51 protein-coding genes and 2 riboswitches (1 of these 53 only partly in view) are annotated in these 56,874 nt (G+C 71.9%); of the genes, 16 read left to right on the top strand and 35 right to left on the bottom strand.

What is annotated here, in order from left to right; genetic code table 11:
* Positions 1 to 2 precede the first annotated feature (2 nt).
* The 10 genes from rplS to ACZ6QO_RS15755 form a co-directional block, all read right to left on the bottom strand.
* Complete coding sequence (gene rplS, locus ACZ6QO_RS15710) at positions 3 to 368, bottom strand: 50S ribosomal protein L19 (protein ID WP_465851227.1); 366 nt, start codon at positions 366 to 368, stop codon at positions 3 to 5.
* A 237-nt stretch (positions 369 to 605) separates the two neighbouring features.
* Positions 606 to 1,394, bottom strand: a complete 789-nt coding sequence (gene trmD, locus ACZ6QO_RS15715; protein WP_465851228.1) for a tRNA (guanosine(37)-N1)-methyltransferase TrmD — start codon at positions 1,392 to 1,394, stop codon at positions 606 to 608.
* A 40-nt stretch (positions 1,395 to 1,434) separates the two neighbouring features.
* Positions 1,435 to 1,950, bottom strand: a complete 516-nt coding sequence (gene rimM, locus ACZ6QO_RS15720; RefSeq protein ID WP_465851231.1) for a ribosome maturation factor RimM — start codon at positions 1,948 to 1,950, stop codon at positions 1,435 to 1,437.
* 121 nt (positions 1,951 to 2,071) lie between these two features.
* On the bottom strand, positions 2,072 to 2,314 hold the full coding sequence (locus ACZ6QO_RS15725; protein ID WP_465851233.1) for an RNA-binding protein: 243 nt from the start codon (positions 2,312 to 2,314) through the stop codon (positions 2,072 to 2,074).
* 1 nt (position 2,315) lies between these two features.
* Positions 2,316 to 2,786, bottom strand: coding sequence for a 30S ribosomal protein S16 (gene rpsP, locus ACZ6QO_RS15730; RefSeq protein WP_465851235.1), 471 nt, complete (start codon positions 2,784 to 2,786; stop codon positions 2,316 to 2,318).
* A 251-nt stretch (positions 2,787 to 3,037) separates the two neighbouring features.
* Positions 3,038 to 4,600 carry a signal recognition particle protein gene (ffh, locus tag ACZ6QO_RS15735; protein ID WP_465851237.1) on the bottom strand — a complete coding sequence of 521 codons (1,563 nt, stop codon included), beginning with the start codon at positions 4,598 to 4,600 and terminating at the stop codon, positions 3,038 to 3,040.
* A 124-nt stretch (positions 4,601 to 4,724) separates the two neighbouring features.
* Complete coding sequence (locus tag ACZ6QO_RS15740; protein ID WP_465851239.1) at positions 4,725 to 5,285, bottom strand: GTP-binding protein; 561 nt, start codon at positions 5,283 to 5,285, stop codon at positions 4,725 to 4,727.
* A gap of 10 nt (positions 5,286 to 5,295) precedes the next feature.
* Positions 5,296 to 5,679 (bottom strand): DUF742 domain-containing protein, encoded by a 384-nt coding sequence (locus ACZ6QO_RS15745; protein ID WP_465851604.1) that lies wholly within the window; start codon positions 5,677 to 5,679, stop codon positions 5,296 to 5,298.
* 5 nt (positions 5,680 to 5,684) lie between these two features.
* Entirely contained in the window at positions 5,685 to 6,107 is a 423-nt protein-coding gene (locus tag ACZ6QO_RS15750) for a roadblock/LC7 domain-containing protein (RefSeq protein ID WP_248960559.1), read from the bottom strand.
* A complete protein-coding gene (locus tag ACZ6QO_RS15755) occupies positions 6,104 to 9,301 on the bottom strand; it encodes a sensor histidine kinase (protein WP_465851241.1) in 3,198 nt (1,065 codons plus the stop codon). Before ACZ6QO_RS15755 ends, ACZ6QO_RS15750 begins: the two co-directional genes overlap by 4 nt.
* A 541-nt stretch (positions 9,302 to 9,842) precedes the next feature.
* Between ACZ6QO_RS15755 and ACZ6QO_RS15760 the strand changes: the two genes are divergently transcribed.
* Genes ACZ6QO_RS15760 through ACZ6QO_RS15775 form a run of 4 tightly spaced genes read left to right on the top strand, consistent with a single transcriptional unit; the run spans position 9,843 to position 13,284 of the window.
* The gene (locus ACZ6QO_RS15760; protein WP_465851243.1) at positions 9,843 to 10,832 is read left to right on the top strand and encodes an ABC transporter substrate-binding protein; all 990 of its coding nucleotides are present in this window, start codon (positions 9,843 to 9,845) and stop codon (positions 10,830 to 10,832) included.
* On the top strand, positions 10,829 to 11,602 hold the full coding sequence (locus ACZ6QO_RS15765; protein ID WP_465851245.1) for an ABC transporter permease: 774 nt from the start codon (positions 10,829 to 10,831) through the stop codon (positions 11,600 to 11,602). The genes ACZ6QO_RS15760 and ACZ6QO_RS15765 overlap by 4 nt, the downstream gene beginning before the upstream one ends.
* Positions 11,599 to 12,465: an ABC transporter permease gene (locus ACZ6QO_RS15770; protein WP_465851247.1), complete on the top strand. Its 867-nt coding sequence runs from the start codon at positions 11,599 to 11,601 to the stop codon at positions 12,463 to 12,465. Before ACZ6QO_RS15765 ends, ACZ6QO_RS15770 begins: the two co-directional genes overlap by 4 nt.
* A 9-nt stretch (positions 12,466 to 12,474) precedes the next feature.
* Positions 12,475 to 13,284 carry an ABC transporter ATP-binding protein gene (locus ACZ6QO_RS15775; RefSeq protein ID WP_465851248.1) on the top strand — a complete coding sequence of 270 codons (810 nt, stop codon included), beginning with the start codon at positions 12,475 to 12,477 and terminating at the stop codon, positions 13,282 to 13,284.
* 189 nt (positions 13,285 to 13,473) lie between these two features.
* Here the strand turns inward: ACZ6QO_RS15775 and ACZ6QO_RS15780 are convergent, their stop codons facing one another.
* From ACZ6QO_RS15780 to ACZ6QO_RS15805, 6 genes are all read right to left on the bottom strand, one after another.
* A complete protein-coding gene (locus ACZ6QO_RS15780) occupies positions 13,474 to 14,037 on the bottom strand; it encodes a GTP-binding protein (protein WP_465851606.1) in 564 nt (187 codons plus the stop codon).
* 13 nt (positions 14,038 to 14,050) lie between these two features.
* A complete protein-coding gene (locus tag ACZ6QO_RS15785; RefSeq protein ID WP_465851250.1) occupies positions 14,051 to 14,515 on the bottom strand; it encodes a DUF742 domain-containing protein in 465 nt (154 codons plus the stop codon).
* Between the two features lie 23 nt (positions 14,516 to 14,538).
* On the bottom strand, positions 14,539 to 14,961 hold the full coding sequence (locus ACZ6QO_RS15790; RefSeq protein ID WP_275411993.1) for a roadblock/LC7 domain-containing protein: 423 nt from the start codon (positions 14,959 to 14,961) through the stop codon (positions 14,539 to 14,541).
* A complete protein-coding gene (locus ACZ6QO_RS15795; RefSeq protein WP_465851251.1) occupies positions 14,958 to 18,146 on the bottom strand; it encodes a sensor histidine kinase in 3,189 nt (1,062 codons plus the stop codon). The genes ACZ6QO_RS15790 and ACZ6QO_RS15795 overlap by 4 nt, the downstream gene beginning before the upstream one ends.
* Positions 18,147 to 18,385: 239 nt before the next feature.
* The gene (locus ACZ6QO_RS15800) at positions 18,386 to 19,816 is read right to left on the bottom strand and encodes an aminobutyraldehyde dehydrogenase (RefSeq protein ID WP_465851253.1); all 1,431 of its coding nucleotides are present in this window, start codon (positions 19,814 to 19,816) and stop codon (positions 18,386 to 18,388) included.
* Positions 19,817 to 19,910: 94 nt separating this feature from the next.
* Complete coding sequence (locus ACZ6QO_RS15805; RefSeq protein ID WP_465851255.1) at positions 19,911 to 21,194, bottom strand: glycosyltransferase; 1,284 nt, start codon at positions 21,192 to 21,194, stop codon at positions 19,911 to 19,913.
* Positions 21,195 to 21,327: 133 nt separating this feature from the next.
* Here ACZ6QO_RS15805 and ACZ6QO_RS15810 point away from each other — a divergent pair, with 133 nt between their 5' ends.
* Complete coding sequence (locus ACZ6QO_RS15810) at positions 21,328 to 21,939, top strand: TetR/AcrR family transcriptional regulator (protein WP_465851256.1); 612 nt, start codon at positions 21,328 to 21,330, stop codon at positions 21,937 to 21,939.
* 38 nt (positions 21,940 to 21,977) lie between these two features.
* Here ACZ6QO_RS15810 and ACZ6QO_RS15815 read toward each other — a convergent pair whose 3' ends face one another.
* From ACZ6QO_RS15815 to ACZ6QO_RS15830, 4 genes are all read right to left on the bottom strand, one after another.
* Positions 21,978 to 23,042 (bottom strand): ABC transporter ATP-binding protein, encoded by a 1,065-nt coding sequence (locus ACZ6QO_RS15815; protein ID WP_465851258.1) that lies wholly within the window; start codon positions 23,040 to 23,042, stop codon positions 21,978 to 21,980.
* On the bottom strand, positions 23,039 to 23,812 hold the full coding sequence (locus tag ACZ6QO_RS15820; RefSeq protein ID WP_465851260.1) for an ABC transporter permease: 774 nt from the start codon (positions 23,810 to 23,812) through the stop codon (positions 23,039 to 23,041). The genes ACZ6QO_RS15815 and ACZ6QO_RS15820 overlap by 4 nt, the downstream gene beginning before the upstream one ends.
* Positions 23,805 to 24,593, bottom strand: coding sequence for an ABC transporter permease (locus ACZ6QO_RS15825; RefSeq protein ID WP_465851261.1), 789 nt, complete (start codon positions 24,591 to 24,593; stop codon positions 23,805 to 23,807). Before ACZ6QO_RS15825 ends, ACZ6QO_RS15820 begins: the two co-directional genes overlap by 8 nt.
* Positions 24,594 to 24,820: 227 nt before the next feature.
* On the bottom strand, positions 24,821 to 25,957 hold the full coding sequence (locus tag ACZ6QO_RS15830; protein WP_465851263.1) for a polyamine ABC transporter substrate-binding protein: 1,137 nt from the start codon (positions 25,955 to 25,957) through the stop codon (positions 24,821 to 24,823).
* 153 nt (positions 25,958 to 26,110) lie between these two features.
* Between ACZ6QO_RS15830 and ACZ6QO_RS15835 the strand changes: the two genes are divergently transcribed.
* Complete coding sequence (locus ACZ6QO_RS15835; protein ID WP_465851264.1) at positions 26,111 to 27,283, top strand: hypothetical protein; 1,173 nt, start codon at positions 26,111 to 26,113, stop codon at positions 27,281 to 27,283.
* Complete coding sequence (locus ACZ6QO_RS15840) at positions 27,280 to 28,239, top strand: SIS domain-containing protein (protein ID WP_465851266.1); 960 nt, start codon at positions 27,280 to 27,282, stop codon at positions 28,237 to 28,239. The genes ACZ6QO_RS15835 and ACZ6QO_RS15840 overlap by 4 nt, the downstream gene beginning before the upstream one ends.
* A 103-nt stretch (positions 28,240 to 28,342) precedes the next feature.
* Here ACZ6QO_RS15840 and ACZ6QO_RS15845 read toward each other — a convergent pair whose 3' ends face one another.
* From ACZ6QO_RS15845 to ACZ6QO_RS15895, 11 genes are all read right to left on the bottom strand, one after another.
* Positions 28,343 to 28,900 carry a GTP-binding protein gene (locus ACZ6QO_RS15845; RefSeq protein WP_465851608.1) on the bottom strand — a complete coding sequence of 186 codons (558 nt, stop codon included), beginning with the start codon at positions 28,898 to 28,900 and terminating at the stop codon, positions 28,343 to 28,345.
* Between the two features lie 13 nt (positions 28,901 to 28,913).
* On the bottom strand, positions 28,914 to 29,273 hold the full coding sequence (locus ACZ6QO_RS15850; protein WP_465851268.1) for a DUF742 domain-containing protein: 360 nt from the start codon (positions 29,271 to 29,273) through the stop codon (positions 28,914 to 28,916).
* Positions 29,273 to 29,695: a roadblock/LC7 domain-containing protein gene (locus ACZ6QO_RS15855; protein ID WP_465851269.1), complete on the bottom strand. Its 423-nt coding sequence runs from the start codon at positions 29,693 to 29,695 to the stop codon at positions 29,273 to 29,275. Before ACZ6QO_RS15855 ends, ACZ6QO_RS15850 begins: the two co-directional genes overlap by 1 nt.
* A gap of 47 nt (positions 29,696 to 29,742) precedes the next feature.
* Positions 29,743 to 33,291, bottom strand: a complete 3,549-nt coding sequence (locus ACZ6QO_RS15860) for a sensor histidine kinase (RefSeq protein ID WP_465851271.1) — start codon at positions 33,289 to 33,291, stop codon at positions 29,743 to 29,745.
* A gap of 206 nt (positions 33,292 to 33,497) precedes the next feature.
* Complete coding sequence (locus tag ACZ6QO_RS15865) at positions 33,498 to 35,861, bottom strand: [protein-PII] uridylyltransferase (protein ID WP_465851273.1); 2,364 nt, start codon at positions 35,859 to 35,861, stop codon at positions 33,498 to 33,500.
* A gap of 7 nt (positions 35,862 to 35,868) precedes the next feature.
* On the bottom strand, positions 35,869 to 36,207 hold the full coding sequence (locus ACZ6QO_RS15870; protein WP_262848359.1) for a P-II family nitrogen regulator: 339 nt from the start codon (positions 36,205 to 36,207) through the stop codon (positions 35,869 to 35,871).
* Complete coding sequence (locus ACZ6QO_RS15875) at positions 36,204 to 37,517, bottom strand: ammonium transporter (RefSeq protein ID WP_465851275.1); 1,314 nt, start codon at positions 37,515 to 37,517, stop codon at positions 36,204 to 36,206. The genes ACZ6QO_RS15870 and ACZ6QO_RS15875 overlap by 4 nt, the downstream gene beginning before the upstream one ends.
* Positions 37,518 to 37,761: 244 nt before the next feature.
* A complete protein-coding gene (locus tag ACZ6QO_RS15880; protein ID WP_465851277.1) occupies positions 37,762 to 38,703 on the bottom strand; it encodes a sigma-70 family RNA polymerase sigma factor in 942 nt (313 codons plus the stop codon).
* A 241-nt stretch (positions 38,704 to 38,944) separates the two neighbouring features.
* Entirely contained in the window at positions 38,945 to 40,291 is a 1,347-nt protein-coding gene (locus ACZ6QO_RS15885; protein WP_465851279.1) for a formimidoylglutamate deiminase, read from the bottom strand.
* Positions 40,292 to 40,431: 140 nt separating this feature from the next.
* Entirely contained in the window at positions 40,432 to 41,127 is a 696-nt protein-coding gene (locus ACZ6QO_RS15890; RefSeq protein ID WP_465851281.1) for an SDR family oxidoreductase, read from the bottom strand.
* Positions 41,128 to 41,207: 80 nt separating this feature from the next.
* Positions 41,208 to 42,050: a MurR/RpiR family transcriptional regulator gene (locus ACZ6QO_RS15895; protein WP_465851283.1), complete on the bottom strand. Its 843-nt coding sequence runs from the start codon at positions 42,048 to 42,050 to the stop codon at positions 41,208 to 41,210.
* Positions 42,051 to 42,308: 258 nt separating this feature from the next.
* Here ACZ6QO_RS15895 and ACZ6QO_RS15900 point away from each other — a divergent pair, with 258 nt between their 5' ends.
* The 3 genes from ACZ6QO_RS15900 to ACZ6QO_RS15910 all read left to right on the top strand — a co-directional run bounded on the left by ACZ6QO_RS15900 (position 42,309) and on the right by ACZ6QO_RS15910 (position 46,760).
* The gene (locus ACZ6QO_RS15900; RefSeq protein WP_465851285.1) at positions 42,309 to 43,700 is read left to right on the top strand and encodes a DUF4331 domain-containing protein; all 1,392 of its coding nucleotides are present in this window, start codon (positions 42,309 to 42,311) and stop codon (positions 43,698 to 43,700) included.
* A 221-nt stretch (positions 43,701 to 43,921) separates the two neighbouring features.
* The gene (locus ACZ6QO_RS15905) at positions 43,922 to 45,247 is read left to right on the top strand and encodes a tetratricopeptide repeat protein (RefSeq protein WP_465851287.1); all 1,326 of its coding nucleotides are present in this window, start codon (positions 43,922 to 43,924) and stop codon (positions 45,245 to 45,247) included.
* 34 nt (positions 45,248 to 45,281) lie between these two features.
* Positions 45,282 to 46,760: a nickel/cobalt transporter gene (locus tag ACZ6QO_RS15910; RefSeq protein WP_465851289.1), complete on the top strand. Its 1,479-nt coding sequence runs from the start codon at positions 45,282 to 45,284 to the stop codon at positions 46,758 to 46,760.
* Positions 46,761 to 46,962: 202 nt separating this feature from the next.
* Here ACZ6QO_RS15910 and ACZ6QO_RS15915 read toward each other — a convergent pair whose 3' ends face one another.
* Positions 46,963 to 47,880 carry a TIGR03620 family F420-dependent LLM class oxidoreductase gene (locus ACZ6QO_RS15915; RefSeq protein ID WP_465851291.1) on the bottom strand — a complete coding sequence of 306 codons (918 nt, stop codon included), beginning with the start codon at positions 47,878 to 47,880 and terminating at the stop codon, positions 46,963 to 46,965.
* Positions 47,881 to 48,243: 363 nt separating this feature from the next.
* Between ACZ6QO_RS15915 and ACZ6QO_RS15920 the strand changes: the two genes are divergently transcribed.
* Positions 48,244 to 48,885, top strand: a complete 642-nt coding sequence (locus ACZ6QO_RS15920; RefSeq protein ID WP_465851293.1) for a serine aminopeptidase domain-containing protein — start codon at positions 48,244 to 48,246, stop codon at positions 48,883 to 48,885.
* 118 nt (positions 48,886 to 49,003) lie between these two features.
* On the opposite strand, the gene ACZ6QO_RS15925 is transcribed toward ACZ6QO_RS15920, so the two are convergent.
* The 3 genes from ACZ6QO_RS15925 to ACZ6QO_RS15935 form a co-directional block, all read right to left on the bottom strand.
* Positions 49,004 to 49,189, bottom strand: a complete 186-nt coding sequence (locus ACZ6QO_RS15925; RefSeq protein ID WP_465851295.1) for a hypothetical protein — start codon at positions 49,187 to 49,189, stop codon at positions 49,004 to 49,006.
* Between the two features lie 103 nt (positions 49,190 to 49,292).
* Positions 49,293 to 50,171: a hypothetical protein gene (locus ACZ6QO_RS15930; RefSeq protein WP_465851296.1), complete on the bottom strand. Its 879-nt coding sequence runs from the start codon at positions 50,169 to 50,171 to the stop codon at positions 49,293 to 49,295.
* A 254-nt stretch (positions 50,172 to 50,425) separates the two neighbouring features.
* Positions 50,426 to 51,148 carry a FadR/GntR family transcriptional regulator gene (locus ACZ6QO_RS15935; RefSeq protein WP_465851298.1) on the bottom strand — a complete coding sequence of 241 codons (723 nt, stop codon included), beginning with the start codon at positions 51,146 to 51,148 and terminating at the stop codon, positions 50,426 to 50,428.
* 90 nt (positions 51,149 to 51,238) lie between these two features.
* On the opposite strand from ACZ6QO_RS15935, the gene ACZ6QO_RS15940 reads away from it, so the two are divergent.
* The 5 genes from ACZ6QO_RS15940 to gcvT all read left to right on the top strand — a co-directional run.
* Complete coding sequence (locus ACZ6QO_RS15940) at positions 51,239 to 52,639, top strand: glutamine synthetase family protein (protein WP_465851300.1); 1,401 nt, start codon at positions 51,239 to 51,241, stop codon at positions 52,637 to 52,639.
* Between the two features lie 168 nt (positions 52,640 to 52,807).
* Entirely contained in the window at positions 52,808 to 54,151 is a 1,344-nt protein-coding gene (locus ACZ6QO_RS15945) for an aldehyde dehydrogenase family protein (protein ID WP_465851302.1), read from the top strand.
* A gap of 51 nt (positions 54,152 to 54,202) precedes the next feature.
* Entirely contained in the window at positions 54,203 to 54,967 is a 765-nt protein-coding gene (locus tag ACZ6QO_RS15950) for a 3-oxoacyl-ACP reductase (RefSeq protein ID WP_465851304.1), read from the top strand.
* Positions 54,968 to 54,976: 9 nt separating this feature from the next.
* Entirely contained in the window at positions 54,977 to 55,687 is a 711-nt protein-coding gene (locus tag ACZ6QO_RS15955; RefSeq protein ID WP_465851305.1) for a gamma-glutamyl-gamma-aminobutyrate hydrolase family protein, read from the top strand.
* 18 nt (positions 55,688 to 55,705) lie between these two features.
* A riboswitch (glycine riboswitch) is annotated at positions 55,706 to 55,803 on the top strand.
* Positions 55,804 to 55,904, top strand: a riboswitch (glycine riboswitch).
* 33 nt (positions 55,905 to 55,937) lie between these two features.
* Positions 55,938 to 56,874, top strand: partial view of a glycine cleavage system aminomethyltransferase GcvT gene (gcvT, locus tag ACZ6QO_RS15960; RefSeq protein WP_465851307.1) — the 5' portion only. It continues 155 nt past the right edge of the window; 937 of the gene's 1,092 nt are visible here — the first part of the coding sequence; the start codon lies at positions 55,938 to 55,940; its stop codon lies off the right edge, out of view.

Raw genomic sequence — 56,874 nt, forward strand, 5'->3', positions numbered from 1 at the left:
GACTACTTGCTGGTGGGAAGCGCGTCGCGCTTCTCGCGGATGCGGGCCGCCTTGCCGCGCAGGTCGCGCATGTAGTACAGCTTGGCCCGGCGGACGTCACCGCGGGTCACAACCTCGATCTTCTCGATGACCGGGCTGTGCACCGGGAAGGTGCGCTCGACGCCGACGCCGTAGCTCACCTTGCGGACGGTGAACGTCTCACGCGCGCCGCCGCCCTGGCGACGCAGCACGAAGCCCTTGAAGACCTGGATGCGGGACCGGTTGCCTTCGACGACGCGGACATGGACCTCGAGCGTGTCACCCGGGCGGAAGCTCGGGACGTCACTGCGTGTGGAGGCCTTCTCAAGCTCCTGGATCAGCGTGTGCATGACAGCGGTTCCTCGATTTGAGCGAGCGCTCGGAGGTCCGCCCGGCCATGCGCTGAGCATGGCGGCGAGGAAGACACGAGCGCTGGGCTGAATACGTCTCTGAGGCCGGGCCGTGTGTGTCGGCCGGCCACGCCAACCGCAGGGCAGTTGGCAACAGCGATTCAGTCTGCCATATGTTGCGCCGGGAAGCGAAACGAAGCGCAGGCTCGCGGCCGTCCCGCCTCGTCGGGGACGGTCTCAGCCCGCCTCGGCGGAAGGCTCGCCGCCCGCGCGCGACGCCTGTTCGAGGACTTCCCTGTCTCGCTTGTCCAAGGTCTGGCCGGCGAGCCGCGCCGCCAGTTCGGGCCGCTTGGCGGCCGTGCGGCGCAGCGCCTCGTCGCGCCGCCACCGGGCGATCGCCCCGTGGTTGCCCGACAGCAGGATGGGGGGCACCTCATGCCCGCGCCACTCCGGAGGCTTGGTGTAGACGGGCCCTTCGAGCAGGCCGGCCATGGCGCCGGGGGCGAAGGAGTCGTCGGCCACCGAGCCGGCGTTGCCGAGCACCCCTGGCAGCAGGCGCCCGACGGCCTCGACGATGACGAGCACGGCGGCCTCTCCCCCGGCCAGGACGTAGTCGCCGATGCTGACCTCGTCGAGGCGCAGGCGCGGCCCGTACTCGGCCATGACGCGGGAGTCGATGCCCTCGTAGCGGGCGGGCGCGAACAACAGCCAGGGCTCCTTGGCGTACTCCAGGGCCACTTCCTGGGTGAACGGCCGCCCGCTCGGGGTGGGGACGACGAGCCGGGGCGGCGTGCTCGCCGACGCGACGACGGCGTCGATGGCCTCCCCCCACGGCTCGGGTTTCATGACCATGCCCGGCCCGCCGCCGTACGGGGTGTCGTCGACCGTGCGGTGGACGTCGTGGGTCCAGTCGCGCAGGTGGTGCAGCCGGATGTCCAGCAGGCCCTTCTGCCGCGCCTTGCCGATGAGCGAGACGTCGAGCGGGGCGAAGTACTCGGGGAAGATCGAGATGATGTCGACGCGCATGCTCACCGCCCGCACGCCCGCGCGGCCCGCCGCCCGCCGGTCACGGCGTCTCCTCCTGGTCGAGCAGGCCGGGGGGCGCGTCGACCACGACGCGCTTGGCCGCCAGGTCGACCTCGGGCACCAGGGCCTTGACGAACGGGACGAACACCTCGCCGCCGCCCTTCCGGATGACCAGAAGGTCCTGTCCGTGGTGGAGGACGTCGGTGATCTCGCCGACGGCCTCGCCGCCGGTGGTGACGACGGACAGGCCGATGAGCTGGTGGTCGTGGAACTCGTCGGGGTCGTCGGACGGCGGGATGTCGGCCGAGTCGATGACGAGCATGGTGTCGCGGAGCGCCTCGGCGGCGTCGCGGCCGTGGACGCCGTCGAAGCCGAGCAGCAGGATGTTCTTGTGCCAGCGCATGCTCTCGACGACCAGCGGGCCGGCGCCCGGCGGGTCGGTCGCGAGGGTGGCGCCGGGGGCGAAGCGCGCGTCCGGGTCATCGGTGCGCACTTCGACGGTCACCTCGCCACGGATGCCGTGTGGGCGGCCGATGCGGCCGACGACCAACTGCACGTCGCTGCTCCTTCGGGGCTGGCGGACGGGGCCCCCGGGGCGGGGGCCGCCGCAACCGCGACAGGGGACCGCCCGGATGCCGGGGGTCCCCTGTCCAGAGGTGGTTGCCTCTGTGGTCTGGTTACCGGGCTTCGTTCAGGTCGAGCAGGTCGACCCGCACGTACTTGCCGTCGGCCAGGGCGTTCATCACGGTGCGAAGCGCCTTGGCCGTGCGGCCGCCACGGCCGATGACCTTGCCGAGGTCGTCGGGATGGACCCGGACCTCGAGGACACGCCCGCTGCGAATGCGGCGCGGGCGGACCAGAACGTCGTCCGGGTGCTCGACGATGCCCTTGACCAGGTGCTCGAGGGCTTCCTCAAGCACCTCAGGCCTCGCCTTCCGGCTTCTCCTCGGCGGCCGGCTCGGCCGGCGCGGCGGGGGTGGTGGTGTCTTCGGCCTTCACGGTCTTCTTGGCCTTGCGCTGCGTGGTGGCGTTGCCGGTGCCGGCGTCACCGGCGAGCGACTCCTTGGCGGCGGCCTCGTAGATGGCGTGACGGTCGGGCTTGGCCTCGGCGACCAGCAGGGCCGGCGGGGCGGGCTCGCCCTTGAACTTCTGCCAGTCGCCGGTGAGCTTGAAGAGCTTGAGGACCGGCTCGGTCGGCTGAGCGCCGACACCCAGCCAGTACTGCGCGCGCTCCGAGTTCACCTGGATGAAGGAGGGGTTCTCCTTCGGGTGGTACAGGCCGATCTCTTCGATGGCACGGCCGTCACGCTTGGTGCGGCTGTCGGCCACGACGATGCGGTACTGCGGGTTGCGGATCATGCCGAGCCGCTTGAGCTTGATCTTGACTGCCACGGGTGTGGTCTCTCCTGGATTCGCGCGTGGGTGAGCGGGCGTCTCGTCGAGTGGGGCACGACGGGATGACCGCCCGAGGGACAAACATGACGCGCGGGGGTGAGAGGGCACCCACGGTCACGGTGTTCCAGCATGACATTCTGCCAGATGATTCGACGCCTGTCCGAATCGACGCCCCCGTCGCGCCCGATCGGCGCCCGAGCGGCGTAAATACCGCGCCCGTCCGGCGGCGGGGCCGGACGGGCGGGCCGTCACTTCTGGCCGGGGCGGCGGAACTTGGAGATGTCGAAGCCGGGCGGCAGTTCGAGGCCGGGCGGGAGCGTGCCCCCGCCGGGACCGCCCAGGCCGCCGAGGCCCGGCGGGAGCTGCGGCGGAGCCGAGGACCCGCCGTTGGCGGCGCCGGCCTTGCCGAGGGCGGCCTTGCGGGGGTCGCCGCTGACCTTGCGCCCCTTCTTGGGCTTCTTCTGCGCGGCCTTGCCCTTGCGGCCGCCGGGCATGCCCGGGATGCCCATGCCGCCGGCCACCTGCTTCATCATCTTCTGCGCGTCGAAGAACCGGGTGACGAGGTTGCTGACCTCGGTCACGGTGACGCCGGACCCGCGGGCGATGCGGGCGCGCCGCGAGCCGTTGATGATCTTGGGGTCCTGGCGCTCTGCCGGGGTCATCGAGCGGATGACGGCGGCCACGCGGTCGAGATCGCGCTCGTCGACCTGGTTGAGCTGCTCGCGCATCTGCCCCATGCCGGGCATCATGCCGAGGAGGTTCTTGAGCGGGCCCATCTTGCGGACCATCATCATCTGCTCGAGGAAGTCGTCGAGCGTGAAGCCGTCGCCCGAGACGAGTTTGCCCGCCATCTTGGCGGCCTCTTCCTCGTCGAAGGTGCGCTGGGCCTGCTCGATGAGGGTGAGGATGTCACCCATGTCGAGGATGCGCGACGCCATGCGGTCGGGGTGGAAGGCGTCGAAGTCCTCGAGCTTCTCGCCCGTGGAGGCGAACATGATCGGACGGCCGGTGATGTGCCGCACGGACAGGGCCGCGCCGCCGCGCGCGTCGCCGTCGAGCTTGGTGAGCACGACGCCGTCGAACCCGACGCCGTCCATGAACGCCTGGGCGGTGGTGACGGCGTCCTGGCCGATCATCGCGTCGACGACGAACAGGACCTCGTCGGGGCTGACGGCGTCGCGGATGTCCGCGGCCTGTTTCATCAGCTCCTGGTCGATGCCGAGGCGGCCCGCGGTGTCGATGATGACGATGTCGTGCTGCTGGCGCCGGGCGTGCTCGATCGAGCCGCGGGCGACCTCGACGGGGTCGCCCACACCGTTGCCGGGCTCGGGGGCGTAGACCGCGACCTCGGCGCGGGAGCCGACCACCTGGAGCTGCTGGACGGCGTTGGGCCGCTGCAGGTCGGCGGCGACCATGAGCGGGGCGTGGCCCTGCTCGCGCAGCCAGCGGGCGAGCTTGCCCGCCAGGGTGGTCTTGCCCGCGCCCTGGAGGCCGGCGAGCATGATGACGGTCGGTGGGGTCTTGGCGTACCTGAGCCGGCGGGTCTCGCCGCCCAGGATCTGCACCAGCTCGTCATTGACGATCTTGACGACCTGCTGGGCGGGGTTGAGCGCCTGGGAGACCTCCGCGCCGCGGGCGCGCTCCTTGACGTGGGACACGAAGTCCTTGACGACCGGGAGCGCGACATCGGCCTCCAGAAGGGCGATGCGGATCTCTCGACATGTCGCGTCGATGTCGGCGTCGGACAGCCTCCCCTTGGACCTGAGGGAGGAGAAGACCGATGTCAGCCGGTCTGAAAGCGTCTCGAACACGTGATTGGCCAGCCTCTGCGCTACGGGTCGTCCGGGGTCGGTGCGTCTGCGACTCGACCTCCCAGCCTATCCGCTCCGCGGCCCGGTCACGCGTATCGAACGGAGGCGGGGAGGCCGGACGTCGCTAGCCGCGCCAGCCGGGCACCGACACCCGCATGGTGAGAGCGTGCTCCACCAGGGAGATCAGGGCGCTCTTCACCGATTCCCGCTGCCGGGCGTCGGTCCGGACGATCGGGATGTGCGGGGAGAGGGTGAGGGCGTCGCGGACCTCCTCCTCGGTGTGCGGGTACTGCCCTTCCCATCCGTTGAGCCCGATGATGAAGGGCAGCTTCGCCTCCTCGAAGTAGTCGACGGCGGGGAAGCTGTCGGCGAGGCGGCGGGTGTCGACCAGCACGACGGCGCCGATGGCGCCGCGCACGAGGTCGTCCCACATGAACCAGAAACGATGCTGGCCGGGCGTGCCGAACAGGTAGAGGATCAGCTCGCTGTCCAGCGACACACGCCCGAAGTCCATGGCGACCGTGGTGGTGGTCTTCTGCGGGATGAGGCCCAGGTCGTCGATGCCGGCGCTGGCGTCGGTCATGACCGCCTCGGTGGTCAGCGGGACGATCTCCGACACCGCGCCGACGAAGGTCGTCTTGCCGACGCCGAACCCGCCGGCGACGACGATCTTCGTCGACGTCAACCCGCCACGGCTAGAGCCTGCGAAGTCCACTTAGCACCCTTTCGAGCAAGTTGAGATCCGGCTTGCCGGCGTCGAGCTGCGGCTGGTGCAGCTGGACGAGGCCTTCTGAGGCCATGTCCGAGATCAGCACCCGGGCCACGCCGAGCGGCACCCGCAGCAGCGCGGAGATCTCGGCCACGGAGCGCACCTGGCGGCACAGCGTGTTGATCGCCTGGTACTCCGGGATCAAGCCGGAAATATCTTGATATGGCGGAATGGTGGAATGAACCAGCGTCTCCATGGCCAACTGCGTCCTCGGCGTCGTACGCCCGCCGGTGACCGTGAAGGGCCGGACGGGCGACGACGGCTCCTGCTGGTACCGCCGTAACCCGTCCTCCCAGCCCGGGCCGCCCATGGAGGTCACCGCGGCGACGACGCCTGAAGCTCGGCGCGCACGGCGGGGGTCAGCACCTGCCCTGCGCGCTCGACCATCAGCGTCATCTGGTACGCCACCAGACCCATGTCACAGTCGGGAGCCGCGAGGACGGCCAGGCAGGATCCGTCGCTGATCGACATGATCAGCAGCAGCCCGCGCTGCATCTCCACCACGGTCTGGGTGACCGCGCCGCCCTCGAACACCCGCGAGGCGCCCTGGGTCAGGCTGATCAGCCCCGCGGCCACCGCCGCGAGCTGGTCGGCCCGGTCCTTGGGGAACCCCTCCGAGTACGCGAGCGGCAACCCGTCCGAGGAGACCACCACCGTGTGCGCCACCCCCGGGACCCCCCGAACGAAGTCGGTGATCAACCAGTTGACTCCACGGGCGGCCTGGCTCAGCTCTCTCACTTGTCCTCCTTGTCGCCCTGAATGCGCCGCAGCTCGGTATTGAACGCCACTTCGTCCTCGCTCAGCTCACCGCGAGCGACCGCACGGCCCTGCCGGATGCCCTGCTGGAAGCTCGACAGGCGGCTGCGCGCCCGGTCGGGCGAGAGCGCCGGCATGGCGGGCGGCGGCGACGTGGCGGCCTCCTGTGTGCCCGCCGTGCCCGGCACCAGGTTGGCCTTGGGCACGCGCTTGGGCAGGCCCGCGGCCGTGGTGCCGTCTCTCACCGGCTCCTGGACGACCGCGGCCGCCTGCCAGCCGGCGTCGGCGGGGATCTGCTGCCATCCGCCGGAATCCTTGTCCTTGTCCTGCTCGCCGTCCACCCTGCGGAACCAGGCCGACTCGACGGACGCGAAGATCGGCAAGAATTCCTCCTCCTGCTCCATGGGAGAGGTGTGCACGGCGGGCAGCGGGCCGGTGACGGCGTCCAGGTCGGGAGAGTCGTAACGGCGCGGGCGCAGGCGCCCGGGCGTCTCTCCCGTCGCCGGGCCGCCGAAGGACCCGGGACCGGTGGGCGGGCCGCCGAAGGAACCGCCGCCGGTGGGCGGGCCGCCGAACGAACCGCCGCCGGTGGGCGGGCCGCCGAACGAACCCGGTCCCGCCGCGGAGCCGCCGCCGGTCGCCGGGCCGCCGAAGGATCCGGGCCCGGTGGGCGGGCCGCCGAACGGAGAGGGGCCGAAGTTCCCGGTGCCGCCGGTGGGCGCGCCGAACGCGTCCGGGGCGGGGCCGCGAGAGCTGAACGCGTCGGAGGCCGGGCCGCCGTACCCGCCGCCGGTGGCAGGACCGCCGAAGGAGCCGGGACCGGTGGGCGGGCCGCCGTAGCCCGAGCCCGTCGCGGGGCCGCCGAAGCCGCCGGACCCCGGGCCGTAGAAGCCGCCCGACCCGCTGGGCGGGCCGGAGTGGCCGCCGGAGCCGGTGGCCGGGCCGGAGTAGCCGCCCGGGCCGGTGTTGGGGCCGCCGAACCCGCCGCCCGTGGTGGGACCCATGGGGCCCGCGCCGTTGGGGCCGCCGAACGGCGCCGCGTCGGCGAACGAGCCGCCGAAGGCGTCCGCGCCGGCCGGCACGCCGAACGCGCTGTTGGCCTGCGGGGTCGCGCCGAACATGGGCTGCCCGGCGGGCTGGCCCACGGCGGACCAGGCGGGGGCCTGGCCTCCCGGGAACGACTGCGACGCGCCGGACGGGGCGCCGCCGAGGTGGGTGGGCGAGCCCATGAGGGACTCGGGCAGCAGGACCATCGCGGTGAGGCCGCCGGTGTCGTGCCGCCGCAGCTGCACGCGGATGCCGTTGCGCAGCGCGAGGCGGCCGACCACGAACAGGCCCATGCGGCGCGAGACCGACACGTCGACGACCGGCGGGTTGGCCAGCCGCCAGTTGGTCTGGGCGAGCTCCTCGTCGGTCATGCCGATGCCGGCGTCGGTGATCGAGATCATCACGCCGCCGCCGTCGATGCGGTTGCCGGTGACGCTGACCCTGGTCTCGCGCGGCGAGAAGGAGATGGCGTTCTCGACCAGCTCGGCGAGCAGGTGGATGACGTCGTTGACCGCCTGGCCGACGATGGAGACGCCGCCGGGGACGTTCATGGCGACGCGCTCGTAGTTCTCGACCTCTGAGAGCGAGGCCCGGGTGACGTCCAGCAGAGGCACGGGCTGGCTCCACCGGCGGGCGGGCTCCTGGCCGGCGAGGACCAGCAGGTTCTCACTGTTGCGGCGCATGCGGGTCGCCAGGTGGTCCAGGCGGAACAGGTCGCCGAGACGCTTGTCGTCCTGCTCGCCCTGCTCCAGACCGTCGATCAGCGTGATCTGCCGCTCCACGAGGGTCTGCGTGCGCCGGGAGAGGTTGACGAACATGGCGCTGACGTTGCTGCGCAGCTGCGCCTCGTCGGTCGCCAGCCTGATCGCCTCGCGGTGGACCTCGTCGAAGGCCCGGGCCACTTCCCCGACCTCGTCGGTGGAGCCGACGCCGATCGGCCGCACTTCGGGCGGGCCGGTGTTGCCTTCCGACTCGCGCAGTTTCTGCACCATCTCGGGCAGGCGGCGACCGGCGATCTCCAGCGCCTCGCGGCGGAGCTGGCGCAGCGGGCTCACCAGCGACCGCGCCATGACGGTGGTGATGACCAGCACCAGGATGAGCAGGAGGGCCACGACGCCGATGTTGACGGCGGCCTGGCTCTGGTCGGCGCGCGCGAGCTCGGCGGCCTGGTCGACGATGGAACGGCCCAACGTCCGCTGGGCCTCGTGCATGCGGTTCAGCCCGTCGCTGGAGGCGTCGAACCAGGCCTGCACGTCATTGCCGCCCTCGATGAGGTCGAGCGGGACGGCCACCGGTTGCTGTTGGCCACCCGCCGCCTGCGGCCGGACGACGCCGCTGGTCTCGGTGATGAAGAGCGCGCGGTCGACCATGGCGGCGGCGACGTCGATCTGCCGGCCGCTGACCGTGTCGGAGTACGCCTGGCGCTGGGCCGGCGTGGCCAGGAAGAGGAACGAGTTCAGCTCGCTCGCCTGCTGGGACCTGGCGGTCTGGAAGGCGTTGAGCGTGTTCTGGTCGAACGCGCGGGCGAGGAGCGCCGTCAGCATCAGCCCTCGCTGCCTGGACGCCTGCTCGGCCGAGCGCGACAACGCCGCGAACGCGGAGGCGCTGGAGCCCAGTGCTTCGTTGGTGCTGCCTCGCGCCGTCTCGTCGAAGACCGCGAGCAGGTCGTCGATGACGAAGTTGTACTTCTGCACGCTCGGCAGGGGAGGCAGCTGTGAGCTCACCGTGATGTCGCGCAGGGTGTGCAGTTCGGAAAGGCGGTCGAGGACGCGGCCGAACTCCTGCTTGCCGACCTCACCCAGGGCCCGCTGCACCGCCGTCTTGCGGTCGAGCACTCTCTGCACGGCGGCGTCGACGCCGTTCTGCTGTTCGCGGATGAGCAGGCGTGCCTGCGTGCCGCGGCGACCGTTGGCGACGAACCTGCTGGTGAGGTCGCGTTCGAGGTCGAGCTGGTGGACAAGGTCGCTCAGAGTCGTGACGAACTCGGCGACGGTCCGGACGCGTTCATATTCGGTGGCGCTCTGTATGGAGGTGGCCACTCGGAGTCCACCGAGGAGGACGGCCACCGTGGTGGGCACCAGAATGAGCGCGATGAGACGGGTACGCACCCGCCAGTTACGCAGAGCCATCGACCTTGCGGGTTTGTGTCCTGGGTCGGTGGGCGCACCCGACTCCGAAGGCGGTTGGGCTGCGTCCGGCATGGTACGGCGACCGCTCTCGATTGTTGCTGTCCTCACTGGTCGCAACCTCTCGCCAGCTGGTCTGCTTCAGGGGGGAAGGCCACGCATGTGTTACACGTGGCAAGTCAAGGGGCAATTGGAGCATAAGCCTACGAGGTCGACCAATAGCTATGGGTAATTAGAACGGTCCAAAGCATTATTCGGCCAGGACGGATCGAACCCGGAGGGTCCGCACGAGATCACACCCCCGAGCAGGACCCCGGACGCCGATTCCTCGCGTGCATCGCTGTCTACACCGTTCCAAAGTCACGAAAGCGGACATATCACTCGATCAACGTCAAAGTGGATTTCTTTACAACTTTCATGACATAGGCCGCGTATCCATGTGAGCGCAGATCTTCCTCCGCTAGGCTTCACGCTCGCCGTGCCGCCATGCCTTCCCAGAGGCGGGCTCGGCACTCTTCCCCCCACAACTAAAAGGACCACCTCAATGAGAAGCCTTAGGGGTCGTACCTTCGTCGTCGGTGTATTGGCCACCCTGGCGCTCGCGGCCTGCGGAAGCAACGAGCCGACCTCCTCCGCGGCGCCGGCGAACGCCGGCGGATTGGAGAAAACGGCCATCACCGTCTCGACCTCGGCGATCGCCGACCACTCCGCTCTCTACATCGCCCAGAAGCGCGGATTCTTCAAAGAAGAAGGGCTGACGGTCAAGACGGAGATCACTCCGAGCACCGCGGCCACCCTGCCCCGACTGATCAACGGCAGCCTCGACGTCGCCGCCCTCGCCTACTTCTCCATCTTCTCCTCCCAGGAGGCCAAGGCCGGCGACTGGCGCGTCGTCGCGGACTCCTACCAGGCGGGCCCGGACGTCATCGACCTCGTCGTGACCAAGGACTCCAAGATCAAGACGGTCAAGGACCTCGAAGGCAAGCGGGTCTCCATCGCGGCGCCGAACAGCGTCGGTCAGCTCGCGGTCGGCTCGGTGCTGAAGACCGCGGGCCTCGACCCGAACAAGAGCGTCCAGTGGGTTCCGCTGGCCTTCCCCGAGGCGCCGGCCAAGCTCATCTCCGGTGAGATCGACGCCGCCTGGCTGCCCGAGCCCTTCCTGTCGAACGTGCAGCGCGAGAACGGCGCCAGGGTGCTCGCCGACACCATGACCGGCGCCATGAAGGACTTCCCGATCGCCGGCTGGGCCGCCACCGCCGACTGGACCAAGAAGTACCCGAAGACCATGGCCGCCTTCCAGCGGGCGATCCTCAAGGGACAGCAGGTCGCCGCGTCCGACCGCAAGGCGGTCGAGGCGGTCCTGCCGGACTACACCCAGATCAAGCCGGACGTCGCGGCGGTCATGAAGCTGGGCGTCTTCCCGACCTCGCTGAACGCCACGCGCATCCAGCGGGTCCCGGACCTCATGCTGGAGTACGGCTTCCTCAAGGGCAAGATGGAGGCCGCCCCGCTCCTGGTGCCCCTGCCTCAATGATCCATGCACGAGCGGTCCGCGGCGCCATCGGCGTCGCGGGCCTTCTGGTGGTCGCGGAGCTCGCGGGACGATCAGGACTGATCGACCCCACACTCCTGCCACGGGTCTCCACGGTGCTGCCGGCCGCCGGCCGGCTCATCGTCGACCCTGAGTTCCTGTCCTACCTGAGCGGCACCCTCGAGGTCTGGGGCGGCGGGCTTCTCGTCGCCGTGCTGCTCGGCACCCCTCTGGGCCTGCTGCTCGGAACCCTCCCGAAGGTCGAGCTCGCGGTGCGGCCACTGGTCGAGTTCATGCGCCCGATCCCGTCGGTCGTCCTGCTGCCGCTGGTCACGCTCCTGATGGCCTGGGACCACGGCAACAAGATGACGATCGTCGTGTACGCCGCCATCTGGCCCATCCTCATCAACACCATGTACGGCCTGCGGGACGTCGACCCGGTCGCCAAGGAGACCCTGAGCAGCTTCGGGTTCGGCAAGCTCGCCGTCCTGGCACGGGTCTCACTGCCCAGCGCGGCGCCGTTCGTGCTCACCGGTGTGCGCATCGCCGTCTCGATCGGCCTGATCGTCACCGTCAGCGCCGAGCTGCTGGCCGGAGGCGTGGACGGCATCGGCACCTACATGATCCGCGCCCAGTCCGGCTTCCGCACCGACCTGGTGCTCGCGGCCACGGTGTGGACGGGAACACTCGGGCTCCTCGCGAACGCGTTGCTGGTCAGGGCGCATCGCTGGGCGTTCCGATGGCACGTGGTGAAGGCAGGAGGCGCCGCATGAGCGTCACGACGGCCCCCGGGGACCTGCGGGACTCCACCGGGCCCTCCATGTCCTCCCGCACGGGGAACCCGCGGTCATGGCTGACCGCGGCGCTCACCCGGGTCTGGCTGATCCCGGTGGCGATCGCCGCCTGGGAGCTCGTCACCCGGCAGGCGGAGTCGTTCTACTTCCCGCCGCCGTCGGCGATCGTCGTCCGCATGTACGAGCTGTGGTTCTCCGGGCCCGCGAGCCACCTGTTCCTGACCGAGGAGGCGATCGCGAACTTCGGCCCGAGCCTCGGCAGGCTGTTCAGCGGCTGGATCCTCGCCTGCGTCGTCGGGATCACCGCGGGAATCGCCCTGGGCCGGTCCTCCACCCTCTACGACTACGTCAACCCGATCGTGGAGTTCGCCAGGGCCACGCCCCCGCCCGCGCTGATCCCGCTCTTCGTCATCATCTTCAAGATCGGTACGCCGATGCAGCTGGCTACGATCGTCTACACGGTGGTCTGGCCCATCCTGATCAACACCGTCGACGGCGCCCGCTATCTGGACGCGGTCCACGCCGACACCGCCAAGGTGTTCGGGCTCACCCGGGCGCAGCGGTTCTTCCGCATCATCCTGCCCGCGGCGGCGCCGAAGATCTTCGCCGGGATGCGGGTGAGCCTGTCGATCGCCGTGATCCTCATGGTGGTCTCCGAGCTCGTCGGCGCGGTCAACGGCATCGGCTACCTGATCCTGTTCAAACAGCAGGGCTTCGACCTGCCCGGGATGTGGGGAGGCGTGGTACTGCTCGGCATCCTCGGTTATGCGTTGAACGCGTCGTTCATCCTTGTTGAGCGCCGCGTCCTTTCCTGGCACCGGCAAGCCCGGCAGACAACCTGAGGAACGATCGTGCTCGATGTCGTCAACCTGCGTCACACGTACGGCGAAGGCCCGAAGGCCCACCAAGCCCTTGGAGGGATCGACCTCAAGGTCTCGGAGGGCGAGCTGGTCAGCGTCGTCGGCCCCTCCGGCTGCGGCAAGTCCACGCTGCTGCGCTCCATCGCCGGCCTGATCAAGCCCTCCGAGGGCCACATCCGCATCCGCGACACCGAGATCGCGGACACCCCCGGAGACCTGGCCGTCGTCTTCCAGGACTACAGCCGGTCGCTGTTCCCCTGGATGTCGGTCGAGGACAACGTCGCCCTGCCGCTGCGCAGGCGCGGCAGGGACCGGGCGGCGCGACGTGCGGCCGCCGCCGAGGCCCTCGCGGCCGTGGGCCTGCCCAACGCGGCCGCCAAGTACCCCTGGGAGCTGTCCGGCGGCATGCAGCAGCGCGTGGCGATCGCCCGCGCGATCGCCTACCGCCCCGCGCTGATGCTCATGGACGAGCCGTTCGGCTCGGTGGACGCCCAGACCCGCGAGGACCTTGAGGACCTGGTGCTGCAGGTCCGCAAGGACCACCGCATGACCATCCTGCTGATCACCCACGACATCGACGAGAGCGTGTACGTCGGTGACCGCGTCGTGGTGCTGACCAAGTCGCCGGCGCGGGTGGCGGGCGAGCTGGCCGTGAACCTGCCGTTCCCGCGCGACCAGATCGCGACCCGGCAGCTGCCGGCGTTCGTCCACCTGCGCGCCGAGGTGGGCCGTCTGGTGCGGGGCAAGGGCCACGCGTCCACGGCGGGCGTCGCGCAGGGCCGGGCCGTCGCGGACGGCTAGACCGGCGGAGACGAAAAAGACAACAAAGGGGACGCGGCCCGGATCACCGGTGTTGCGTCCCCTTTGTCATCTCCGGCCACGAGCGTGGGGAGTCTTCCGCGTCCGTCCACGCGCACGACGACGCCCGCACACGCGGAACGCGCCGCCGTCGTACGAGCGGCGCGGCAGGGACGCGGGCCCCCGCCGGGTTCAGCGGCCTCCCCAGCCGGGAACCGCGACGCGCATCGTCAGGGCGTGCTCCACGAGCGCGATGAGGGTGGACTTCACCGAGTCGCGCGAGCGGGCGTCGGTGCGCACGAGGGGGATGTGCGGGGCGAGGGTGAGCGCCTCGCGGACCTCCTCGTCCGCGTGCGGGTAGTGCCCGTCCCAGCCGTTGACGCCGACCACGAACGGCAGGCCGGCCTCTTCGAAGTAGTCGATGGCCGGGAAGCAGTCGGCCAGGCGGCGGGTGTCGACCAGCACGACGGCGCCGATGGCGCCGCGCACCAGGTCGTCCCACATGAACCAGAAACGATGCTGCCCGGGCGTGCCGAACAGATAGAGGATCAGATCCTGGTCCAGGGACACACGCCCGAAGTCCATGGCCACGGTCGTCGTCGTCTTGTGCGGAGTGAGGCCCAGGTCGTCGATGCCCGCGCTGGCGTCGGTCATCACCGCCTCGGTGGTCAGCGGGACGATCTCCGACACCGCGCCGACGAAGGTCGTCTTGCCGACGCCGAACCCGCCCGCGACGACGATCTTCGTCGACGTCAGCGCCGGGCCGCGGCTAGAGCCTGCGAAGTCCACTGAGAACCCTTTCGAGCAAGTTGAGGTCCGGCTTACCCGTCTCCAGCTGCGGGTGGTGCACCTGGACCAAGCCCTCGGCCGCCATGTCGGCGATCACGACGCGGGCCACGCCGAGGGGCATGCGCAGCATCGCGGCGATCTCGGCGACCGACCGCACCTGACGGCACAGCGTACTGATCGCCTGCTTCTCGGGGGTGAGAGTCGACAGATCTTGATGTGACGATGTGGAGGAGGAGACGAGCGCCTCCATGGCCAGCGAGGTCTTGGGGGCGGTACGGCCCCCGGTCATCGCGTACGGCCGGACTAGGGAACTGCGTTCCACCGGTTCGTGTGTCGGGAGCGGCGGGGCCGTCGCGCCGGCGAACCGGCGGGCGTCCTCGATGGGCGGGTACGGCGAACCGCCGCTCAGCGGGTCGCCGTCATCTGTCCAGCCGTGACGTGCCACAGCGTCCTCCTGTCATCGGCCCCTCACCTGGGTTGGGACGCCTGCAACTCGGCACGCACGGCCGGGGTCAGCACCTGACCGGCACGCTCCACCAACAACGTCATCTGATAGGCCACCAGACCCATGTCGCAGTCGGCCGCCGCGAGCACGGCCAGGCAGGATCCGTCGCTGATCGACATGATCAGCAGCAGCCCGCGCTGCATCTCCACCACGGTCTGGGTGACCGCGCCGCCCTCGAACACCCGCGAGGCGCCCTGGGTCAGGCTGATCAGCCCCGCGGCCACCGCCGCGAGCTGGTCGGCCCGGTCCTTGGGGAACCCCTCCGAGTAGGCCAGCGGAAGGCCGTCGGCCGATACCACGACCGTGTGCGCCACACCCGGGACGTTGTTGACGAAGTCAGTGATAAGCCAGTTGACTCCACGGGCGGCCTGGCTCAGCTCCCTCACGAGTCCTCCTTGTTACGGTCATCATTCCAATTGGCGGCAAAGTCGTCGTTCTGCTCGCCGCGGGCGACGGCCCGCCCCTTCCGCACACCCTGCTGGAAGCTCGACAGGCGGCTGCGCACCCGGTCGGGCGACAGCGAGGGCTGCGGGGTGAAGACCGACGGCCCGGTGTCGGCTGATCCCGGCACCAGGTTCGCCTTGGGCACCCGCTTGGGGAGCCCGGAGGAGGTCACGCCGCCCAGCGAGGGGTCGCTGGCGGCCTGGGCCGCCTGCCAGCCCGCGTCGGCGGGAGAGGACCAGCCTCTGCTCTCGGCCGCTTCCGCCACCACGGCCTGCTCGGCCTCGTGACGCACGGGCGGCGCCGGCTCGTCCGGCGGCGCGGCCGCGCTCTCGCGCGGGGCGGGCTCCAGGTCCGTGCGGCGGAACCAGTCGGACTCGACCGCCGCGAAGATCGGCAGGAACTCCTCCGATTCGTCGAGCGGCGAGTTGTGCACCACCGGCAGCGGGCCGGTGTGGTCGTCGGGGACGGCGCCGAAGGAGCGCCCCGGCGTCTGCGTCCCTGCGCCGGTCACCGCACCGGCCGGAGCGCCGGTGAAGGGCCCCGCCGGAGCGCCGCCGGTGAACGGCCCTGCCGCACCGCCGGTCACCGGACCCGCCGGGCCGCCCGTCACAGGACCGCCGGGGCCGCCGGTCGCGGGACCGGACGGGATGGCCGGCCAGGAGGCGGTCTCCTGGTTGGCCAGGTCGGACGACCAGGGCACGGCGCCCTCGCCGGTGGTGCCGGGAGCCGGCATGTCGGACGGCCACGGGGTGTCGATCGGCGGGTTGGGGTTGAAGTAGCGGTCGAACAGGTCGTCCATCGTGGCGGAGTCGCGGTCGAACGGCTTGTGGTCGCCGCGCCCGTCCGGCGGGTTGCTCGCGAACACGCCGCCCTGGGCAGCGGCGGGGCGCTCGAACGCGTCGCGCGCGGGCAGCGGCGGGCGCTCGAACGGGCCGCGCTCGAACGGACCGCGGTTCACCGGGCCCGGCCCCGCGGTCACCCCCGGGTCGTCGGCCCCGAAGACGGGTGCGCGCATCCCGCGCGAGCCGGGGGCCTCGAAGCCGGCGGGCGCGGGATGGCCCCCGGCGCCGAACGAGGCGACCTGGCCCGCGGAGCCGAACTGGCCGGCGGCGGCCGTCCCTGCGGGCGCACCGGGGATCCGCGGCGCCGACGGGCTGGACAGCAGCGCCTCGGGAATCATGACCATGGCGGCGAGGCCGCCGTTGTCCTGCTGCCTGAGCTGCACCTTGATGTGGTGGCGCAGCGCCAGGCGGCCGACCACGAACAGGCCCATGCGGCGCGAGACCGACACGTCGACGACCGGCGGGTTGGCCAGCCGCCAGTTGGCCTCGCCGACCTCATCGGCGGTCATGCCGATGCCGGTGTCGCTGACCGCCACCATCACCCCGCCGCCGTCGACGCGGTTGCTGGTGATGACGACCTTGGTGTCGCGCGGGGAGAAGGAGACGGCGTTCTCGACGAGCTCGGCGATCAGGTGGACGACGTCGTTGACGGCCTGCCCCACGACGGCGCTGGAGGACTGGACGCGCACTTCGACGCGTTCGTAGCCTTCCACCTCCGACAGCGAGGCGCGGCAGACGTCGACCAGCGGCACCGGCTCGCTCCACTTGCGCGCGGTCTCCTGGCCGGCGAGGACCAGCAGGTTCTCGCTGTTGCGGCGCATGCGGGTCGCCAGGTGGTCGAGCCTGAACAGGTTGCCGAGCCGGGTCTCGTCCTCCTCGCCCTGCTCCAGGCCCTCGATGAGGCTGAGCTGGCGTTCGACCAGGGTCTGGCTGCGGCGCGAGAGGTTGACGAACATGGCGTTGACGTTGCTGCGCAGGCGCGCCTCGTCGCCGGCCAGGCGGATCGCCTCGCGGTGGACCTCGTCGAAGGCCCGGGCGACCTCTCCCATCTCGTCCCTGGAGTTGACGCCGATGGGCACGACGTCGGGGGTCTGGGCGGCGTCGCCGCTCTCGCGCAGCCGCTGGACGGTCTGCGGGAGCCTGCTGCCGGCGATCTCCAGTGCCTCGGCGCGCAGACGGCGCAGCGGGCGGGTCAGCGAACTCGCGACCACGGCGGTGATGATCAGGACCAGCAGCAGCAGCACGACGATCAGGGCGCCGGACACGAACGCCTGCCGCCCGCCCTCCTGCTGCAGCGCCTGGCTCTGCTGGACGACCGAGCCGACCAGGCGTTCCTCGACCTTGCGCATCCGGTCGACGACCGCGCTGGTGGAGGTGTACCAGATGGTGGTGTCGTCGCGGCGGATCGGGTCGAGGTCCTGGATCTCCTTGAACTGGCGCAGCTGGGCCAGCGCGAGGGCGCGCATCCAGTCGGCCTTGTCGACCTGCTGGCCCCGGACGGTGTCGTTGTAGAACTTGACGTCGGCGGGCTGGGCCTCGGCCAGGAACGTCGCGGTCTCGCTCTGCTGGCGGCTCCAGGAGCCGGGGAAGTCGACGAAGTCGTCGTAGTCGAAGCCGCCGCCCAGCTTGCCCAGGGTGGTGAGCCCGACCGTCATGAGGCCGCGCTGGCGCGAGACCTCCTCCTTGGCGCGGCTCAGCGCGCCGAGGGCGATGGTGTCGCCGAACAGGCGCTGGTCCTTGCCGGACGCGCCGAGCTCGCCCTGCATCGAGGTGAGGACGTTGATGAGGCTGGAGTAGATGCCGAGCGCGGCCCGCGGGGGCACGCCGCTCGCGATTCGGGTGCGAAGGCCGGGCAGGCCTTCGAGCCAGCGGCGGATCTGCTGGGCCTCGGCGCGCACACGCGCGGTGTGCGAGGAGTCCAGGGCCGAGACGGCGCTCAGCACCGGCTCTCTGGCGCGGTCCACGACGGCCTGCTGGGCGCGCACCTTCTTCAGGCGGGCCTGGCGGCGTCCTTCGGCGAGATACCAGGCGGTGAGGTCGCGTTCGCGGTCGACCTCGTGCACCAGGACGTCGATCCTCTGCACGAGCACGGCGACCTCGGTGAGGCGGCTGTACTCGGCCGAGGTTGCCATGGCGTTGGTCAGCTGCACCGCGCCGAGGATGACGCCGACGATCGTCGGGACGATGATGAGGGCGATCAGGCGGGACCGTACACGCCAGTTCTTCAGTCGCAGGCGGCTTCCCGTCTCGGGAGTGCGCGCCGTGGATGGCTCGGACCGCTCCACACGGTCATTTCGCCCTGGGTTCCCCCGGGGTTCCTGATTCCTCACTGATTTTCGCAACCTCTCACCGAGCCTGGCGTGCAGGGGGGTACGTCACGCGCGAGGCGCATGAGACGTCCGAGACATCCATCAGGCGATGGTAATTGGAGCACACCCCTACCAGATCGGCCAACAGAACATATATGGACAATTAGCATCAAACTGGTACATCTAGGGATAAAACCGCCAGCTCGCTTCCGTAACTATGCGGGCCGGAATCCCTCTCGCGCCTCCGACGGCGCGTGTTTGATCATGAGGTGCCTGGTCACGGAGTACTCCTGGACCGCCTCCTGGCTCATGTCCTTGCCGAACCCGCTGCCCTTGACCCCGCCGTGCGGAGCCTCCGAGGCGATCGGCAGGTGATCGTTCACCCAGGTGACGCCCACGTCCAGCCGGTGCGACACCCGCAGCGCCCTTCCCACGTCCCGCGACCACACCGACGAGGCGAGCCCGTAGGGGGTGTCGTTGGCCAGCCGCACGGCCTCGTCCTCGCCGGAGAACGGCAGCACGACGATCACCGGGCCGAAAATCTCGCCCTGGACGATCTCACTGTCCTGGGCCGCCCCGGCGATCAGCGTGGGCGGGTAGTAGAAGCCGCGGCCCCGCGGCGGCGCGCCGCCGGTCACCAGACGGGCGCCCCCGGCCAGGGCGCGCTCGACGAACCCGTGCACGCGCTCACGGTGGCCGGCCGAGATCAGCGGGCCGATGTCGGTCGCCGGATCCCAGGGATCGCCGGCGACGATGCCGGCCAGGGTCTCCCGCAGGGCCTCGACCACCTGGTCGTACACCTCGCGCTCGGCGTAGACGCGCGTCGCGGCCGTGCAGTCCTGCCCGGTGTTGTAGGTGGCGCCCATGGCGACGCCCTTGGCCATCTCGGCCAGGTCGGCGTCGGCGAACACCAGCGCCGGCGCCTTGCCGCCGAGTTCCAGGTGCACCCGCTTGAGCCCCGGACGCCCGCCCGCCGGGTCCCCGGCGGCGCCCCGCATGATCGAGCGGCCGGTCTCCGTCGAGCCGGTCACGCTGATCATGTCGACCCCGGGGTCGGTGGTCAGGGCCTCCCCCACCTCGGCGTCGCCGGTGACGGCCCGCACCAGCCCGTCGGGGAAGCCGGCCTTGGCGGCCAGCTCCACCAGGCGCAGCGTCGTGCCGGGCGTCTGCGGCGCCGGCTTGATCACCACCCCGTTCCCCGCCGCCAGAGCGGGGCCGAGCTTCCACACCGCCATGACCAGCGGGAAGTTCCAGGGGGCGATGGAGGCGACCACGCCGACCGGGCGGCGAACCAGCACCGAGGTGTAGCCGGCGCTGAGGACGCCCGCGCCCGTTCCCTCCAGGGAGCGGGCAGCACCGGCGAAGAAACGCAGGTTGTCCACCGCGAACGGCAGCTCGCCGTCCCTGAAGACGGTGGCGGGCTTGCCGGTCTGCGACACCTCCAGCCGCGTCAGCTCCTCGGCGTCGGCCTCCACCAGATCGGCCAGGCGCAGCAGGACGCGCGACCGCTCCGCGGGCGTGGCCTGCGACCACTGCAGGTAGGCCTCGCCCGCCGCCCGCACGGCGCCGGCGACCTCCCGCGGCGGCGTGTCGGGCACCTCGGCCAGCGGCGCTCCGGTGGCGGGGTCGATGGGGGTACAGATCATGTGCTTCTCTCTCGGGCGGAGCCGCCGGCCCCGCGTCCCCGCGAGCTGCGCGAGGTTCGCGGGCTTCGCGGACGAGGGCCGGCGGGGTGGAACGTCAGGCGGAGGCCGCGGGGACGGCCGCCGCCTCGATGAGGTCGGCGGCCCTGCGCAGGCCGTCGCGGCGGCGGATCTCCTCGCCGGCCTCGGCCAGGCGCGCCCGCAACGCGGTGTCGGCGAGCAGCCGGTCCACCGCGCCCACGAGTTCCTGGTCGTCGAAGGCGTAGGTGGACAGGCGCGCGCCGTACCCGAGCTCGTCGATGCGCTGGGCGTTGTCGTACTGGTCCCAGAACAGCGGCAGTACGATCATCGGCTTGCCGAAGTGCAGGGCCTCGGTGGTGGTGTTGTTGCCGCCGTGCGTGATCACCAGGTCGACCATCGGGATGATCTTGGTCTGCGGCACGAACTCCGCGCCCCACATGTTGCCGGCCAGCTTGATCTCCTCGTGGAGCGGGCCCTTGGAGACGATGTAGCGGTGCGGGGTGGTGGCCAGCACGTCGATGACGCGCTGCATCAGCTCGACGTCGGCCGACCCGAGCGAGCCCAGGGAGAAGTAGACCAGCGAGCCCTCGCCGCCGGCCAGCGAGGCCGGCAGCTCGAACGACTCGTCGGTCTCGCGCACCGAGGAGTCCAGGCGGTGCCAGGAGGGGCCGAGCGGGCGGGCGTCGGTGTAGTCGGCGATCTCGGGGAACACGTAGAGGTTGAGGTCGCCCTCGTGGATGAACTCAAGGTCGGGCAGCGCCGGCGCGCCCTGCTCGACGACCCACTCGTTGAAGGCGGCCCAGATGTCGCGGTGCGTGCGGTCGTACTCGGCCCGGAAGGCCTCCCACTCGGCGCCGTCGCCGGAGGGCAGGCCGCTGAACACCGGCGGCACGCCGTCGCCCTTCACCTCCAGCGGGTTGCACGAGACGATGCGCACGAACGGCTTGCCCGCGGTCAGCAGCGCCGGGAAGGTGATGACGTTGTCCTCGACGATGACGTCGGGGTTCACCCGCTCGATGATCGCCTTGAGCTGCGGCTCGCAGTACTTGGCGCCGTCGATGAGCGCGTCCCAGATCGGCTTGGTGACGGTCTCCAGCTGCGCGAGGGTGGACTTGCGGTACTCCGGCGCGGTGTCGCGGATGAAGTCCTTCCAGAACTGGCCCGCGTCCTGCTCCTCCTCGGCCGCCGGGGCGAGGTCGACCAGGTCCTCCTCGAAGCCGATCTCGGTCAGCTTGCCCTTCCACGACGCCTCGGCCGCGAAGACGACGCGGTGGCCGCGGCGGCGCAGGATGTCGCCGATGCCGACGCAGTTGTTCGTCGGCCCATAGGCGCTCTCCGGCATGAACAGGATGGTGGCCATCGGTACTCCATCGTTTTTGAAGACTGATTCAAATGCTTGACGGGTATGGGGATCAACTACCACGTTTTCATGACCCAGAGCCGGGGTGTGGCTTTAGACTCCAGGTTCAACAACGGGGCACAGGGAGGCTGGCATGAGCTCGCGCAAAAGCCGGGCCGACCGGCGGGTCGACCTCATCGAGGCCGCCCGCCGGGCGATCTTGCGTCACGGCACCCAGGGGGTCCACCTGAACCACGTCGCCGAGGAGGCCGGGCTGACGTCGGGCGCGGTGCTCTACCACTACCCCGACCTGAGCGAACTGCTGGTGGAGGCCCACCACGCCGGCATGGAGCGCTTCTACGAGCTGCGCGTCAAGCGCGTCGCGCAGTGCACCGACCCCGTCCAGAAGCTCGTGGTCACCATCCGCTCCGGCCTGCCGGTCGGGCCCGACGACCCGGGCGTGCGGCTGCTGAACGAGCTCGGCGGCGCGGCCGCCCGCAACAGGGTGTACGCCGTCCTGCTCACCACCCTGTACGACCGCCAGGTGGCGATGTACCAGTCCATCCTGGACACCGGGTCGGCGCTCGGGGTGTTCACCCTGGTCGGCGACTCGCTGACGATCTCCCGCAACCTGGTCGCGCTGGAGGACGCCTACGGCTACCGCATCACGGCGCGGCACCCGGTGATCGGCCCCGGCGAGGCGGCCGAGCTCATCTTGAGCTACGCCAGGACCGTCACGGGAAACGCGCTGGAATCCCCCGCCTGACCCGCGCGGAGGCCGTGCCCTTCCCCGGCTCATCGGCCTCACCTCGCGATCAGCACGGCGTCCGCCGCCGACCAGCCGAGTCGCACCTGGGCGCCGGCCCGCACCCGGGTCGGGCCCTGGGCGGCGACCAGAATCGGAGCGTCATGGCCGGGCACGCGCACCGCGATGTGGGACACGCCCCCGTAGAAGCTCACGTCCGCCACGACCCCGTCGAGGATGCCCGTCTCGCCGAGGCGCACCGACTCCGGCCGCACCCCCAGCAGCGCGGGCGCGCCCGCCGCGAAGCCGCCGCGCGCGGGCAGCGTGCCGAGGCCGTCGACGGCCAGCCCGTCGCCGGCGACCGTGCCCTCGAACAGGTTGTTGGCGCCGATGAAGCCGGCGACGAACGGCGTCGCCGGGCGCTCGTACAGCCGCACCGGCGCGTCCACCTGCTGCACGCGGCCGGCCTGCATGACGGCGATGCGGTCGGCGAGCGACATCGCCTCCTCCTGGTCGTGGGTGACCACGACGAAGGTGATGCCGACCTCGTGCTGAAGGCGCTTGAGCTCCAGTTGCATCTCGGCGCGCACCTTCTTGTCCAGCGCGGACAGCGGCTCGTCCAGCAGGAGCAGGCGCGGCCGCTTCACGATGGCGCGGGCGAGCGCGACCCGCTGCCGCTGGCCGCCGGACAGCTGCTGCGGCCGGCGGGCGGCCTGCTCGGTCAGGCCGACGGTGGCGAGCACCTCCTGCACCCGGGACCTGATCTCGGCGCGGGGCAGCCGCTCGCGCTCCAGCCCGTAGGCGACGTTCTTGGCGACGCTCATGTGCGGGAACAGCGCGTACGACTGGAACATCAGGTTGACCGGGCGGCGGTGGGCCGGCAGGCGCAGCAGGTCGGCGCCGTCGAGGGTGACGGCGCCGGCGTCCGGCGAGTCGAACCCGGCGAGGATGCGCAGCAGCGTGGTCTTGCCGCACCCGCTCGGGCCGAGCAGGGCGAAGAACTCGCCCTGGCGGATCTCCAGGGAGACGTCGTCGAGGGCCGTCACCTCGCCGAACCGCCGGGAGACGCCCTCGATGCCCACCAGCGTCTGCGGCACGGCGGGGGCGTCGGGTACAGCGCTCATGACAGGGACTCCGTCAGTCGGGTCATCCGCTGGGCGACGATGACCACGGTGAAGCTCACCGCGAGCAGGATCGTCGCCAGCGCGTTGATCTCAGGGGTGACCCCGAAGCGCACCATCGAGTAGATGACGATGGGCAGGGTCGGCTCGGTCGGGGCCGCGGTGAAGAACGCGATCACGAACTCGTCGATGGACAGGGTGAACGCCAGCAGCGCCCCCGCCGCGATGCCGGGCGCCAGGGTCGGCAGCGTGACGCGCGCGAACGTGGTCAGCGGCGAGGCGCCGAGGTCGCGGGAGGCCTCCTCCAACGAGGTGTCGGCGTGCGCGAGCCGGGTGCGCACGACCGCGGCGACGAACGCCATGCCGAAGACGGTGTGCGCGAGGATGATCGAGTGCAGGCCGAGCGTCATCTTGACCGCCGCGTAGAAGACCAGCAGGCCGATGGCCAGCACCAGGTCGGGAAGCACGGCGGGCAGCAGGCCGAGCGCGTCCAGCAGGCGCGAGCGGGTGTGCCTGGCCATGCCCACCGCGAGCAGCGTGCCGAGCACGGTCGACAGCGCGGTCGTCCCCGCGGCGACGATCAGCGTGTTGACCAGCCCCTGCCTGATCGTGTCGTCCGCGGCCAGCTCGCCGTACCACTTCAGGCTCACGCCCTCGAAGACGTACGGCGACTTGCCGGTGTTGAACGACATCACGACGAGGACGACGATGGGGGTGTACAGGAACACGTAGGTGACCCAGAAGGGCACGTAGATCAGCCGGCGCTCAGGCACGGCGGCCCTCCGTCCCGCCGTAGGCGCGCGAGGCCCACGCCTGCAGGAACAGCAGCAGGACGAGCACGGCGATCACCGCGAGGGCCAGGGTGGAGCCGAACGGCCAGTCGCGGGCCTTGAGGAACTGGTCCCTGATCAGGTTGCCCACCATGATCGAGCGGCCGCCGCCGAGGATCTCGGGGATCACGAAGTTCCCCAGGCACGGCACGAACACGAACACGCACCCGGTCATGACGCCGGGCAGGGTGAGCGGCAGCGTCACCGACGCGAACGTGCGCGCGGGCCGCGCCCCGAGGTTGGCCGACGCCTCGCGGAGCTGGGGGTCCAGCCGCTCGATCGCCGCGTACAGCGGCAGGATCATCAGCGGCAGGTAGGAGTACAGCAGGCCGGTGACGATCGTGCCCTGGTTGTAGAGCAGTTGCAGGGGCTCGTCGATCAGGCCGATGCCGGTGAGGGCCTTGTTCACCAGGCCGGGCCCGCTGAGCAGGATCACCCAGGCGTAGACCCGGATGAGGAAGTTCGTCCAGAACGGCAGGACGATCGCGACCAGCGCGAGCGTCTTCCACCTGCGCGGCAGTCCGGCGATCACGTAGGCCGTCGGGTAGCCGATCAGCAGTGCGGCCAGCGTCGTCAGCGTGGCGGTCTTCACCGAGCCGATGACGACGTCGAGGTAGAGGGGGTCGAACAAACGGGTGAAGTTCTCGGCGGTCGCCTCGTACACCACGCCGCCGAACCGCCCGCGCCGGAAGATCGTGTAACTCAGCACCAGGGCCAGCGGCACGAGCAGCAGGACGATCAGGTAGCCGAGGCCGGGGCCGAGGAACGCCAGGCGCGCGGCGGCGCCGCCGAGGGCGCGCGACCGGGGGGGGGGGGGGGGGGGGGGGGGGGGGGGGGGGGGGGGTGGGGGCGGGGGGGGGGGGGGGAGGGGGGCGGGGGGGGGGGGGGGGGGGCCCCCCCCCCCCCCCGCCGGGTCGTGCGCTGTCGTGCTCAGTACTCAACGCGAGACCGTCACTGGTTGGCGGAGATCTCGGTGGCCAGGCGGGTGTACTTGCCGGAGGCCTCGCCGAGGTCGACGATGGACTCGCCCTTGAGCAGCTCCGCCGGGGTCATCTGCAGCGGGGTGTTCTTCTCGAGCAGGTCCTTGTTGTTGGCGATCAGCAGGTCCATGGCGGCCTTGTTGGGCACCTTGTACAGGATGTTCTCGCCCACCCAGCTGTGCACGGCGGGGTCGAGGATGTAGTTGATGAACGCGTGGGCGGCCTCCTTGTTCTTGGAGGTCTTCATGATCACCATGGTGTCCGACCAGAGGTCGCTGCCCTCCTTGGGCACCACGAACTTGATCTTCGGGTTGGTGGTGGGGCACCAGCCGTCCCACGCCTCGACCAGCGCGGCCTCGCCCTTCTCAAGCTTGGCGCCGAAGGTCGTGTCGTCGTAGAGCATCCCGGCCTGCTTGGCCTTGAGCAGCGCGTCCTTGGCCTGGGCGAGCTGCTTGTCGTCGGTGGTGTTGATCGAGGCGCCCATGGCCTTGAGGGCGGGCAGCGCCAGCCAGCGCTCGGTGGTCATCATCGTGACCTTGCCCTTGAGGTCGGGCGCGGGGGTCAAAAGATCGTTCCAACTCGTCGGCGGCGTCTTCACCAGGTCGGTGCGGTAGCAGATGCCCGTCGTGCCCCAGGTGTAGGGCACCGAGAACTTGTTGCCCTTGTCGAACGACATCTGGGCCGCCTCGGGGTAGAGGTTCGCCAGGTTGGGGATCAGCTCCGGGTGCAGCGGTTCGAGCAGCCCCTGCTCGTTGAGCGCCTGCGCGTACTGCCCGGAGACGAACGCCACGTCCACGCCGCTGTCGGCGTTGGCGGTGAGCTTGGTCACCGCCTCCTCGTTCGTGGCGTGCAAGGTGGTCTTCATCTCGAAGCCCAGCTTCTTCTTCACCTGCTCGGGCAGGTCCTTCGGGCTGTAGCCGTCCCAGATCGTGATGGTGAGCGACTGCTTGCTCAGGTCGGCGTTGGGGTTGAGCTCATCGGCCGCCGCGCTCGGCGCGGCGCCGTCGGCGCTGGTCGAGCTGCTACCGCCACACGCCGCGAGAGCTAGAACAAGACCGGCGGCGACCGCCGCAGCCGGAAGATGACGGGTGTACCGGGTTCGGGACACGGCCGCTACTCCTTAGGTATTCAAGGTTCTGTGGTACGAGAAAGACCGCGGTGCCTGACCTTCGCACGGCAGACCAAAGCAGGAGTGTTGCAGCACATATCAACATGAGCAAGACTTTCCTGGACATTGTTAGCTCGTAGTTTGGTTGCCGAGTTGAATCCGAGTTCAACAGATCCTGACGCCCCGGCGTCGCCGGGGCGAACGCCGGTCGCCGGGGACGGCGTCACCGCGGCCCTCCTCGCCGCCCTGTCACGGGGCGACGACCCGCCCGGCGACCTCGCGGTCACGCGGTTCCACCCGCTGCCGGCGGTGCCGGCCACGGCGGGCGAGCGCGGGTTCGACGTCGACCAGACCAACCGCTCGGTGGTCGTGGACGAGCGGGTCGTGGTGAAGTGGCTCACACCGCCCGCGCCGCTCCCCCAGCCCGCCCCTGAGATGTTCGCCCACCTGGCGGCGGTCGGCTTCACCCAGACCGCCCTGCCGTACGCCGCGCTGACCGCGCGCCCGCGCGAAGGCGGCGGCGGGACGCTGGTCGCCCTGGTCACCGCCTACCTGCCGGACGCCGCGGACGGCTGGGAGTGGTGCGTGGACGAGGCGGAGGCCGGGCGCACCGCCTTCGCCGCCGCCCTCGGCGGGCTCGCCGCGGGCCTGCACGCCGCGATGGCCACCCCTTCCCCCGCCTTCCCCGACCCGGTCCGGGTCGCGGGGCCGGACGGCGGGTGGGCCGAGCGCGCCAGGGACGCCCTGACGCGGGCGCTGCGGCTCACCGGCGGCGAGGACGGCGCCTGGCTGGCCGGACGGGCGGATGCCCTGGCGAGCCGCCTCGACGGGCTCGGCGAGGCGGCCGGCACGCCGCTCATCCGGATCCACGGCGACCTCCACGTGGGCCAGACGCTGCGCTGGCGCGACGGTTACGCCGTCGTCGACTTCGACGGCAACCCGACCGTGACGGGCGCCGACCCCTTCCAGCCGGCCGCCCGCGACCTGGCTCAGCTCGGCACCAGCCTCGAACACGTGGCGCAGGTGGCGATCCGGCGCCGCGGCGCCGACCCGGCGCGGGCGCTGGCCTGGGCGGCCGCCGCGCGCGGCGTCCTGCTGTCGGCGTACCGCGACGGCCTGGCCGCGCGGGGCATGGCCGGGCTGCTGCAGGAATCGCTGCTCGGCGCGTTCGAGATCGAGCAGGAGTGCCGCGAGCTGATCTACGCCGCCCTGCACCTCCCCCGCTGGCGTTACGCCCCCATGGGCGTCCTGCGCGCCCGCTTCCCGGACGCTCCCCCGCCCATACGCACCACCGCGTCCTATACGCCCGCCGAGGAGATCGCGTGAACCCCGAGTTGTACCTGGCCGACCTGGAGGCCAAGCCGGCCGCGCTGGAGTCGCTCGCCGCCGTGCTGGAGGAGGGCGACCCCTTCGAAGGACTGCCGGAGGACGTGCGGCGGGTGGTCTTCCTCGGCATGGGCAGCTCGCGCTACGCCGCCGGGGTGGCGGCCCTGCGGCTGCGCGCCGCCGGCGTGGACGCGGTCGCCGAGTACGCCTCCGCCGCGATCGGCCACGCGCCGGCGCGGGACACCCTGGTCGTCGCCATCTCGGCCACCGGCGGCAGCCGCGAGACCCTGGACGCGCTGGAGCGCCATCGCGGGCGCTCCACGGTCCTGGCGCTCACCAACACCCCCGGCTCCCCCGTGGCCGAGGGCGCCGATCTGGTGGCCGGCATGGCGGCGGGCGAGGAGCGCGGCGGGGTCTCCTGCCGTACCTTCCAGCACACGCTGGCGCTGCTGCTGGCGCTGCAGGCCCGGCTGACCGGGGTCAAGGCGGACGTCCCCGGGCTGGTGCGCCGGGCCGCCGAGGCGAGCGCCGACCTGCTGGACCGCAGGGGCGCCTGGCTGGCCGACGCGCTCACCCTGCTCGACGGGCCGCACGGCGTCTACACCATCGCGCCCGCCGAGCGGCTGTCCTCGGCCGAGCAGTCGGCGCTGATGCTGCGCGAGGGGCCGCGCCGCCCCGCCGACGCGTGCGAGACCGGCGACTGGGCCCATGTGGACGTGTACCTCACCAAGACCCTCGACTACCGGGCCCTGCTCTTCCCGGGGTCCCGCTACGACGGCCAGGCCATGGAGTGGGTGAGCCAGCGCGGCTCGACCGTGCTGGCGGTCGGCGGCACGGTGGAAGGCGCGCACCCGCTCAGGTACAAGGGCGACGACGACCCGGACGTGGCCCTGCTGACCGAGACCCTCGTCGCCGAACTGGTCGCCGCGACCTGGTGGTCCGCCTCCACCCCCTAGCGCGGCCAGATCACCCGCCCGCCGCACACGGGCGCCGGCATCACCACACCACGACCCGCCGCGATGGTCTCGGGGAGGTTGTGGTGATGTCGGGGGTGGCTTTTCAGTTGGTGCGGCCGTAGGCCGATCTGACGGTCAGGACGTACTCGACCAGCGTGATCAGGGTGGACTTCACCGCGTCCCTGGAACGGGCGTCGGTGCGCACGATCGGGATGTGCGGGGCGAGGGTGAGCGCCTCGCGCACCTCCTGCTCGACGTGGGGGTAGTGCCCGTCCCAGCCGTTGATGCCGACCACGAACGGCAGGCCGGCCTCTTCGAAGTAGTCGATGGCCGGGAAGCAGTCGGCCAGGCGGCGGGTGTCGACCAGCACGACGGCGCCGATGGCGCCGCGCACCAGGTCGTCCCACATGAACCAGAAACGATGCTGCCCGGGCGTGCCGAACAGATACAGGATCAGATCCTGGTCGAGCGAGAGCCGGCCGAAGTCCATGGCGACCGTGGTCGTGGTCTTGTGCGGGGTCAGCCCCAGGTCGTCGATGCCGGCGCTGGCGTCGGTCATCACCGCCTCGGTGGTCAGCGGGAGGATCTCCGACACCGCGCCGACGAAGGTCGTCTTGCCGACGCCGAACCCGCCCGCGACGACGATCTTCGTCGACGTCAGCGCCGGGCCGCGGCTAGAGCCTGCGAAGTCCACTGAGAACCCTTTCGAGCAGGTTGTGGTCTGGTAGTCCCTGGTCGAGCCTCGGCAGATGCAGGCGTACCAGACCTTCGTCGGCCATGTCCGCGATCAGCACGCGGGCCACGCCGAGCGGCACCCGCAGCAGCGCGGAGATCTCGGCGACCGAACGGACGGAGTGGCAGAGCACGATGATCGCTTCTTGCTCGGGAGTGAGCAGGGACAAATCATCGCCCATTATGGGGGCCGATGAGACCAGAGTTTCCATCGCGAGATGGTAGTTCGGCTCGGCACGGCCCCCGGTGACGGCGTACGGACGGAAGAGGGGCTCGTCCTCGGTCCCGTCACCTTCGAGCATCACCGGATCCTGGAGGTCTGCAACTCGGCGCGCAGGGCGGGGGTCAGCACCTGGCCCGCGCGCTCGACCAGGAGCGTCATCTGGTAGGCCACCAGGCCCATGTCGCAGTCGGGCGAGGCGAGGACGGCCAGGCAGGAGCCGTCGCTGATCGCCATGACCAGCATGATGCCGTACTGCATCTCGACGACGGTCTGCGTCACACCGCCGCCGTCGAACACCCGCGAAGCGCCGACCGTCAGGCTCAGCAGGCCCGCGGCCACCGCCGCGAGCTGGTCGGCCCGGTCGGGCGGGAAACCGTCGGAGTTCGCCAGCCGCAGGCCGTCCGCCGAGACGACCACCGCGTGCGCGACGCCCGGCGTCCCGCTGACGAACTCGGTGATCAGCCAGTCGAACCTGCGTGCCTCGTGACTCAGGTCGATCACGAGCCCTCCTCATCAAATGCAGCGTCGGTCAGGGTCGGTCAAGCGGTTTAGGGATTGTCGCTGTCGGTGTTGCGGGGCGTCGCCTCGGTGATGTCGGCCCGGCCCCGCTGGATGCCCTGCTGGAAGCGCGACATCCTGGCACGGATCAGGTCGGCGGACACCTGTGGGGGCGGAGACGCGGGTGCGGCCACGGCGGCCGCGGGCCCGGAGACCGATCCCGGCACAAGGTTGGCTTTCGGCGTCCGCTTCGGCAACCCCGCGGCGGTGACGCCTCCGAGCGAGGGGTCCTTCACCGCGTCGGCGGCCTGCCATCCGGAGTCGGCCGTGGAGCCCCAGGCCGCGCCGGCGGCCGGTCGCGCGGGTTCCCGCGCCGCCTCCGGACGCTCGGCGGGCTCCGCCGTGCCCGCCGCCTCGCCGGCGTACTCGGGACCGGGCGTCGCCGCCCCCTGTCCCTGGCCCGGCGTCGCCGCCTGTCCCTCGCCGGCCTCGGCCTCTGCGCGGGCGGCGGCGATCTCCTGTGGGTCGGGACGGCGGAACCACGCCGACTCGACGGAGGCGAAGATCGGCAGGAACTCGTCGCCGCGCTCCAGCGGCGTCTCGGCGGCGCCGGCCGCGGGCGCGGCCGGGCGGGACTCCAGTGGCCCGGTACGCGGCCCGCCCGGCCCGGTGTGCCGTTCGACGGGGCCGGTGCGCGGGCCGGGATCGTCCGTGGAACGAGCCCCGTAGGCGCCCGTACGCTGCCCCGCGGGGTCGGTGAGCGGCCCGGCGGGCCCGGCTCCCGGCCCGCCCGGGACGGCGGGCGTGAAGGGCGCGGTCGGCGGGTCGGCCTGGGCGGGCCGAGCGGGCGAGCGCACCGGCAGCCCGGACGGCCGGACGGGAGCGCCGAACGAACCGGTGGCCGGGCCCGAGGACGCGGCCGCCGGGCCGGAAGGCTCCGCGGACCATCCGGAAGGCGTGACGGGGCCGGAGGGCGTGGCAGGGCCGGAGGGGCCGGCAGAGGGCCCGGAGGGGCCTGTGGAGGGACTGGAGGGACTGGAGAGGCTGGAGGGGCCTGTGGAGGGGCCGACCGGCCCGAAGGCCGTCTCGTCGCCGTCCGCCGCCCCGGAGGCCGCCTCGTCGCCCCAGACCGGCTCGTCGCCCCACGCGCCCTGCCCGTGACCCGGGCGGCCGGCGCCGGAGGGCGCGGGCCCGCCGAAGGCGCCGCGGCGCGGCGGTTCCTGGCCGAAACCGGCTCCGAGAGGGCCGGACGCGGGCCCGGCGCCGTCGCGGGCCTGCTGGAAGGCGCTGGGGAAGGACCGCGGCCCGGTGCCGTTCGGCATGGGGGTGGACCCGTCGTCGGCGAGCGGAGCGGGCCCGGTGCCGTTAGGGACCGGTGTGGGCCCCGCGCCGCCGGCGGCGGGCCGGGAGCCACGGCCGTTGAAGGCGGAGAACGGCTCGTCCCTGTTGTACGCGGACGATCCGCCGCCGTTGAAGGCCGCGGAAGCGCCGTTGGCGGACGGGTCGGCGACGCCGCCGAGCGCGGACGGCTCCGGCTGCGCGCCGCGCTGCGGGAGCAGCGGCCGCCCGGCGGACGCGGTGATGAGCTCCGGGGGGAACAGGACCATGGCGATGAGCCCGGCCGCGTCGCCGCGCCGCAGCTGCACGCGGATGTCGTGCCGCAGTGCGAGGCGTCCGACCACGAACAGGCCCATGCGGCGCGACACCGAGACGTCCACGACCGGCGGGTCGGACAGCCTGCGGTTGGTGTCGGCGATCTCCTCGGCCGTCATGCCGATGCCGGAGTCGCTGACGGCGAGCAGCGCGCCGCCGCCCTCGATCATGCTGCTGGAGACCACGACGCGGGTGTTGCGCGGCGAGAAGGACAGGGCGTTCTCGACCAGCTCGGCGACCAGGTGCACCACGTCGTTGGCCGCGTGCCCGGCGATGGCCGCGTTGCGGTGGACCTTGACGCTGACCCGCTCGTAGTCCTCGACCTCCGACAGCGACGCCCGCACCACGTCCACCAGCTTGGCGGGCTGGCTGCGCTTGCGCGCGGCCTCGTGCCCGGCCAGGACCAGCAGGTTCTCACTGTTGCGGCGCATGCGGGTGGCCAGGTGGTCGAGCTTGAACAGGTCGGCCAGGCGCGCGCCGTCCTGCTCGCCGCGCTCCAGGCCGTCGATGAGGGAGATCTGCCGCTCGACGAGCGTCTGGATGCGCCGCGAGAGGTTGACGAACATCGAGTTGACGTTGCCGCGCAGCTGCGACTCCTCGGCGGCCAGCCGGAGGGCCTGGCGGTGGACCTCGTCGAACGCGGTCGCCACCTCGCCGATCTCGTCGTGGGTGCCGACGACGATCGGCTGGACGTCGGCGGCCTCGGAGACGTCGCCCGACTCGCGCATCCGCCGCACGACGGCCGGCAGACGGAACCCGGCGATCTCCAGCGCCTCCGAGCGCAGGCGGCGCAGCGGCCGGACCAGCGAGCGGGCGATGAGCACCGTGGTGGCCAGCACCAGCAGGATCAGCGCGAGGATGAGGACACCGGCGATGATCGCGTTGCGCCGCTCGGCCGACTCCAGCGCGGTGGCGCGGGCGGCGACGGTCGCGGCGACCTGGTGCTCGACCCGCTGGAGCAGGTCGATGGTCTTGGTGCCGTCGTCGAACCACTGCTTGACCGCGGCGTTGCCGCCGGCGCCGTTCGCCCGCACCGGCAGGTTGCGGGAGGCCAGGGCGATGGCCCACGACTTGGTGAGCTCGGCCCTGACGACCCGCTCGCCCTGGACGGTGGAGGACAGCAGGCGGCCGTTGTCGGCGCCGGCCTCGCCGCTGTAGGTGGCGAGCGCGGTCCGCTGCCGCGACCGGGAGGCGATGAAGTCCTCGAGCTTGTCGGCGGTGAATCGCTGGCCGCGCGCGAGCGTGCCGATGAGCGTGCCGCGCTGCTGGGAGGCCTCCTCCTTGGCGTGGGCGAGCGCGCTGAGGCCGCGCAGGTCTCCGACGAGCTGCGGGTCCTCGCTGGTCTGGATGATCTCGTCGTGCAGCCGGAGCACCGCGGTCACCATGTCGGTGAACTTGGCCGGCTGGCCGCCCTTGCGGACGACCGCCATGGTGTCCAGGCGGTTGCGCACCTGCTGGGCGTCCTGGACGGCCCGCACCCCGTACTCGGTGTCGATGGTGGCGAGGTCGCCGCGGACCTTGGTGAGGGCCGCGTCGACGGCGCCGCGCTGGTCGAGCAGCGCGGACCGCTGCTGCCGGGTGGTCTGGTACCAGATGGACCTGTCGCGTTCCAAGCCCAGATGGAAGGCGAGTTCGCGCAGGTGAGCGGCGATCGTGGCCTCGGCGGCGTTGCGCTGGTAGGCGGCGACGCCGTCGATCGAGGACACGACCCGCAGGCCCGCCAGCAGGACGCCGACGAGCGTGGGCACCAGGATGAGCGCGGTCAGGCGCGCCGAGACGCGCCAGTTGCGCGGCGCGAGCCGTCCCGGGATCCGCCTGCCGCGTTGCACATGCTGGCCGCCGGAACCGTTCTGACCCCCCTGGCCGCCGGCGTGCCTGCGCCGCTTCGGACCCGCACCTACGTCCGAGTCGGGTATCGCCCGGGTCCCGGGATCCATCATGTTCATCGCGCCACCCCCTGCGCTCTTTCCATGCATGGATGACGGCATGGCTGATAAGGACATAACCGGGACAATTCGACCACAAGGTCACGATCGGCGAGGCCCGAACCGGCACACCCAACGTAATTGTTATGAATCGCGCAGCGATCTTGGTGCGCTGACCTGCGAATACGGTGCGGCGCCGCACGCCGGAGCGGTGCGGCGCCGCTCGTTCAGCGCAGCGCGGCGAGCACGTGTTCGCGCACCTGCACCCGTTGCTCGGCGTCCGTTATGGGCTGACCGGATCTGTCGACCACGTAGAAGACGTCCACGGCCTCCGCGCCGAGAGTCTCCACGCGGGCGGCGCGCACGTCAAGGTTGCACTCGCCGAAGGCGCGCCCGATGCGCCACAGCAGCCCGGGCCGGTCATGCGCCCGGACCTCGACGACGGTGGCCGTCTGCGAGGCGTCGTCCACCAGGCTGACCCTCGGAGGGGCGACCGGCACCCGCGCCGGGCGGACCGACCGCGTGCGCCGTGCGAGCCGCTGCTCGATGTCCAGGCGGCCGGCCAGCACCAGGCGCAGATCGGCCTCCAGGGTGGCGGGGTCGGGCGGCGTGCCGTACTCGGGGATCACCGCGAACTCGATCACCGCCGTGGAGGACGCCGAGGCCGCCGACGCCGAGCGCACGACCATGCGGTGCGCCGCCAGCACGCCGGCCGCCCGCCAGAGCAGGCCCGGCCGGTCGGGCGCGACCACGGTGACCGCGCCGCCGTTGACCCGGATCGCGCCGCCGCCGTGCCTGGCCAGCGAGGCCTGCTGCGGAGACAGCGAGGGCGCGGGCGCCGGAGGGCTGCCCGACAACGCCGAGCGCACCTTTCGCACCAGCTCGGAGACCAGGGAGGCCTTCCAGGAGTTCCAGGCGGCCGGTCCGGTCGCGTTGCCGTCGGCGACGGCGAGCGCGGCCAGCAGTTCCAGCACCTCGCGGGTGCCGACCGCCTCGGCGACCCGCGAGATCGTCACCGGGTCGTCCAGGTCGCGCCGGGTGGCGGTCTCAGGAAGCAGCAGGTGGTGGCGGACCACGGTGGCCAGCGTGTCCACGTCGGCCGGGACCAGGCCCATGCGGGCGCCGATGTCCCTGGCGACGATCTCGCCGGTGGTCGAGTGGTCGCCCGGCCAGCCCTTGCCCACGTCGTGCAGCAGGGCCGAGATGAGCAGCAGGTCGGGCCGGGACACCTCCCGGGTGAACGACGCCGCGCCCGCCGCCGTCTCGATGAGGTGGCGGTCGACCGTGAAACGGTGGACGGGGTTGCGCTGGGGGCGGTGCCGCACGCGCTCCCAGTCGGGGATGAGCCGGACGATGACCCCCGCCTGGTCGAGCTCCTCCCACACCGGCACGGCCGCGCGCCCGGCGCCGAGCAGCGCCACCAGCGCGTCACGGGCCTCGTCGGGCCAGGGCACCGGCATCGGCGGCGACTGGGCGGCGAGCACCGAGACGGTGGCGGGGGCGATCGGCAGGCCGGCCTCGGCCGCCGCGGCCGCCGCCCTGAGCACCAGGACGCAGTCGTCCTTGGGGCTGACGCCGCGTGCGAGGACCACCTCGCCGCCGTGCTCGACCACGCCGTCGGCCAGCGGGCGCCGCCCGCGCGGAGCGGGCCCGGACAGCAGGCGGTCCACGGTGCGCCAGGTGGCGTCGAAGGCGTGGGAGACCGTGCGTCCGGCCTCCGCCAGGCGCCGCATCAGGGCCTCGGCGTCCAGCAGGCCGAGCGCCCCGGCCACGGCGTCCTGCTCCTGCAGCACCAGGCGGTCGGCGCCGCGGGCGGTGACCATGTGCAACCCGTGGCGCACGTCCAGCAGGAACTCGTACGCCTCGCGGACCCGCGGGCCGGGCGCGGAGGCGACCCAGGCGGCGGCCACGGCCTGCATGGCCTGCACGTCGCGCAGGCCGCCGCGGGAGTCCCTGAGGTCGGGTTCGAGCAGGAAGGCCAGCTCGCCGGAGGACTCGGCGCGCTTGTCCGCCGACTCGTGCAGCTCGGCGAGCCTGCGCCGGGAGTCGGACCGCCATTCGGCGAGCACGGCCTCGCGTACCGCCCTGGTGAGCTCTGGATCGCCGGCGATGTGGCGGGCCTGGATCAGCCCGAGCACCGCCTTGAGGTCTTCGCGTGCCACCTTCGTGGCCTCTTCGACCGTGCGGACCGAGTGGTCGAGCCCGAGGCCGGAGTCCCAGATCGGGTACCAGACACGGTCGGCGATGCGGCCGATGTCCTCCTGGCCGTTGTGCAGCAGCACCAGGTCGAGGTCACTGCCCGGGGCAAGTTCGGCGCGGCCCAGGCTGCCGACGGCCAGCAGGGCGATGCCGGCACCCCCCAGGGCCGCGCCGGCCCCCGCGGACGGTGCGCCGGGCCCCCCGGGGGAGGCTCCGGCGCCGCGTTCCTCTGCGGAGGAGAACCCGCTCTTGGCCCCCCCGAGCCCGATCCGGCCTTCCCGTCCTCCGTACGGCTGGGGATACGCCGTGCGGAAGAGGTCGGCCAGCCAGCGGTCGATGTCCGCGGCCCGCTCCTTGCGGGCCGCGGCATATGAGCGAGCGTCGCCTCTCATCATCCGGTTAGAGGGCCTCCGGTCCGCGTTCTCCCGTGCGCACCCTGATCACGGTCTCCACGGGCACGGACCAGACCTTGCCGTCGCCGATCTTGCCCGTCTGGGCGGCCTTGACGATGACGTCGATGACGTCTTCGGCGTCCTCCTCCTCGGCGAGCACCTCCACGCGGACCTTGGGCACCAGGTCGACCTGGTACTCGGCGCCGCGGTAGACCTCGGTGTGGCCGCGCTGCCGGCCGTACCCGCTGGTCTCGCTGACCGTCATGCCCTTGACGCCGAACTGCTCGAGAGCCGCCTTGACGTCGTCCAGTTTGAAGGGCTTGATCACCGCTGTGATGAGCCTCATGCGTCTACCTTCTTCGCCACTGATGGGACTGGGCCGTTCACCGACGCGGTGACGCCGGAAGCGTGAACGGAGCCGAGGTCGTAGCCGGTCTCGGCGTGGGTGGTGATGTCGATGCCGGTGACCTCGTCCTCCTCAGTGACCCGGAAGCCCATCGTCTTGTCAATGATCTTGCCGATGATCCAGGCGAGGATGAAGGAGTACAACCCGACGACGACCGGGCCGAGTATCTGGCGTCCGAGCTGGGTGAACCCGCCGCCGTAGAACAGGCCCTTGGCCTGCGGGTCGAGGAAGGGGTAGGCGGCGAGGAAGCCGAGGGAGATGGCGCCGAGCGCGCCGCCGACCAGGTGGACGCCCACCACGTCGAGCGAGTCGTCGTAGCCGAGCTTGTACTTCAGGCCCACCGCGTAGGCGCAGACCGCGCCGGCGAGGGCGCCGATGACGATGGCCGCCCAGGGGTCGACGAAACCACAGGCGGGGGTGATGGCGACCAGACCGGCCACCGCGCCGGACGCGACGCCCAGCGTGGTGGAATGCCCGTCGCGGAGCTTCTCGACCAGGATCCAGGCGCCTGCGGCGACCGCCGTCGCGACCTGGGTGTTCATGAACGCGAGGCCCGCGGTGCCGTCCACGGCGAGCTCGGAGCCGGCGTTGAAGCCGAACCAGCCGAACCACAGCAGGCCGACGCCCAGCAGCACCAGGGTCAGGTTGTGCGGCCGCATCGGGTCCTTGCGCCAGCCGCTGCGCTTGCCGAGCACCAGCGCGAGCGCGAGACCGGCCGCACCGGCGTTGACGTGGACCACCGTGCCGCCGGCGAAGTCCTCGATGCCGAGCTGGGTCAGCCAGCCGCCGCCCCAGACCCAGTGGGCCACGGGGAAGTAGACGATGGTCGCCCACACGATGGAGAAGACGACCCATGCGCCGAACTTGGCGCGGTCGGCGATCGCACCGCTGATCAGGGCGACGGTGATGATGGCGAACGTCAGCTGGAAGGCGGAGAACACCAGGCTCGGCATGCCGGTGCCGTCGTCCTTGGTGGCGGTGTCGACCAGGCTCTGCAGGCCGACGTCCCCGAGCCCTCCGACGAACTTGTTCAGCAGGTCGTTGCCGTTGGCGCCGAACGCCAGCGAGTGTCCGTAGAGGACCCAGGCGACGGTCACCGTGATGATGCTGGCGAACGACATCATCATCATGTTCAGGACGCTCTTGGCCCTGGTCATGCCCCCGTAGAAGAACGCGAGGCCCGGAGTCATGAGCAGCACCAGCGCGGTGGCCGCGAGCATCCAGGCTGTGGTGCCGCTATCGATCTTCATTCGATGCGACCCTCCTTACAAATGGCGTTTGGCCGTTTTCTCCCGCAGTGGGCGCTCCAGGGCTCCATTGACCGGCTGCACACTGACGTTGGGCGAAAGCGTGTTCTTCTGCCGTTTCAGGTCTGGACCTGGCGTGTTTCACGTACGTGAAACTCACGACAAAGATGTTTCGGCCACGTTTCGGAGGGTCGGCGAAACGACATCGGCGCGTCCCATACGACGCGCCGAGAGGGGTCGTGCTCTGCTAAGCGGCTGCCTGGGCGAGCTTGCGCAGCCTGGCGAGGGCGTCGCGCTCGATGCGCCGCGCCCGGTCGCGGCCGATGCCGTACCGCTCGCCGACCTCGGTGAGGGTGTGCTCGCGGCCGTCGACCAGACCGTAACGCCACCGCAACATCTCGCGGGTGCGGCCTTCGAGGTCCTGCAGCCAGTCTTCCAGCCGCTCGCGCTCAAGGGTGTCCATGGCCTGCTGCTCGGGGTCGGCCCAGGTGTCGTCGGCGATCATGTCGCCGAGCTCGGTCTCGTCCTCGTCGCCGACGCCGAGCTGCAGCGACACCGGGTCGGAGGCCCAGCGGCGCAGCTCGCGCACCCGCTCGATCGGCAGGTCGAGGACCTCGGCGAGGTCGGCGTCGGTCGGCTCGGCGTCCATCTCGGCCATCATGTCGCGGCGGACCCGCATCAGGCGGGTCATCTGCTCACCGGCGTGGGTGGGCAGGCGCACCGGCCTGGCCTGCTCGTGGATGGCGCGGCCCACGGACTGGCGGATCCACCAGGTGGCGTAGGTCGAGAACTTGTACCCCCGGCGGTAGTCGAACTTCTCCACGGCCCTGACCAGGCCCAGGTTCCCCTCCTGCACCAGGTCGATCAGCGGCATCCCCCTGCCGGAGTACTTCCTGGCGACGGCCACCACCAGGCGGAGGTTGGCCTGGATGAACTCGTCCTTGGCGCGCTGCCCCGACACGGCGAGCCGTTCGAGCTCCTCGTCGAGGGCGTCGCAGGTCTTGGGCTCGGGCACCCCGCTGTCGAGCAACTGCTCGGCGAACAGCCCCGCCTCGATGCGCTTTGCCAGCTCGACCTCCTGGTCGGCACTGAGCAAGGGCACCCGCCCGATCTCTGCCAGGTAGGTGCCGAGAAGGTCTCTCTCAGCCGTCTGCTGGTCCTGCGCCCGATTCCCCGTCGGCCTTGCCATTCGATGGCACCTCGTCTCGCCGCGCCCCTGTTGTGCGGGTGGAGCCCGTCTCTCCGGCCGTCCGTGACCGGTGCGACACGCTCTCCCCTTCTTTGCCGGATCAACGTTCAGTCCAAGGCAAAGATTCCCTAAAGAGATACGACCGGAGAATGGTTTCCGGGCTCCTCCTCAGGGATGAGTTCGCACCTGAAGAGCGCACGGATGACCGTCGAAAAGGCTGGTCAAGGACGGGGAAAGGCAGTCATTCCCGCAGCGCCGAGATGGCGCCGGCGAGCATCGCTCCGACGTCGCCGAGAATGTGGCCGCCCTCGACGACGACCCGCCGGCCGCCGGACACGACCGAGTGCACATCGGAGGCCGAGGCGCCGAAGACCACGGTCTCGGCCGGGCAGCCGCTGCCCGCGCCTGCGGTGCGCACCGAGTCCAGCCGCACCGAGACCAGGTCGGCCCACGCGCCGGGGACGATGAACCCCGCGTCGGGGTGGCCGAGCGACGCCTGCCCCGCCATCGTGGCCGCGTCGAGCAGGTCGGCGGCCGTCCAGTGGCCGCGTTCCCCCGTGGTCAGCCGCTCCCCAAGCTCGACCGCTCTGGCCTCCTCCAGCAGGTCGATCATGGCGTTGCTGTCGCTGCCCAGCGTGACCGGCGACCCGGCGTCGTGCAGCCGGCGGGCCGGGCCGATGCCGTCGGCGAGATCCCGCTCGGTGGTGGGGCACACGCAGACGTGGGTCGAGCTGCCGCCGAGCAGCGCCACGTCCACGTCCGACAGGTGGGTCGCGTGGACGGCCGTCGTACGCGGACCGAGGACGCCGTGCTCGTACAGCACCTGGACCGGGGTGGCGCTGTAGGTCTCGACGCAATGGCGGTTCTCGGTGCGCCGCTCGGACACCTGGGCGTGCACCGGGGCGGCCCTGCGGCGGCCGAACTCGGCGACCACCGGCATCTGCTCAGGCGGGCAGGCGCGCACCGAGTGGACGGCCCCGCCGACGACCACGTCGCCGCTGCCGGCGTACTCGTCCGCCAGGGCGTCCACCCGCCCCGCCCAGTCATGGGCGTCGCGCTCGCCGAAGCGCAGTTGCGTGCCGCTCGGCGCGGCGCCGATGCCGCCGGTCAGGTAGCAGGCGTCGAGGAGGGTGATGCGCAGGCCGGCGTCCCTGGCCGCCTGGATGAGGGCGTGGCCCATCGCGTTGGGGTCGGCGTACGGCCGGCCGCCCTCGCCGTGATGCAGGTAGTGGAACTCCCCGACGCAGGTGATGCCCGCCAGCGCCATCTCCGCGAAGGTCGCCCTGGCCAGGTCGAGGTAGGTGTCGGGGTCGAGCCGCGCCGCCACCGAGTACATGCGCTCGCGCCACGCCCGGAAGCTCTCCACGCCGCCCTGGGCCTGGCCGCGCAGGGCGCGGTGGAAGGCGTGGGAGTGCGCGTTGGCCATGCCGGGCATCGTCAGCCCGCACAGGCGCACGGCGCCCTCCGGGGCGGTGACGCCCTGCGCCACCTCCGAGAAGCGGCTGCCCTCCACCCGGACGAGCACCCCCTCGACCGCCTTGCCGGGGGGCAGCCAGGCCAGCTCGCACCAGTAGGTAAGGTCCGACACGCCGTCAATCTGTCCAGCGAAAAGTCAACGTATGTCCCGATATATGAATCAATTCATTGACGTCATGTGAAATGACCGATCGGGCGCGCTGGACGGCCGGATGGACGGTGACAATCTCGGGGCCTTGGAAACGCCGCGCGTCAGGCGACCGGGCCCGCCGCGGGCCGCACGGTGATCTCGGTGATGTGGGCGTCCTCGCCTGCCGTCACCGCCACGTGCACCGCCCGCGCGACCGACTCGGGCAGCAGGTAACGCTCGGGCTCGTACGCGCCCCCCTCGTGCTCGCGCACCTCGCGCTGCATGTCGGTGTCCACCCGTCCCGGGTACACCGTGGTGACGCGCACGCCGTGCGGTTCCTCCTCCTGCCGCAGCACGTCGGCGAAGGCCCGCAGCGCGAACTTGCTCGCGGTGTAGGCGCCCCAGCCGGGGTTGGCCCGCTGACCGGCGCCGGAGTTGATCAAAACCACGTGGCCGCGAGCGGCGCGCAGCGCGGGCAGCAGCAGGCGCGTCAGCTCGGCCACGGCGATCACGTTGACCTCCATCGACTCGCGCCATTCACGCGCCGTCACCTCGGCGATCGCGCCGAGCCGCGCCACGCCGGCGCTGTGCACGAGCAGGTCGAGACGCTCGACGGCGGCCGCCGCCTCGGCCACGGCCCGCTCGTCGGTCAGCTCCACCGGCCACGGCCGCGCGCCCAGCTCGTCGCAGACGGCGCGCAGCGCGGTGCCGTCGCGCCCGCCGATGAGCAGGTCGTGCGTGGGCGCGAGAGCCCGGGCGACGGCCGCGCCGACCCCGCGCGAGCCTCCGGTGATCAGTGCGACGGATCGTGCCTCCATGCGCCTCACCTTAGGCGTTACGCCCGATCAAGGAGCCACCGGCCGACGGGTTTCGGCCGATGGCGCATGCCGGGCGGGCGTCAGGGCGCCAGGAAGACCCCGGTCTGACCGCTCATGCGCTCGTCCTCCTCCAGCCGGGCGCGGGTGCGCAGCGGCGCCGCCTGGGCCATGGCCTCCAGCAGCAGCATCGCCACGGTCAGCGGCGCGGCGTGCGAGCCGCAGACGGTGTCCTCTCCCACCGGCGCGTGCAGCACCACGTCCGCCGGGAACGGCACCTCGGCCCGGTCGGTGATGACGGCCGTGCGCAGACCGAGTTCGGCGGCGTACTCCAGCGCCTGCACGGCCTCCACGGGGTAGCGGGGCAGCACGACGGCCAGCAGCCACTCGGACCCGGCGCGGCGCGCCGCGTGCAGGCCGTCGGTCAGCTCGGAGCCGCCGTGCACCAGCGGCCGCACGTCGGGGTGGATGCGCCGGGCATAGTAGGTGAACGTCATGACCGGCCCTGAGGACACGCGCAGGCCGAGCACGGGCAGCGGCTCGCAGGCCGCGAGCGCCGTGCCGAGCCCTCGGATGCGCCCGGAGAGCCCGTCGGCCGGCCGGCCGGACGCCGGGACGCCACCGGCCAGGCGGTCGCGGACGGCCGCGAGGTTGCGCATCTCGCGGTCGATCATCTCAAGCAGCGACCACCCGGCGCCCGCTCCGTCGCCGCCGCGCGGCGGCGCGGGGTCGGCGGCCCCGTCGCCGCTCAGCACGAGCGGACGCAGGGCGTGACGGAACTCCGGGTACCCGGCGAAACCCAGGGCCATCGCGAACCGGGTCACCGACGGCTGGCTCACGCCGGCCCGCTCGGCGAGCTCGACGCTCGAAAGGAAGATCGCGTCAGGGAGGTTCTCGCTCAGGTAGTCCGCGATGCGCCTCTGCACAGGCGAAAGACGCCTGTCCCCGATCAGCTGTTCGAGCCCGTCCGCCAACTTGCACCTCCAGCCCCCGGGGCGGCCATCCCCGCGATCGACAACGCGAAAGAACGCCGTCCTCATCCCGCCGCCCGGAACCCGATCGCACGCCGGCCAATCCGAAGACGCCACGGCCCCGTATATCCCCGTGAGGACCCGGCCGGACCTCTTCCCACGGATCGAACGATCGGTCGCGCCGCGACCGATGGCCGAAAGGACCATGACGACATGGAACTCCGGATCAACCGGCGAGCCCTGCTGGCGCTGGGGGCCGTTGGGGTGGTGGCCGCGTCTTCGCTCGCCCTCCTGCGTCCCGAGCCCGGCGGCGCGTCCTCCCACCGCGAGGCCCCGCTCATCGCCGGCGACCCGCGCAACGACAACACCGACGTGTACGCCTTCGTCAGCCCCGACAAGCCCGACACCGTCACGCTCATCGCCAACTGGATCCCGTTCGAGGAGCCGGCCGGCGGGCCGAACTTCTACACCTTCGACACCAGGTCGCGCTACAACATCAAGATCGACAACAACGGCAACGGGCTGCCGGACGTCACCTACCAGTGGACCTTCCGCGATGAGGACCGCCGCGGCACCTCCACCTTCCTGTACAACAACGGCCCGGTCACCTCGCTCGGCGACGAGAACCTGCTGTTCCGCCAGCGCTACACGCTGAAGAAGTTCACGGCGCGCCGGGGATGGACCACGGTGATCAAGGACGGGATCGTCGCGCCGAGCAACACCGGCGCCGCGTCGATGCCCGACTATGGCAAGCTGCGCGCCCAGTCGCTGCGCAAGCTGCCCGGGGGCGGCCGGACCTTCGCCGGCCAGGCCGACGAGGCGTTCTTCCTCGACCTCCGGGTCTTCGACCTGCTGTACGGCGGCGACCTGTCGGAGGTCGGCCAGGACACCACCAAGGGCTACAACGTCCACAGCATCGCCATCCAGGTGCCCAAGGACGAGGTGGCGCTGAAGAACGACGCCGGCCGCAACCCGGTGATCGGCGTCTGGTCCACCACGGAGAAGTGGAGCCCGAGCGGCTACAAGCAGGTCTCGCGGCTGGGCAACCCGCTGGTCAACGAGGTCGTCGTCCCCGCCGCGCTGAAGGACACCTTCAACTCGATCAGCCCCGACAAGGACGCCGGCATCCCGGCGGTCGTCAAGCGGGTCACCAACCCCGAGCTGCCCAAGCTCATCGAGGGCATCTACAAGATCCCCGCGCCCAAGACGCCGCGCGCCGACCTGGTCGAGATCTTCCTGACCGGCATCGCCAAGGCCAACGGCCCCATCAAGGCCGACCTCAACTCGCAGATCCTCAACAAGGACGCCGACCCCAGGGCGTTCAGGCCCTCGGAGATGCTCCGGCTCAACATGGCGATCCCGCCCACGCGCGACCCGAACCGGCTCGGCGTGCTCGCGGGCGACCTGCAGGGCTTCCCGAACGGCCGCCGCCTCGGCGACGACGTCGTCGACATCTCGCTCCAGGCGGTCGAGGGGGCCGCGCTGACCGGCAAGCTGGTCGACGCCCTGGCCGCGGGGGACAAGGTCGACGCCAACGACAAGCCGTTCCAGCCGAAGTTCCCCTACATCCCGCTGCCGGGATCCGCGGCGGTCAACCAGCGCTGACCGGACCTCCGGCGCGCCACCCCCTCGCGACGAGGCCGGCGACCCCCCGCCGCCTCGCCGCGCCCCCACCCCGCCGCCGGACCCCGGCGCCCCGCCTCGCTGGACCCCGGCGCCCCGCCTCGCCGCCTCGCTCCGCCGTTCGCCCCCGCCGTCTCGCCGCCTTCCCCGGCGATGGCGGCCGGGGGCCCGCTTCAGCCGTACGGGAAACCAGGAGAATCACCATGTCTCACCTCGATCGCCGTCGCGGCCGCCTGCGCGCGGCGGCCGTCACGGGGGCCGGCGCCCTCGCGGTGGCCCTGGCGGTCACGGCCGCGGCGACCCTGCTGCCCCGGTCGCCGGCCTCTCCCGCCGCCCCCGCCGTCCAGGCGCCGGCCGCCGCCGCGTCCGCCGAGATCCCGCGCTCGCCGGCGGGCACGGCGGCGGCCGTGAAGAACCTGGGAGAACGGCTGAAGAGGCTGCCCAAGGACCACCAGGCGTGGGCGTCGCTCGGCGTCGCGTACGTGGAGCAGGCCCGGGTCACCGCCGACCCGTCGTCCTACGTGCGGGCCGAGGAGGCGCTGGACCGGGCGGCGGCCCTGGCCCCGGACGACCCCGCCGTCCTCACCGGCCGCGCCGCGCTGGCCGCGGGCCGCCACGAGTTCGCGGACGCGGCGCGGCTGGCGGGACAAGCCATCGCGGCCAACCCCTACGGCGCCGCCGCCTACGGCGTGCTGGCCGATGCCCGCACTCAACTCGGTGACCACGCGGGCGCCACCGAGTCCGTGCGGCGGATGATGGACCTGAAGCCCGGCGTCGCCTCCTTCACCCGGGCGTCCTACGACGCCGAGCTGCGCGGGGACGTCCGCGAGGCCGGACGGCTGCTGGAGGCGGCGCTGAGCGACGCGTTCACCCCCGAGGACGTCGCCTACTGCCGCTTCTACCTCGGTGAGCTGGCGCTTCGCGCGGGCGACCTGCCGCGGGCCGGCCGGATGTACCAGGAGGCGCGGCGCGCCTTCCCCGGGTTCGTCCCCGCCCTGGCCGGGCAGGCCCGCGCGGAGGCGCTCGCCGGACGGCTCGACCGCGCCGCCGGCGGGTACGCCGCGGTGGTCGCCCGCCTTCCCTTGGCGCAGTACATCGTCGAGTACGGCGAGGTGCTGCGGAAGCTCGGCAGGGACCCCGGTGGGCAGTGGGCGCTGCTGAGGGCGCAGAAACGGCTCATGGCCGCCGGCGGGGTCCGCGACGACCTCACCTGGGCCGAGTTCGAGGCCGACCACGGCTCCCCGGCGGAGGCGGTGCGGCACGCCGAGGCCGAGTACGCGAGGAACCGCAACCTGGCCGCCGCCGACGCCCTGGCCTGGGCGCTGCACAAGGCGGGCAGGTCCCGCGAAGCCTTGCCGTACGCGAGGAAGGCGACCGCGAGGGGATGGCGCAACGCCCTGGCCCTGTACCACCGCGCCACGATCGAGCGCGCACTCGGACGCGGTTCCGCCACCCGCCCCCTCGCCGCCGCCAGGGCGGTCAACCCCGCCTTCTCCCCCGCCCTCCCCTCCCTCGCCAGACCCTCATGACCCCCGGCCCTCTCACCCCTCACGCGAGGTCCATATGATCGCCCTGGTCCTGGCCGCCGTCGTGGCGGCCCACCCGCTCGGCAACTTCACGGTCAACCACTACGACGGGCTGAAGGTCACCCCTGAGCGGATCGAGAACACGGCCATCGTCGACTACGCCGAGCTGCCTACGCTCCAAGCCGCGGCGGAGATCGGCGCCGACCGCTCCGGATCCGCCTCCCCGGCGGAGAAGTCCGCGTACGCCGCCGCGACGTGCGCGGACCTGGCCCGCGGCCAGCGGCTCGCGGTGGACGGCACGGCGGTGCCGTGGCGGGTCGGCGCCGCCTCCTACACGCACGCGCCGGGCCAGGGCGGCCTGGAGACCAGCCGCCTGATGTGCGCCCTGTGGGCGCCGGCCACCGTCACGGCGTCCTCGTCGGTCGCGTTCACCGACTCCTTCCTGGACGATCGCATCGGCTGGCGCGAGATCACGGCGGTCGCCGAGGGCCTGCGGCTGGACCGGCCCGCCGTGCCCTCGGTCAGCGTGAGCCGGCGACTGACCGCCTATCCCGGCGACCTGCTCGCCGAGCCCCTCGACCAACGCGAGGTCACCCTCCGCCTCACCGCCGCCGCCCCGGCTGCGGACTCCACCGGCCCGGCGAACGGACGACCCGACGCCTTGCGCGGCCCGTCCTCGGCTCTGGGCGGGCCGACCCTTCCAGGGCCGTTCGGTGACTGGTTGGCCGGGCTGGACCGCACCTTCACCGGTCTCATCGGCGCCTCGTCGCTCACCGTGCCGCTCGGTCTGCTCGCCGTGCTGCTGGCGGTGGTGCTCGGCGCCGGGCATGCGCTGATCCCCGGGCACGGCAAGACCGTCATGGCCGCCTACCTGGCCGGACGGCGGGGCCGGCCCCGCGACGCGCTGGTGGTCGGCGCCACGGTCACCGCCACGCACACTGCCGGGGTGCTCGTCGTGGGACTGGTGATCAGCGCGCTCTCCTCCGTGGCCGGGGAGTCGGTCCTGTCCTGGCTGGGCCTGGCCAGCGGAATGCTGATCGCCGCCGTCGGCCTGCGCCTCCTGTGGTCCGCCTCCCGCGCCCGGACCAACGGCACCCCCCACGGACATGACCACGGCCACGGTCATGGTCACGGGCATGGGCACGGGCACGGCCACGGCCACGAACATGGACATGGGCATGGACACGGTCACGGGCGGGCCGGGCTGATCGGGCTGGGGGTGGCGGGCGGGCTGGTGCCGAGCCCCTCGGCGCTGATCGTGCTGCTCGGAGCGGCGGCGCTCGGCCGCACGTGGTTCGGCGTCGCCCTGGTCGGCGCGTACGGCCTCGGGATGGCGGCCACGCTCACGGCCACGGGTCTGCTGCTGGTGAAGCTGGCCACCCGCCTGGACGCGCTCGCCACAGCCCGGCGAGGCCTGGCCGGACGGATCGCCGGGCTGGCCCCGATCGGCACCGCCACGACGGTCGTCCTCCTCGGCGCCGGCCTGGCCATCCGCGGCCTCGCCGGCGCCGTCTGACTCCAGCACCACGACCAGCTACCGCATCCGGCCGCGCGGTGGCACAGCCACTGGAACGCCGGCCGGGCCATCGCCGCACACGGCGCCGATCTCGCCCGCACCCCGACCCGCCGACCCGGCGCCGATCAGAACCAGCACGCCAGGTGGGCGGGCCGGGGCGGGGCCGGGACTCGCAAAGTGGCGGGGCGGGGTGAGGGGGTTGTCAGGTGGTGAGGGCTGGGGTCAGGAGGCGGAGGTGGGTGAGGGTTTCGTCGAGGGTGGGGGCGAGGGGTTGGACGCAGACGTGGTCGGCTCCGGCGTCGAGGTGGGCGCGGACCCTCTCGCCAATGGCGTCCGCGTCGCCCCAGGCGACGATCGCGTCCACGAGGGCGTCGCTGCCGCCGTCGGCGAAGTCGGCGTCGCCCCAGCCCATCTCGCGCAGGTTGTTCACATAGTTCGGCAGCGTCAGGTACAGGGCCATGTACTCGCGGGCGGTGGCCCTGGCGCTTTCAGCGTCGGAGTCGAGGACGACCGCCTGCTCCGGGACGAGCAGGGGCTCCGGGCCGAGGATCTCCCTGGCCTTGGCCGTGTGGTCGGGGCCGACGAAGTACGTGTGCGCCCCCTGGGTGCGCTCGGCGGCGAGCCGCAGCATGTTGGTGCGCAGCGCGGCGAGCACACGGGCCGGCCGCTCGGCCAGCGGCGCGTTGTAGGGCGCCTGGTCCATCGCGTCGAGGTAGGCGCGCATGGTCGAGACCGGTTTGCCGTAGTCGTGGCCGCGCACGGCCACCAGGGGGACGTGGCTGACGCCGAGGCCGAGGATGAAGCGGCCGGACCACGCCTCGGCCAGGGCGCCGGCGCCCGCGTCCGCCGAGGCCGCGTCGCGCGCGTAGATGTTGGCGATGCCGGTGGCGACGATGAGCCGCTCGGTGGCCGAGAGCAGGACGGCGGAGTTCACCAGGGAGTCCTTGGCCCCGTACACCTCGGCGATCCACAGGGCTCCGTACCCGAGTTCCTCGATGGTGGCGGCCGCTCTGCGCGCGCTGTCCGCGTCCACCTCGCCTAGGGTGCCGAGCCACACGCCGGTCTTGCCGAGGCGCCGCCTGAGCGCCGCCAGGTCCGGCGCGGGGGTGTCCTTGTGCATGCTCGCTTCGCCCTCTCCACGTCGATACGTGACTCATCGACTTGATGAACCGATGAGACTCAATGGATCACTCAATGATCTATTCGTTCATACGGCAATGCGTCATGGGGGTGCCGGTCATCGGCGGGGACGTCTCCGGCGCCCGGAGAAGGTCATCGCCGTGGCCGGGGGTCGTGTGTCCTGTGTCGTGTCGGCAGCATTCCCCGTCAGCATCCCCCGCCGGACGCTTGGATACGCGTAGTAGTTGGTCCGCGACGTGGAGTCGACGGCCGTGGCGGCGCGGTCGGGCACGGGTGTGCGGGAGGCGGACGGCCCGGCGGAGCGCCCACCGGCCCGGGAAGTGCGGGGCCGTAGGATCCCCGCATGAGGCGGGCACTGATCTGGTTGCACGGCGGGGCGTGGATGCGGCGGCACGCCGGCGAGCGTTCGCGCGGCATCCTCGCCGCCCACGGTCTCGACGTCTTCCCGGCGAACCACCGGCTGAGCCACGAGGCGACATGGCCCGCGCAACTGGAGGACGTGCGGGCGGCGGCCCGTAAGGTGCGCGCCGGCCATCCGGACGTGCCACTGCTGGTCGCCGGCACCTCCTCCGGCGCCCACCTCGCCCTTCACCTGGGGCTTCGGGGCGTGGACGCGCCCGACGACATCGCGGCCGTCATCGCGTGCGCTCCCCCGGTGGACCCGCTCGCGGCCGACTGGCCCGAGTGCCGAGAGGCGGACGCCCCGTGGGCCCGGCTCCTCGGCCATGTCCCCGCCCCCGGCGACGAGGCGACCGCTGACGCGACACCGGCCAACCACGTCGGCAACGGAGTGCCGGTGCTGCTGCTGCACGGCCACGAGGACGCCGTCGTGCCGCCGACGCAGACCCTGGACCTGAGCAACGCCCTGCTGGCCTCCGGCCATCCGGTGACGACCTATCTCGCCGCGGGAGGCCACGACGTCGACCTGGACCGCGAGGACGTCCGGCAGGTCGTCGCCTCGTTCCTCGCCGGCCTCCCCGGCTGAGCGGCCGAGAGCCGGCCGTCGCGCCCGCAGGAAGCGCCGCCGGACACGTCGCGCCACGTGTCCGGCCGGACGCCGCGCCCGGGGACGCCGGGCGGGCCGCCCGCGGGACGGGAGCCGGTCAGCGGCGGATGCCGTACTCGCGGCGGATCTGCCGGGCGACCTCCTCCAGCTCATCCCGGGTCTGCAGCAGCCGGGCCTCGGCCTCCTCGGTGCGGGCCTCGGCGGCCGCGGTGCGATCGCCGGTGCTCGCGCCGAACCGCCGCTTCACCCGGGCCTTGAGCTCGCGCGGCTTCCAGTTGTTCATGAATCCCATCGTGCTTCGCCTCCTCACCCGATCGACCTTGATCCCCGCTACTCCCCCGTAATCGGCGGACCATGCGTGATCCACGAGCCTTCCGCGTCCGTGATCATGGGTTGACGCGCGGCCGGGCCGCCGGTTCGCCTCTCTTCGACGCCTCGCCGGCTCTGGACGTCTCTGCCGTCTTGGCGGCGTCCGCCGACCTGACCGTCTCGCCGGCCTTGCTCCAGACGGACGGCAGGTCGTGACGGCCCGAGACGAACTCCTGCACGGCGATCTTCGCCTTGATCACCGGCCGGCGCCAGCGGATCTCCCGGTGCACCGCCTTGGCCATCTTGGACGGCCGGGGACGGCGGGAGCCCGGGGCGAAGAACCAGCGCGCCCAAGGCGACCCCGGACGCGCCAGCCGCACCGCGCCGACCACCAGCAGGAGCGGCACGAACAGCCCGGCGAGCCCGGTCCAGATCTTGCCCTTGAGCAGCGTGATCACGGCGAGCGCGAGGTTGAGGAGCAGCAGCAGGCCCGCCGACCATCTGCCCGCGGGCGACGGCTCCGGCTCCTCCCAGCCGAAGGGGCGCAGGCCCACCAGCAGCAGCAGCGTCACCGCGATCGCCACGAAGACCGCGTCGACCGACGTGCGCCCCTCCTCCGACCAGTAGACGTCCCGCAGGTGCAGGATCAGCGCGAACTCGTCGAGCACGAGCGCCGCGCCGACCCCGAAGACCGCGGCCGTGCAGGCGTACCAGCCGGAGGACAACTGTGCGGTGACCAGCCCGGCGACCCCGCCGAACAGCATGAGCACCACGCCGAACACGACGTGGTGGACGTGCACGTCACCGACGTTGACGTCGCGGAACCAGCCGACCTTGGCTCGGATCAGCCGCACGTTGGCGCGGGTGAAGACGAACGTGATGATCAGCGCCGTCAGGAAGCAGAAGAGCGGCAGCCGTCCGGTGTCGATGATCCGTTCGTGAAACCAGACTCCCACAGACAACCCCCCCAGTACCGATGCTACGTACGGTCCCGCGGTCGTTGATCCACCGGGCCATGCCGTCCGTCCCGCCGATCCCGCCCGCTCGGTAAGACGATCGAGGAGGGAGCGTGGTGCCCTCGGCGGCGCCGGGCCAGGTCACGGGCCGCAGGCGGCGCCGACGTCACCGGGAGGGCTCGTCGCGCGGAAGAGCGCGGGCCGCGGAAGGTTCAGGCGGGAAAGCGGAAGGATCAGGCGAGGAAGCGGAAGGTTCAGGCGAGGAAGGCGCGCAGGAGGGCGGCGGTGCCGTCCAGATGCTCGACGACGGCCTGCCGCGCGGCCTCGGGGTCCCCCGCGAGGATGGCGGCGACCATCGCGGCGTGCTGGGCGGCGGCGTGGTCGATGTTGGGGCCGAGCACCGGGATGGCGTTGAGCAGGTCGGTGACCCGCAGCCGCGCGTCGGCGGCGGCCGAGGCGAGCAGCGCCGACCCGGTCAGCTCGGCGATGGACAGGTGGAAGGCCGTGTCCAGCCGCCGGTAGTCGTCCGGCGCGGCGTCGTTGACGTCCTCCAGCCTGCGCTGGAGGGTCGCGCGCTGCTCCTCGGTGAGTTCGGTGGCCGCCAGCACCTGGGCGGCCCCGCACTCGATCGCCATGCGGAAGGTCAGCGCGTCGTCCAGCTCGTCCGCGCCCATCCGGTTGACCGCCCGGCGCAGGTCGTCGCGGCGGGGCCGCGGCGGCTCGTACACCACGAACGCTCCCCCGTACCTGCCGCGCCGCACGTCGAGGTAGCCGGCGTCCTGGAGGGCGCGGATGGCCTCGCGCAGCGTGACCCGGCTGATGCCGAGCCGGACGGCGAGCTCGCGCTCGGCGGGCAGTTTGTCGCCGGGGGCGACCACGCCGAGCTTGATGGCCTGCAGCAGCCGTTCGACGGTCTCTTCGAAGGCGTTCCCGGCGCGGACCGGCCGCAGGAGCGCGACGAGCTGGTGCCCGTCCATCACTTCCTCCCCAGACCAGGCCTCAATGGTTCGAGATTAGTCCATTCGGCGGCTCGGGGGCGCCGGACCGTTGACGCGGAGCGGCCGCTGATGCTTGCATGCCTGCAATGGTCTGTTTCCAGACCTCTGCGAAAAGGGGGCTCGGTGCTCACCGTCGACCAACTGCGTGAAGAGGTGTCCGCCGGCCGGGTCGACACCGTGCTTCTGGCCATCGTCGACATGCAGGGACGCCTCCAGGGCAAGCGGCTGTCCGCGCGGTACTTCCTTTCGGAGGTGCTGCACCACGCCGCCGAAGGATGCAACTACCTCCTCGCCGTGGACATCGACATGAACACCGTCGCTGGTTACGGCATGTCGTCCTGGGACCGCGGCTACGGCGACTTCGTGATGCGCCCCGACCTGTCCACGCTGCGCCGGGTGCCGTGGCAGGAGGGCACGGCCATGCTCATGGCCGATCTGGTCTGGGAGGACGGCGCCGACGTCGCCGCCTCGCCGCGGCAGATCCTGCGCGGGCAGACGGCCCGGCTGGCCGAGCGCGGCTGGGCCGCGTACGTGGGCACCGAGCTGGAGTTCGTCGTCTACACCGACAGCTACGAGAGCGCCTGGTCCAAGGCGTACCGCGACCTGACCCCGGCCAACCAGTACAACGTCGACTACTCCCTGCTCGGCGGCGCCCGCGTCGAGCCCCTGCTGCGCCGCGTCCGGCTCGGCATGGAGGGCGCGGGCATGTACGTCGAGTCGGCCAAGGGCGAGTGCAACCTCGGCCAGCACGAGATCGCCTTCCGGTTCGCCGAGGCGCTCACCACGTGCGACAACCACTCGATCTACAAGAACGGCGCCAAGGAGATCGCCGCCCAGGAGGGCATGTCGATCACCTTCATGGCCAAGCCGAACCAGCGCGAGGGCAACTCCTGTCACATCCACATCTCGCTGCGCGGCGGCGACGGCGAGCCGGTCATGGCCGGGGACGGGCCGCACGGGCTGTCCCGGCTCGGCGAGCACTTCATCGCCGGTCAGCTCGCCGCGATGCGCGAGCTGACGCTGCTGTTCGCGCCCAACATCAACTCCTACAAGCGCTACGTGCCGGGCAGCTTCGCCCCGACGGCGGTCAAATGGGGTGTGGACAACCGCACCTGCTCCCTGCGCCTGGTCGGGCACGGCCCGTCGCTGCGCGTGGAGAACCGCGTGCCCGGCGGCGACGTCAACCCCTACCTGGCGGTCTCCGGCCTCATCGCGGCCGGGCTGCACGGCATCGAGCAGGAGCTGCCGCTGGAGGAGGCCTACACCGGCAACGCCTACACCTCGGGCGCCGCGACCGTGCCGGCCACCCTGCGGGACGCGCTGGTCCTGTGGGAGGGCTCGAAGATCGCCCGGGACGCGCTCGGCGAGCAGGTCGTCGAGCACTACGCCAACAACGCCCGGGTCGAGCTGGCGGCCTTCGACGCGGCGGTCACCGACTGGGAGCTGTTCCGCGGCTTCGAGCGAATGTGACCGGCCTGCCCGCATGTGACCGGCCGGCCGGCATGGGACACGAGTATCCCCAGAGCACCCGAGGACCTGGATGTGACCCGACCACCAGGATGTTGAAATGAGCACCACCGCAGCCGCCGCCGAGGCGGACGCGGCGACCACAGCACCGGCCACCGAGGCGCAAACCATATGAAGATCATCAACCCTGCCACCGAGGACGTGCTCGCCGACGTCGAGCTCGCCGACCCGGCCGAGACCGACCACGCGGTCGAGCGCGCCAGGAAGGCGTTCCCCGCGTGGCGTGACGTCTCTCCCGGCGACCGCGCCCGGCTGCTGCGGCGCTTCGCCGACCTGGTCGACCGGCACGGCGACGAGCTGGCCTCGCTGGAGCTGGCCAACGCCGGCCACCTGGCCGGCAACGCCCGCTGGGAGGCCGGCAACGTCCGCGACGTCCTGCACTTCTACGCGGGGGCGCCTGAGCGCAATCATGGCAAGCAGATCCCGGTGCCGGGCGGGGTGGACATCACCTTCGCCGAACCGCTCGGCGTCGTGGGCGTGATCGTGCCGTGGAACTTCCCCATGGTCATCATGACCTGGGGAGCGGCCCCGGCACTGGCGGCGGGCAACACCGTCATCGTGAAGCCCGCCGAGTGGACCCCGCTCACGGCGCTGAGGCTGGCGGAGCTGGCCTTGGAGGCCGGCCTCCCCGAGGGGGTGCTCCAGGTTCTTCCTGGGGCAGGGGAGGTCGCGGGGGCCCGGCTCGTGGAGCACCCCGGCGTCAACAAGATCGTCTTCACCGGGTCGACCGAAGTGGGCAGGCTCATCGCCGCCAAGGCGGCGGAGCGGGTCAAGCGGGTCACACTGGAGCTCGGCGGCAAGAGCGCCAACGTGGTCTTCGCCGACGCCGACCTGGAGCGCGCGGCGGCGACCGCCCCCTCGGCCGTCTTCGACAACAGCGGGCAGGACTGCTGCGCGCGCTCGCGCATCCTGGTCGAGCGGCCGGTGTTCGAGGAGTTCCTCGACCGGCTGGTCGCGGCGGTCGGCGCGCTCACCGTGGGCGACCCGCGCGACCCGGGCACCGACCTCGGGCCGCTGATCAGCGCCGAGCACCGTGAGCGGGTGGCCTCGTTCGTGACCGGCGCCCCGCGCTTCCAGGGGACGTGCCCGGCGGGCAAGGGCTTCTGGTATCCCCCGACCGTGCTCACCCACGACTCGCTGGACGAGCGCGCGTTCACCGAAGAGATCTTCGGGCCCGTGGTCAGCGTCGTCCCGTTCGACGGCGAGGCGGAGGCCGTCCGCATCGCCAACGACACCCAGTACGGCCTTTCCGGGTCGATCTGGACGCGGGACGTGGGACGCGCCCTGCGGACGGCCCGCGCGATCGAGGCCGGCAACCTGTCGGTCAACTCCCACTCGTCGGTCCGCTACTGGACGCCCTTCGGCGGCTACAAGCAGTCGGGGCTCGGCCGCGAGCTGGGCCCGGACGCGCTCGCCGCCTTCACCGAGACCAAGAACGTCTTCATCGCGCACTGACCTCCGGCAGCGGAGGGACATCGGGAATCCACATCCAGGGAGTTCGCCACCATGCAACGTCTGCGCGACCGCGTCGCCGTCATCACGGGTGCGGCGGGGGGCATCGGCCTCGCCACGGCCCGCCGCTTCGCCGAGGAGGGCGCCAAGGTCGTGTGCGCCGACCTCGACGAGGAGGGCGGCACGAAGATCGCCGAAGAGGTCGGGGGCCTGTTCGTCCGGGCCGACGTGACCAGCGAGGACGACGTCGCGGGGATGTTCCGCACGGCGTTCGACACCTACGGCGCCGTGGACGTCGCCTTCAACAACGCCGGCATCTCCCCGCCCGACGACGACTCCATCCTGACCACGGGCATGGACGCCTGGCGGCGGGTGCAGGACGTCAACCTGACCAGCGTGTACCTCTGCTGCAAGCACGCCATCCCGTACATGCGGCGGCAGGGCAAGGGGTCGATCATCAACACCGCGTCGTTCGTGGCGGTGATGGGGTCGGCGACCTCGCAGATCTCCTACACCGCCTCCAAGGGCGGCGTGCTCGCCATGTCCCGCGAGCTGGGCGTCCAGTTCGCCCGCGAGGGCATCCGGGTCAACGCGCTGTGCCCGGGGCCGGTGAACACGCCGCTGCTGCAGGAGCTGTTCGCCAAGGATCCCGAACGGGCGCAGCGGCGCCTGGTGCACATCCCGCTGGGCCGGTTCGCCGAGGCCTCCGAGATCGCCGCCGCCGTCGCGTTCCTGGCCTCCGACGACGCCAGCTTCATCACCGGCGCGGAGTTCCTGGTGGACGGCGGCATCTCCGGCGCCTACGTGACCCCGCTGTAGCCTGCGCACATGTCGCGACCCGTCATCGGCGTCACCTGCTACGTCGAACCCGCCGCCTTCACGGTCTGGCGGACGCCGGCGGCGCTGCTGCCGTACACCTACGTCGAGCACGTCGTGCGGGCGGGCGGCCAGCCGGTCATCCTGCCCCCGGCGGGCGACCCCGCGTCGCTGGCCGGGCGGCTGGACGGCCTGATCGTGGCCGGAGGCGGGGACGTCGACCCCGGCAGGTACGGGGAGCGCCCGCACCCACAGACCGGCTATGTCCGGCAATTTCGCGATGAGGCGGAGTTCGGGCTGGTCGGCACCGCGCTGGACGAAGGGCTGCCGCTGCTCGCCGTGTGCCGGGGCATGCAGGTGCTGAACGTCCACCTCGGCGGCACCCTGCACCAGCACCTTCCCGACGTGGTCGGCCACGGCGGCCACTCCCCCGCGCCCGGCGAGTTCGGCCACCTGCCGGTCCGCCCGGTGCCGGGCACCGTCCTGTCCAAGGTGCTGGGCGAGGACCAGGTCGGCGCCGCCCACTACCACCACCAGGCCGTCGACCGCCTCGGCGCGGGCCTCACCGTGGCGGCGACCTGCGACGACGGCACCGTGGAGGCCGTGGAGCTGGCCGGTCACCCCTTCGCGCTGGCCGTGCAGTGGCATCCCGAGGCGGGCGAGGAAGGTCATCTGTTCGAGGCGCTCGTCGCCGCCGCGACGTCGGGCGAGCGGCATTGGTAGGGTGTGCGAGAACACCGGTGATCCCGTGCGGGAGAGCGTCCTGACATCCGGTCAGGACCCCTGAAGGAGCAAGTCCTCCCCGCGAACCTCACAAGGCAAAGGACCGCGCGGGCCAGGTGATCTCTGGAAAGCAGGCTTCTCCGCAGAGCCTCGCCGAAGGTGAAAGTCCGGCAAAACCCGGGCGAAACTCTCAGGCACCGATGACAGAGGGGGAGGATGCTCTCATCCAACCCTGTCTGAGGTGCCCATCATGTCCCGACCCACACCGCTCCGCGAGGTGCACGAGAGCCTCGGCGCGACGCTCACCGACTTCGCCGGCTGGCTGATGCCGCTGCGCTACGGCAGCGAGTCCGCCGAGCACAACGCGGTGCGCACGGCCGCGGGCCTGTTCGACCTCTCCCACATGGGCGAGATCTTCCTCACCGGGCCGCAGGCGGCCGAGGCGCTGGACTACGCGCTGGTGGGCAACCTGTCGGCGCTGGAGCCCGGCCGGGCCCGCTACACCATGATCTGCGCCCCCACCGGGGGCGTGCTGGACGACCTGATCGTCTACCGCCTGGCCGCCGAGGAGTTCCTCGTCGTGGCCAACGCCTCCAACTACGAGCAGGTGGCCGCCGAGCTCACCCGGCGCGCCGAGGGCTTCCAGGCCGACGTGCACGACCGCTCCGCCGAGTACGCGCTGATCGCCGTCCAGGGGCCGCGCGCGCAGGAGATCCTCGGCACGCTCACCGACGCCGACCTGCCCGGGTTGAAGTACTACGCGGGCCTGCCGGGCACCGTCGCCGGCATCGAGGCGCTCATCGCCCGCACCGGCTACACCGGCGAGGACGGCTTCGAGCTGTTCGTCGCCGCCGGCGACGCCGTGCAGCTGTGGCAGGAGCTCACCAAGGCCGGCGACTCCTACGGCCTGCGCCCCGCCGGGCTGTCCGCCCGTGACACCCTGCGCCTGGAGGCCGGCATGCCGCTGTACGGCAACGAGCTGGACGCCGGCCTCACCCCCTTCGACGCCGGCCTCGGCCGCGTCGTGCGGTTCGACAAGGCCGGCGACTTCGTCGGCCGCGCGGCGCTCGCGCCGCTCAAGGACGTGCCTCCGCGCCGGCGCCTCACCGGCCTGGTCGCGCGGGGCCGCCGAGTGCCGCGCCACGGCTACCCCGTGGTGCTGCTGACCGACGGCACCGTCGTTGGGG

The organism is Sphaerisporangium sp. NPDC049457, from assembly GCF_055586705.1.

What these genes read in the sequence shown, in the direction of transcription:
- rplS (WP_465851227.1), bottom strand. Translation starts at nt 368, where the DNA reads ATGCACACGCTGATCCAGGAGCTTGAGAAGGCCTCCACACGCAGTGAC.
- trmD (WP_465851228.1), bottom strand. Translation starts at nt 1,394, where the DNA reads ATGCGCGTCGACATCATCTCGATCTTCCCCGAGTACTTCGCCCCGCTC.
- ACZ6QO_RS15745 (WP_465851604.1), bottom strand. Translation starts at nt 5,679, where the DNA reads ATGGGCGGCCCGGGCTGGGAGGACGGGTTACGGCGGTACCAGCAGGAG.
- ACZ6QO_RS15755 (WP_465851241.1), bottom strand. Translation starts at nt 9,301, where the DNA reads ATGGCTCTGCGTAACTGGCGGGTGCGTACCCGTCTCATCGCGCTCATT.
- ACZ6QO_RS15760 (WP_465851243.1), top strand. Translation starts at nt 9,843, where the DNA reads ATGAGAAGCCTTAGGGGTCGTACCTTCGTCGTCGGTGTATTGGCCACC.
- ACZ6QO_RS15765 (WP_465851245.1), top strand. Translation starts at nt 10,829, where the DNA reads ATGATCCATGCACGAGCGGTCCGCGGCGCCATCGGCGTCGCGGGCCTT.
- ACZ6QO_RS15770 (WP_465851247.1), top strand. Translation starts at nt 11,599, where the DNA reads ATGAGCGTCACGACGGCCCCCGGGGACCTGCGGGACTCCACCGGGCCC.
- ACZ6QO_RS15800 (WP_465851253.1), bottom strand. Translation starts at nt 19,816, where the DNA reads ATGATCTGTACCCCCATCGACCCCGCCACCGGAGCGCCGCTGGCCGAG.
- ACZ6QO_RS15805 (WP_465851255.1), bottom strand. Translation starts at nt 21,194, where the DNA reads ATGGCCACCATCCTGTTCATGCCGGAGAGCGCCTATGGGCCGACGAAC.
- ACZ6QO_RS15810 (WP_465851256.1), top strand. Translation starts at nt 21,328, where the DNA reads ATGAGCTCGCGCAAAAGCCGGGCCGACCGGCGGGTCGACCTCATCGAG.
- ACZ6QO_RS15815 (WP_465851258.1), bottom strand. Translation starts at nt 23,042, where the DNA reads ATGAGCGCTGTACCCGACGCCCCCGCCGTGCCGCAGACGCTGGTGGGC.
- ACZ6QO_RS15850 (WP_465851268.1), bottom strand. Translation starts at nt 29,273, where the DNA reads ATGCTCGAAGGTGACGGGACCGAGGACGAGCCCCTCTTCCGTCCGTAC.
- ACZ6QO_RS15860 (WP_465851271.1), bottom strand. Translation starts at nt 33,291, where the DNA reads ATGAACATGATGGATCCCGGGACCCGGGCGATACCCGACTCGGACGTA.
- ACZ6QO_RS15865 (WP_465851273.1), bottom strand. Translation starts at nt 35,861, where the DNA reads ATGAGAGGCGACGCTCGCTCATATGCCGCGGCCCGCAAGGAGCGGGCC.
- ACZ6QO_RS15870 (WP_262848359.1), bottom strand. Translation starts at nt 36,207, where the DNA reads ATGAGGCTCATCACAGCGGTGATCAAGCCCTTCAAACTGGACGACGTC.
- ACZ6QO_RS15875 (WP_465851275.1), bottom strand. Translation starts at nt 37,517, where the DNA reads ATGAAGATCGATAGCGGCACCACAGCCTGGATGCTCGCGGCCACCGCG.
- ACZ6QO_RS15880 (WP_465851277.1), bottom strand. Translation starts at nt 38,703, where the DNA reads ATGGCAAGGCCGACGGGGAATCGGGCGCAGGACCAGCAGACGGCTGAG.
- ACZ6QO_RS15890 (WP_465851281.1), bottom strand. Translation starts at nt 41,127, where the DNA reads ATGGAGGCACGATCCGTCGCACTGATCACCGGAGGCTCGCGCGGGGTC.
- ACZ6QO_RS15900 (WP_465851285.1), top strand. Translation starts at nt 42,309, where the DNA reads ATGGAACTCCGGATCAACCGGCGAGCCCTGCTGGCGCTGGGGGCCGTT.
- ACZ6QO_RS15905 (WP_465851287.1), top strand. Translation starts at nt 43,922, where the DNA reads ATGTCTCACCTCGATCGCCGTCGCGGCCGCCTGCGCGCGGCGGCCGTC.
- ACZ6QO_RS15910 (WP_465851289.1), top strand. Translation starts at nt 45,282, where the DNA reads ATGATCGCCCTGGTCCTGGCCGCCGTCGTGGCGGCCCACCCGCTCGGC.
- ACZ6QO_RS15915 (WP_465851291.1), bottom strand. Translation starts at nt 47,880, where the DNA reads ATGCACAAGGACACCCCCGCGCCGGACCTGGCGGCGCTCAGGCGGCGC.
- ACZ6QO_RS15920 (WP_465851293.1), top strand. Translation starts at nt 48,244, where the DNA reads ATGAGGCGGGCACTGATCTGGTTGCACGGCGGGGCGTGGATGCGGCGG.
- ACZ6QO_RS15925 (WP_465851295.1), bottom strand. Translation starts at nt 49,189, where the DNA reads ATGAACAACTGGAAGCCGCGCGAGCTCAAGGCCCGGGTGAAGCGGCGG.
- ACZ6QO_RS15935 (WP_465851298.1), bottom strand. Translation starts at nt 51,148, where the DNA reads ATGGACGGGCACCAGCTCGTCGCGCTCCTGCGGCCGGTCCGCGCCGGG.
- ACZ6QO_RS15940 (WP_465851300.1), top strand. Translation starts at nt 51,239, where the DNA reads ATGCTTGCATGCCTGCAATGGTCTGTTTCCAGACCTCTGCGAAAAGGG.
- ACZ6QO_RS15945 (WP_465851302.1), top strand. Translation starts at nt 52,808, where the DNA reads ATGAAGATCATCAACCCTGCCACCGAGGACGTGCTCGCCGACGTCGAG.
- ACZ6QO_RS15950 (WP_465851304.1), top strand. Translation starts at nt 54,203, where the DNA reads ATGCAACGTCTGCGCGACCGCGTCGCCGTCATCACGGGTGCGGCGGGG.
- ACZ6QO_RS15955 (WP_465851305.1), top strand. Translation starts at nt 54,977, where the DNA reads ATGTCGCGACCCGTCATCGGCGTCACCTGCTACGTCGAACCCGCCGCC.